Source organism: Thiemannella venezuelensis (assembly GCF_014203605.1).
GTDB classification, from domain to species: domain Bacteria; phylum Actinomycetota; class Actinomycetes; order Streptosporangiales; family Streptosporangiaceae; genus Planomonospora_A; species Planomonospora_A venezuelensis.
On record NZ_JACHJJ010000006.1, the window covers coordinates 1 to 57,671 of the forward strand.

The 57,671-nt window shown below is 73.5% G+C and carries 49 protein-coding genes (1 of these 49 running past the window's edge); 35 read left to right on the forward strand and 14 right to left on the reverse strand.

Features of this window, described 5'->3' with window-relative positions; translation table 11 throughout:
* The first annotated feature begins 186 nt into the window (after window positions 1-186).
* Window positions 187-855: a hypothetical protein gene (locus FHS22_RS11105; RefSeq protein WP_184940803.1), complete on the forward strand. Its 669-nt coding sequence runs from the start codon at window positions 187-189 to the stop codon at window positions 853-855.
* Window positions 856-949: 94 nt separating this feature from the next.
* On the opposite strand, the gene FHS22_RS11110 is transcribed toward FHS22_RS11105, so the two are convergent.
* Both FHS22_RS11110 and FHS22_RS11115 read right to left on the reverse strand, forming a co-directional pair.
* Window positions 950-1,162: a DUF397 domain-containing protein gene (locus tag FHS22_RS11110; RefSeq protein ID WP_184940805.1), complete on the reverse strand. Its 213-nt coding sequence runs from the start codon at window positions 1,160-1,162 to the stop codon at window positions 950-952.
* Entirely contained in the window at window positions 1,153-1,476 is a 324-nt protein-coding gene (locus FHS22_RS11115) for a Scr1 family TA system antitoxin-like transcriptional regulator (protein ID WP_184940806.1), read from the reverse strand. Before FHS22_RS11115 ends, FHS22_RS11110 begins: the two co-directional genes overlap by 10 nt.
* On the opposite strand from FHS22_RS11115, the gene FHS22_RS11120 reads away from it, so the two are divergent.
* The 7 genes from FHS22_RS11120 (at window position 1,468) to FHS22_RS11150 (ending at window position 5,363) form a co-directional block, all read left to right on the forward strand.
* Window positions 1,468-1,752: an ATP-binding protein gene (locus FHS22_RS11120; protein WP_184940808.1), complete on the forward strand. Its 285-nt coding sequence runs from the start codon at window positions 1,468-1,470 to the stop codon at window positions 1,750-1,752. The two genes, FHS22_RS11115 and FHS22_RS11120, sit on opposite strands and share 9 nt — an antisense overlap.
* A 153-nt stretch (window positions 1,753-1,905) precedes the next feature.
* Window positions 1,906-3,384: an AAA family ATPase gene (locus FHS22_RS11125; RefSeq protein ID WP_184940810.1), complete on the forward strand. Its 1,479-nt coding sequence runs from the start codon at window positions 1,906-1,908 to the stop codon at window positions 3,382-3,384.
* 75 nt (window positions 3,385-3,459) lie between these two features.
* On the forward strand, window positions 3,460-3,735 hold the full coding sequence (locus tag FHS22_RS11130) for a type II toxin-antitoxin system Phd/YefM family antitoxin (RefSeq protein WP_221473522.1): 276 nt from the start codon (window positions 3,460-3,462) through the stop codon (window positions 3,733-3,735).
* Window positions 3,735-4,010 carry a hypothetical protein gene (locus FHS22_RS11135; protein WP_184940812.1) on the forward strand — a complete coding sequence of 92 codons (276 nt, stop codon included), beginning with the start codon at window positions 3,735-3,737 and terminating at the stop codon, window positions 4,008-4,010. The genes FHS22_RS11130 and FHS22_RS11135 overlap by 1 nt, the downstream gene beginning before the upstream one ends.
* 101 nt (window positions 4,011-4,111) lie before the next feature.
* Window positions 4,112-4,267 carry a hypothetical protein gene (locus FHS22_RS11140; protein WP_221473523.1) on the forward strand — a complete coding sequence of 52 codons (156 nt, stop codon included), beginning with the start codon at window positions 4,112-4,114 and terminating at the stop codon, window positions 4,265-4,267.
* A 386-nt stretch (window positions 4,268-4,653) separates the two neighbouring features.
* Window positions 4,654-4,821: a hypothetical protein gene (locus FHS22_RS11145; protein WP_184940814.1), complete on the forward strand. Its 168-nt coding sequence runs from the start codon at window positions 4,654-4,656 to the stop codon at window positions 4,819-4,821.
* A gap of 47 nt (window positions 4,822-4,868) precedes the next feature.
* On the forward strand, window positions 4,869-5,363 hold the full coding sequence (locus FHS22_RS11150) for a DM13 domain-containing protein (protein WP_184940815.1): 495 nt from the start codon (window positions 4,869-4,871) through the stop codon (window positions 5,361-5,363).
* 47 nt (window positions 5,364-5,410) lie between these two features.
* Here FHS22_RS11150 and glgB read toward each other — a convergent pair whose 3' ends face one another.
* The 6 genes from glgB to FHS22_RS11180 all read right to left on the reverse strand — a co-directional run bounded on the left by glgB (window position 5,411) and on the right by FHS22_RS11180 (window position 15,006).
* A complete protein-coding gene (gene glgB, locus FHS22_RS11155) occupies window positions 5,411-7,603 on the reverse strand; it encodes a 1,4-alpha-glucan branching protein GlgB (RefSeq protein ID WP_184940817.1) in 2,193 nt (730 codons plus the stop codon).
* Between the two features lie 132 nt (window positions 7,604-7,735).
* Window positions 7,736-9,037, reverse strand: a complete 1,302-nt coding sequence (locus tag FHS22_RS11160) for a copper amine oxidase (RefSeq protein WP_338047710.1) — start codon at window positions 9,035-9,037, stop codon at window positions 7,736-7,738.
* A gap of 2 nt (window positions 9,038-9,039) precedes the next feature.
* The gene (locus tag FHS22_RS11165; RefSeq protein ID WP_184940820.1) at window positions 9,040-9,714 is read right to left on the reverse strand and encodes a Tat pathway signal sequence domain protein; all 675 of its coding nucleotides are present in this window, start codon (window positions 9,712-9,714) and stop codon (window positions 9,040-9,042) included.
* Between the two features lie 73 nt (window positions 9,715-9,787).
* Complete coding sequence (locus FHS22_RS11170; protein WP_184940822.1) at window positions 9,788-11,098, reverse strand: maltokinase N-terminal cap-like domain-containing protein; 1,311 nt, start codon at window positions 11,096-11,098, stop codon at window positions 9,788-9,790.
* 3 nt (window positions 11,099-11,101) lie between these two features.
* Window positions 11,102-12,805 carry a maltose alpha-D-glucosyltransferase gene (gene treS / locus FHS22_RS11175; RefSeq protein WP_184940824.1) on the reverse strand — a complete coding sequence of 568 codons (1,704 nt, stop codon included), beginning with the start codon at window positions 12,803-12,805 and terminating at the stop codon, window positions 11,102-11,104.
* Between the two features lie 41 nt (window positions 12,806-12,846).
* Window positions 12,847-15,006, reverse strand: a complete 2,160-nt coding sequence (locus FHS22_RS11180; protein WP_184940826.1) for an alpha-1,4-glucan--maltose-1-phosphate maltosyltransferase — start codon at window positions 15,004-15,006, stop codon at window positions 12,847-12,849.
* 347 nt (window positions 15,007-15,353) lie between these two features.
* On the opposite strand from FHS22_RS11180, the gene glgP reads away from it, so the two are divergent.
* The 6 genes from glgP to crcB all read left to right on the forward strand — a co-directional run bounded on the left by glgP (window position 15,354) and on the right by crcB (window position 21,781).
* Window positions 15,354-17,936, forward strand: coding sequence for an alpha-glucan family phosphorylase (glgP, locus tag FHS22_RS11185; protein ID WP_184940827.1), 2,583 nt, complete (start codon window positions 15,354-15,356; stop codon window positions 17,934-17,936).
* A 123-nt stretch (window positions 17,937-18,059) separates the two neighbouring features.
* Entirely contained in the window at window positions 18,060-18,563 is a 504-nt protein-coding gene (locus FHS22_RS11190; RefSeq protein ID WP_184940829.1) for a hypothetical protein, read from the forward strand.
* Window positions 18,564-18,602: 39 nt separating this feature from the next.
* Complete coding sequence (locus FHS22_RS11195; protein ID WP_184940830.1) at window positions 18,603-20,132, forward strand: protoporphyrinogen/coproporphyrinogen oxidase; 1,530 nt, start codon at window positions 18,603-18,605, stop codon at window positions 20,130-20,132.
* Between the two features lie 45 nt (window positions 20,133-20,177).
* A complete protein-coding gene (locus FHS22_RS11200; protein ID WP_184940832.1) occupies window positions 20,178-20,786 on the forward strand; it encodes a hypothetical protein in 609 nt (202 codons plus the stop codon).
* 49 nt (window positions 20,787-20,835) lie between these two features.
* A complete protein-coding gene (locus tag FHS22_RS11205) occupies window positions 20,836-21,357 on the forward strand; it encodes a fluoride efflux transporter FluC (protein WP_184940833.1) in 522 nt (173 codons plus the stop codon).
* 64 nt (window positions 21,358-21,421) lie between these two features.
* Complete coding sequence (crcB, locus tag FHS22_RS11210; RefSeq protein ID WP_184940835.1) at window positions 21,422-21,781, forward strand: fluoride efflux transporter CrcB; 360 nt, start codon at window positions 21,422-21,424, stop codon at window positions 21,779-21,781.
* A 14-nt stretch (window positions 21,782-21,795) separates the two neighbouring features.
* On the opposite strand, the gene FHS22_RS11215 is transcribed toward crcB, so the two are convergent.
* From FHS22_RS11215 to FHS22_RS11225, 3 genes are read right to left on the reverse strand one after another with little or no spacing between them, the layout of a single operon-like run.
* Window positions 21,796-22,614, reverse strand: a complete 819-nt coding sequence (locus FHS22_RS11215) for a GNAT family N-acetyltransferase (RefSeq protein WP_184940837.1) — start codon at window positions 22,612-22,614, stop codon at window positions 21,796-21,798.
* 50 nt (window positions 22,615-22,664) lie between these two features.
* Window positions 22,665-23,045, reverse strand: coding sequence for a DUF6247 family protein (locus FHS22_RS11220; protein WP_221473524.1), 381 nt, complete (start codon window positions 23,043-23,045; stop codon window positions 22,665-22,667).
* Between the two features lie 53 nt (window positions 23,046-23,098).
* A complete protein-coding gene (locus FHS22_RS11225) occupies window positions 23,099-24,769 on the reverse strand; it encodes a lysylphosphatidylglycerol synthase domain-containing protein (RefSeq protein ID WP_184940840.1) in 1,671 nt (556 codons plus the stop codon).
* A gap of 67 nt (window positions 24,770-24,836) precedes the next feature.
* On the opposite strand from FHS22_RS11225, the gene FHS22_RS11230 reads away from it, so the two are divergent.
* From FHS22_RS11230 to FHS22_RS11300, 15 genes are all read left to right on the forward strand, one after another.
* Window positions 24,837-25,739 carry an NAD-dependent epimerase/dehydratase family protein gene (locus FHS22_RS11230; RefSeq protein ID WP_184940842.1) on the forward strand — a complete coding sequence of 301 codons (903 nt, stop codon included), beginning with the start codon at window positions 24,837-24,839 and terminating at the stop codon, window positions 25,737-25,739.
* Window positions 25,736-27,436, forward strand: a complete 1,701-nt coding sequence (locus FHS22_RS11235; protein ID WP_184940844.1) for a hypothetical protein — start codon at window positions 25,736-25,738, stop codon at window positions 27,434-27,436. Before FHS22_RS11230 ends, FHS22_RS11235 begins: the two co-directional genes overlap by 4 nt.
* A gap of 86 nt (window positions 27,437-27,522) precedes the next feature.
* The gene (locus FHS22_RS11240; RefSeq protein WP_184940845.1) at window positions 27,523-28,539 is read left to right on the forward strand and encodes an iron ABC transporter substrate-binding protein; all 1,017 of its coding nucleotides are present in this window, start codon (window positions 27,523-27,525) and stop codon (window positions 28,537-28,539) included.
* A gap of 1 nt (window position 28,540) precedes the next feature.
* Window positions 28,541-30,049, forward strand: coding sequence for an ABC transporter permease (locus FHS22_RS11245; protein ID WP_184940847.1), 1,509 nt, complete (start codon window positions 28,541-28,543; stop codon window positions 30,047-30,049).
* Window positions 30,046-31,083, forward strand: coding sequence for an ABC transporter ATP-binding protein (locus FHS22_RS11250; RefSeq protein WP_184940849.1), 1,038 nt, complete (start codon window positions 30,046-30,048; stop codon window positions 31,081-31,083). Before FHS22_RS11245 ends, FHS22_RS11250 begins: the two co-directional genes overlap by 4 nt.
* A 215-nt stretch (window positions 31,084-31,298) precedes the next feature.
* Complete coding sequence (locus tag FHS22_RS11255) at window positions 31,299-33,410, forward strand: amylo-alpha-1,6-glucosidase (RefSeq protein WP_184940851.1); 2,112 nt, start codon at window positions 31,299-31,301, stop codon at window positions 33,408-33,410.
* Between the two features lie 51 nt (window positions 33,411-33,461).
* On the forward strand, window positions 33,462-34,601 hold the full coding sequence (locus FHS22_RS11260; protein WP_221473525.1) for a glycosyltransferase family 4 protein: 1,140 nt from the start codon (window positions 33,462-33,464) through the stop codon (window positions 34,599-34,601).
* A 46-nt stretch (window positions 34,602-34,647) separates the two neighbouring features.
* Window positions 34,648-35,421, forward strand: a complete 774-nt coding sequence (locus tag FHS22_RS11265) for an enoyl-CoA hydratase/isomerase family protein (protein ID WP_184940853.1) — start codon at window positions 34,648-34,650, stop codon at window positions 35,419-35,421.
* A 58-nt stretch (window positions 35,422-35,479) separates the two neighbouring features.
* The gene (locus tag FHS22_RS11270) at window positions 35,480-35,896 is read left to right on the forward strand and encodes a hypothetical protein (RefSeq protein WP_184940855.1); all 417 of its coding nucleotides are present in this window, start codon (window positions 35,480-35,482) and stop codon (window positions 35,894-35,896) included.
* Window positions 35,893-37,116, forward strand: a complete 1,224-nt coding sequence (locus FHS22_RS11275; RefSeq protein WP_184940857.1) for a DUF6395 domain-containing protein — start codon at window positions 35,893-35,895, stop codon at window positions 37,114-37,116. Before FHS22_RS11270 ends, FHS22_RS11275 begins: the two co-directional genes overlap by 4 nt.
* Before the next feature lie 111 nt (window positions 37,117-37,227).
* Window positions 37,228-38,070 carry a M55 family metallopeptidase gene (locus FHS22_RS11280; protein WP_184940859.1) on the forward strand — a complete coding sequence of 281 codons (843 nt, stop codon included), beginning with the start codon at window positions 37,228-37,230 and terminating at the stop codon, window positions 38,068-38,070.
* A 2-nt stretch (window positions 38,071-38,072) separates the two neighbouring features.
* Window positions 38,073-39,755, forward strand: a complete 1,683-nt coding sequence (locus FHS22_RS11285; protein WP_275955156.1) for a flavin monoamine oxidase family protein — start codon at window positions 38,073-38,075, stop codon at window positions 39,753-39,755.
* A gap of 291 nt (window positions 39,756-40,046) precedes the next feature.
* Window positions 40,047-42,311, forward strand: coding sequence for a serine/threonine-protein kinase (locus FHS22_RS37955; RefSeq protein WP_260407865.1), 2,265 nt, complete (start codon window positions 40,047-40,049; stop codon window positions 42,309-42,311).
* Window positions 42,308-44,374 (forward strand): serine/threonine-protein kinase, encoded by a 2,067-nt coding sequence (locus FHS22_RS11295; RefSeq protein ID WP_184940861.1) that lies wholly within the window; start codon window positions 42,308-42,310, stop codon window positions 44,372-44,374. The genes FHS22_RS37955 and FHS22_RS11295 overlap by 4 nt, the downstream gene beginning before the upstream one ends.
* Before the next feature lie 25 nt (window positions 44,375-44,399).
* Complete coding sequence (locus tag FHS22_RS11300; RefSeq protein ID WP_184940862.1) at window positions 44,400-47,837, forward strand: ATP-binding protein; 3,438 nt, start codon at window positions 44,400-44,402, stop codon at window positions 47,835-47,837.
* A gap of 73 nt (window positions 47,838-47,910) precedes the next feature.
* Here the strand turns inward: FHS22_RS11300 and FHS22_RS11305 are convergent, their stop codons facing one another.
* Window positions 47,911-48,612 (reverse strand): hemerythrin domain-containing protein, encoded by a 702-nt coding sequence (locus FHS22_RS11305; protein WP_184940864.1) that lies wholly within the window; start codon window positions 48,610-48,612, stop codon window positions 47,911-47,913.
* Window positions 48,613-48,835: 223 nt separating this feature from the next.
* Here FHS22_RS11305 and FHS22_RS11310 point away from each other — a divergent pair, with 223 nt between their 5' ends.
* The 3 genes from FHS22_RS11310 (at window position 48,836) to FHS22_RS11320 (ending at window position 52,214) form a co-directional block, all read left to right on the forward strand.
* Window positions 48,836-50,131, forward strand: coding sequence for a serine/threonine-protein kinase (locus FHS22_RS11310; RefSeq protein WP_184940866.1), 1,296 nt, complete (start codon window positions 48,836-48,838; stop codon window positions 50,129-50,131).
* Between the two features lie 330 nt (window positions 50,132-50,461).
* Complete coding sequence (locus tag FHS22_RS11315; RefSeq protein ID WP_184940868.1) at window positions 50,462-51,241, forward strand: electron transfer flavoprotein subunit beta/FixA family protein; 780 nt, start codon at window positions 50,462-50,464, stop codon at window positions 51,239-51,241.
* Between the two features lie 19 nt (window positions 51,242-51,260).
* Complete coding sequence (locus FHS22_RS11320) at window positions 51,261-52,214, forward strand: electron transfer flavoprotein subunit alpha/FixB family protein (RefSeq protein WP_184940869.1); 954 nt, start codon at window positions 51,261-51,263, stop codon at window positions 52,212-52,214.
* 131 nt (window positions 52,215-52,345) lie between these two features.
* Here the strand turns inward: FHS22_RS11320 and FHS22_RS11325 are convergent, their stop codons facing one another.
* Together FHS22_RS11325 and FHS22_RS11330 are read right to left on the reverse strand one after the other, a co-directional pair.
* Window positions 52,346-53,467, reverse strand: coding sequence for an MFS transporter (locus FHS22_RS11325; protein WP_377296435.1), 1,122 nt, complete (start codon window positions 53,465-53,467; stop codon window positions 52,346-52,348).
* 333 nt (window positions 53,468-53,800) lie between these two features.
* The gene (locus tag FHS22_RS11330; RefSeq protein WP_184940873.1) at window positions 53,801-54,307 is read right to left on the reverse strand and encodes a TetR/AcrR family transcriptional regulator; all 507 of its coding nucleotides are present in this window, start codon (window positions 54,305-54,307) and stop codon (window positions 53,801-53,803) included.
* A 111-nt stretch (window positions 54,308-54,418) separates the two neighbouring features.
* On the opposite strand from FHS22_RS11330, the gene FHS22_RS11335 reads away from it, so the two are divergent.
* The 3 genes from FHS22_RS11335 to FHS22_RS11345 all read left to right on the forward strand — a co-directional run.
* A complete protein-coding gene (locus FHS22_RS11335; protein WP_184940875.1) occupies window positions 54,419-55,582 on the forward strand; it encodes a cysteine desulfurase family protein in 1,164 nt (387 codons plus the stop codon).
* Between the two features lie 130 nt (window positions 55,583-55,712).
* Complete coding sequence (locus tag FHS22_RS11340; protein ID WP_184940877.1) at window positions 55,713-56,354, forward strand: ABC transporter ATP-binding protein; 642 nt, start codon at window positions 55,713-55,715, stop codon at window positions 56,352-56,354.
* Window positions 56,355-56,412: 58 nt separating this feature from the next.
* Window positions 56,413-57,671 carry the 5' portion of a DUF6297 family protein gene (locus tag FHS22_RS11345; RefSeq protein ID WP_184940878.1) on the forward strand. The gene runs 322 nt beyond the window's last position, so 1,259 of the gene's 1,581 nt are visible here — the first part of the coding sequence; it begins with the start codon at window positions 56,413-56,415; the stop codon falls past the right edge of the window.

Genomic DNA, 57,671 nt, shown 5'->3' on the forward strand with positions numbered 1-57,671 from the left:
ACGGCCGCCCACCCCCGGTCGAAGTCACTCGGAGATCATCCCACGGGCGGGGTCATGCGCAGGCCATGCACGAAGACGGAACCTGAACAGTCACCGTCTTGCGGTTAGTTCGTTCCGCTAGGATGGCAATCCATGGATGGACCTATTTTTTGCGAGCCTCACGTGGTCGACAGAGGAAACAGTGGTGTGGCCCAAACTGAACGCATCAGGGATGTGCTGTCCGTTGGGATCGCCGTCGGTGTCTTGATGTGGGGTGCTGTGGGCGTGTGGACAGCTTTCACAGTGGGAAACTACCCTTGGAATAAATGGGTGCCGTTCGCTAACGGGGCGAGTAAGGGTGTAGTGCTCGGCATGCTCGCTGCCGTTGGCGTCGCCATTCTCCTGGGAGATGGCTCCCGAGTCGGGTGGCGATGGGCCGTATTTATCAGCGCATTGATCGGCGGTGGCCTGCTAGGTACGGTCAGGGACCTCCTTGGTCCACCGACACCTGCGGTGTACTTTAAGGAGCCGATCTCAGATGAGCGATGGTACGGGCCGGTGATGCTGCTGCACTGGACCGGCAAAGTAATGCTGCCTGCTGCTGTGTGCGCTACAGTTCTGACTCTGCTCGTAGCGCGCCCTTATCGGAGGGGGCAGTCGGTCATGGCCAGCGCGGCACTCGTTCTTGCAGGTGCCATGCTGCTTCTGCTGCCGGTGATCGCCTCTATGCTCGCGCCTGAAATTCAGGGCAATGGCGAGCATACCAATGAAGGTATCGAAGCAGGCATACGCTGCTGGATCGTCGGGGCACCTGTACTGTTCGTCGGCATACTGCGGACATCCTTTCTCTGGGCTGGTCAACGCACTCAAACATGACCAAGTTCTGGTTGCCGGGTTGAGGGACCTACTCTGATCACAAGGAACGTGAGTGGTTACGGATCTCTTCCTCTCGTGATGAGGGTAAAATTGGCTATTTCGAAGCCCTGAGGAAAGCCTGCCATTCAGATGGGGTGAAGTAGAGGACTGGGCCGATGGGGTTTTTGCTGTCGCGAAGGGCGTAGGTGGCGTCTGGTTTGTGGGTGGGCCGCGGGGTGGTGGGGGCGAGTTCGGCCACCTCGACGCAGTCGCCGCCGTTGTTGCCGCTGAGGCTGGACTTACGCCACGTGAGGTCGTTCAGGTCCATCGCTGCTCTGCCGTTCTCTCGATGAGGGCCGCCGACATGCTGACCGGCAGCGCCTCCATTCGGATGGCGTCGAACAACCGCGCGGCCTCGGCCACCTCGGACGGATCGCCCGTGGTGATGCCGTGCACGGCTGTCTCGAAATACGCTACCTCGCTGCGGTCCTCGGCAGTGGCGATCGCGAAACCGGCCAGCAGGCCGATCCGCACGCAGGACAGCGGAAGCACCTGCACGCTGACCGACGGGCCGCTGATCTCCAGCAGGTGCTCCAACTGCCCGCGCATGGTCTCCCGGCTACCGACCTGGCGGTGCAGCACGGACTCATCGATCTGGTGACCAACGCCCTGCTGCACGGCACCGGCGACGACCGGGGCGAGCGGGTGACCATCCGCATGGTCGTGCACCGCGAAGCCGGGAACCTGGTGGTCGAGGTCTACGACGGCAGCATCTTCTTTCCCGTCGTCACGGCGCCCGCCGACACCGCCGAGTCCGGCCGCGGCCTGGCCCTGATCCAGATCCTCGCGGCCAACTGGGGCTACTCCCGCACGCCGTACGGCAAGTCCGTCTTCTTCGAACTCCCCGCCTGGCCCTGAACTCGGTCGCCCGCCGGAAGCCCGCACGCCCCGGCCTCCCGCATGACCAGGGCGATCTCTGCCGGAAACCGCCTGCCCTCTATGTGGTGCAGTTCACAGAACTATACTTCCGGGAAGTATAGTTCTGTATCTTTGAGTGATCAAGGGAGCCCGATGGCGAGCAAGCCGGCACGGATCTTCGACCGGGTGCGGGAGTGGCAGGGGCTCGCCGCGTTCGTCTCGGTGCCGCCCTCCGCGGTCCCCGGCGGCGCCTCCCTCGGCGTGGTCAGCGGTCGCCGCAGGCAGGGCAAGAGCTTCCTCCTCCAGGCGCTGGCCGAGGAGATGGGCGGGCTGTACTTCGCCGCCACCGAGGCCACCGAGGCGGAATCCCTCCGACTCTTCGCCGACGCCCTCACCCGGCACACCCGGGAGGTCCCGGAGCACCCCTTCCGGGACTGGAACGACGCGATCGGCCACCTGTTCCGCAGCTTCCGCGGCCGGCCGCTCCCCGTGGTCATCGACGAGTTCCCCTTCCTGTCCCGTGTCACCTCCGGCCTGCCCTCGATCATTCAGCGGGAGCTGGGGCCGGGCGGCAGCGGCAGGGAGAGCGATCTGCGGCTGCTGCTCTGCGGCTCGGCCATGTCCGTGATGGGCGGCCTCCTGGCCGGTCAGGCGCCCCTGCGGGGACGGGCCGGCCTTGAACTCGTCATCCGCCCCTTCCGCTACCGGGACGCCGCCGAGTTCTGGGGCATCACGGACCCGCGCCTGGCCGTCCTGGTCCACGCGATCGTCGGCGGCACCCCCGCCTACCGGCACGAGTTCACCCAAGGGGACGTGCCCGCCGACCTCGACGACTTCGACTCCTGGGTGGTCAGGACCGTCCTCAACCCGCAGAAGCCGCTCTTCCGCGAGGCGCGCTACCTTCTGGCCGAGGAGCCGGACATCCGCGACCCCGCCCTCTACCACTCGGTGCTGGCCGCCATCGCGAGCGGCAACACGACCAACGGCGGGATCGCGGACTACGTCGGCCGCACGTCCGACCAGCTCACCCACCCGCTCAACGTGCTCCAGGACTGCGGCCTGGTCGTCCGGGAGCCCGACCTCTTCCGCTCCGGCCGCTCCCGCTACCGCATCGTCGAACCGCTGATCACCTTCTATGAGGCGATCATGCGCCGCCGCTGGTCGGAGCTGGAGATCTACCGGGCGGAGAGCGTCTGGCGCTCGGCCCGCCCGGCCTTCCTGTCCCAGGTCGCCGGTCCGCACTTCGAGGCGCTGTGCCGGGACTTCGCCCGCGACGCCGACGAGAACCTGTACGGGGACTTCCCCTCCGAGGTCGGCTCCGGAGTGGTCGGCGACCCGGCCAACCGCACCCGGATCGAGATCGACGTGGTCGTTCTGGCCGCCCAGGAGCCGGGCCGCCCCCGCCGGGTCCTCTCCCTGGGCGAGGCCAAGTGGGGCGAGACCATGAACGGCCACCACGTCGAACGCCTGGCGCGGGCCCGCGACCTTCTCGCAGGCAAGGGCTACGACACCCGCGAGACGGTCCTGGCCTGCTATAGCGGCTCAGGCTTCACCGACGACCTGCAGACGGCCGCGGTAGAAAACGATCGCCTTCGCCTGATCAGCCTGGACTCTCTCTACGGGGATGGCTGACAGGGGTGTCCAGCGGTCCATCCGAACTCAGCCAAAATCAAGATCATTAGCTGTAAGAGTTGTACAATCCTGGGTATGAGTGAGATGCCGATCAGTGAGGCCCGCGAGCACCTTGGCGAGGTGGTCGGGCGGGCGCGTTACGCCAAGGAAGAGACTGTTCTCACCCACTATGGGCAACCGGTCGCCGTAGTGATCTCCATTGAGAAGTATCAGAAGCTCACCAAGGGTAACGACGAGGTCCCCGAATACCAGCTACCTGCCGAGATCATGGCCCAGATCGAAGAAGGACGCCGCCACCCCGAACGTCAGCGTCCCAGGCCACCCCGCGCTTCACGGAGGACCACTGACTGATGGCCGATGTCAGGTTCGACTCCGAACCCTACGTCGTCTATACCGAGCTGGAAAAACGTGTCAGCTCCGACCTGCTGGCAGGTATCGACGACGCCTTGGACCTGTTGGAGGAGGATCCCGGAGATGCACGTGTCCGTCGCCGCTCCTTCCGCGACGGTCTGTGGGGCATCCCGGTCCGCGACCGTATCGACGACTGGCTGATCGTCTGGGAATTCCACGACACCATGCCGGATGCCGTTGTGATCCGCTACTTGGGAACCGATCCCTTCGCGTGACCCGAAAAAGAGACTGATCCGGGTCACGCGCTCTCGGATGGTTCGGCGGACAGTTCGGGAACCAGACACCGCGACCTGTCGCCGTGAGAGGAGGGGAATCCTTGAACAAGGACGAACTGCGCACTTCTGCCTCGGGTGGCGTGCCGGTCACGGACGACCTGGTCGATCGCCTCGCCGAAGAGGCGGAGGCGGGTTATGACGTCGAAGTGCTCCGCAGCCGGGGAGGGCGGTGGGCCATCGGCTCGGCCGACAGGTGACTGTCGATGTACTCCTGGTTGCGCTGTCCGGCGGCGGCGACGGCTTCCTCTCCACCGGAACGCTCGACAAGGTCAGCACGAATGTCCGACCACTTCGGGAAGTCCGTCATCATCCCGCCTCCTTGGTCTCTTCCCTGGACTGGAGCTGGACGGCGCGAAGCCCGGGCTCCCGTCGTCCGGCGGTCCACCCGGGCTCACTTCCATTCCCCCCATCAGGAGGCGGCGCATTCACCGTATCCATGTCGTCGCGGCCTGTCACCTGAAATCCGGTCACCCGCCTGGTCGGGCCGTTCGGCGACCACCCTGACTCCCCGCGCACGCCGTACGGCAAGCCGGTCGTCTGCGCACCCTGTCGCCCTATCGGCCCCGTGTGTCACCATTCGTGAGTGATCAAGCTGGAGGTGCTGCGGCCCCCGACGGAGAAGCGACTCCCGGAGCGGATGGTCTTCGCGGGCCTGGCCGGGCTGGTCGCGGTGCCGGTCGCCTTCGTCGCGGCGGCGGCCCTGATATCCGCCTTCTTCCTCGACCCCGAACGGTGCGGGCACTTCGGATGACGGTGCCTGGTGCGAACAGAGCGGCCCTGTCGGGCCGGCCTTCCCCGGTGAGGTGGCTCGCTGTATGCGCGGTGCTCTTTCTCGTGACCGCCTGCTCCCCGGAGAGGGGAGGGATGACAGGGGTCTCGGTCGACGATGAGGGGCGGCTGCTGACCAATGTCGCCTGGTGCGGCGCGGCGCCCGACGGCCTTTCCGTCCACAGGGTTCCCGAGGCCGGGGTGCTGATCGCTGACGCGGAGTACGTGTCTCCTCCCCTCCGGGGTGGATTCGCTTCGGTGAGTCTCGAAGCCCCCGCCGACGGCTGGAGGATCTCCTTCGGGGATCCCGGACTGGATCCCGGCCAGACCTACAGCGTGTCCGTGTGGTCGAAGGCGAACAGCAGGACGTTCGGCTCGGTGAAGTTCACCCCGGATGCGATCCGGAGGATGCGGCCGGGACTCATACTGATCCGGCAGCACGACGAGAAGACCGGTGACGAAGTGGACGTCGTGCTGGGCCGGGCGGACTTCGTGGCCCAGGCCCAGCAGGACTGCGTCCGCTGACGGCGCCGGAAAAGCGGGGTCACGCGTGCACGCCGTACGGCGCGGGCCTATTCGATCTCGTCGGTGGTCAGCAGGGTCTCCGGGACCGGGGTCCGGCGCAGCCAGAGGGTGCCCAGCGGCGGGACGCGCAGGGCGGCGGAGTACGGCAGGCCGTGGTGCGGCTCCTCGACGGCCTCCACGGTGCCCATGTTGCCCACGCCGCTGCCGGCGTAGTCGTAGGCGTCGGTGTTGACGATCTCCTCCCACGCGCCCGGGAAGGGCAGCCCCAGGCGGTAGTCCTCGTGCGGGCCGCCGGAGAAGTTGGCCACGCAGGCCAGGGTCGAGCCGTCGGGGGCCTGCCGCAGGAAGGAGAAGACGTTCCCCGGCGCGTCGTCGGCGTCGATCCAGCGGAAGCCCTCGGGGGAGTTGTCGACCCTCCACAGCGCGGGCGTCTCCCGGTAGACCCGGTTGAGGTCGCGCACCAGCCTCTGCACGCCCTTGTGCCCGTCGAAGTCGAGCACCCACCAGTCGAGGCCGCGCTCCTCCGACCACTCCGAGCCCTGGCCGAACTCCCCGCCCATGAACAGCAGCTGCTTGCCGGGGTGCGCCCACATGAAGGCGTACAGCGCGCGCAGGTTGGCGAAGCGCTGCCACTCGTCGCCGGGCATCTTGCCCAGCAGCGAGCCCTTGCCGTGCACCACCTCGTCGTGCGAGAGCGGCAGCACGAAGTTCTCGGAGTAGGCGTACATCAGGGAGAACGTCATCTGGTGGTGGTGGTACTGCCGGAAGACCGGCTCGTGCTTGAGGTACGCGAGCGTGTCGTGCATCCAGCCCATGTTCCACTTGAACCCGAAGCCGAGGCCGCCCAGGTAGGCGGGCCTCGACACTCCCGGCCAGGCGGTCGACTCCTCGGCGATCGTGACGATGCCCGGGGCCTCGCGGTAGCAGACGGCGTTCATCTCCTTGAGGAACTCCACCGCGTCCAGGTTCTCCCGCCCGCCGTACTGGTTGGGCGTCCACTCGCCCTCGCGCCGCGAGTAGTCGAGGTAGAGCATCGAGGCGACCGCGTCCACCCGCAGGCCGTCGATGTGGAACTCCTTCAGCCAGTACAGCGCGTTGGCGACCAGGAAGTTGCGCACCTCCCGGCGGCCGAAGTCGAAGATGTAGGTGCCCCACTCCGGGTGCTCGCCGCGCGCCGGGTCGGCGTGCTCGTACAGCGGGGTGCCGTCGAAGCGGGCCAGTGCCCAGTCGTCCATCGGGAAGTGCGCGGGCACCCAGTCGAGCAGCACCCCGATCCCGGCCTCGTGCAGCTTGTCGACGAGGTGGCGGAACTCGTCGGGCGAGCCGAACCGGGCCGTCGGCGCGTAGTAGGACGTCACCTGGTAGCCCCACGAGCCGCCGAACGGGTGCTCGGCCACCGGGAGCAGCTCCACGTGGGTGAAGCCCATGTCCCGGACGTAGTCCACCAGCTCGGTCGAGAGCTCCCGGTAGGACAGGCCGGGCCGCCAGGAGGCCAGGTGCACCTCGTAGACGCTCATCGGCTCCTCCAGGGCCCGGCGCTGCGGGCGCTCCCGCATCCACGCCGCGTCCTGCCAGCCGTACACCGAGCGCTCGATCACCGACGCGGTCGCGGGCGGGACCTCGGTACGGCGGGCCATCGGGTCGGCCTTGTCCCGCCAGACGCCGTCGGAGCCGAGGATCGCGAACTTGTAGCGGTCGCCCTCCGACAGCCCGGGCACGAACAGCTCCCACACCCCGGAGCGGCCCAGCGAGCGCATCGGGTGGCCGGTCCCGTCCCAGTGGTTGAAGTCGCCGACGACCCGGACCCCGCGGGCGTTCGGCGCCCAGACGGTGAAGGCGGTGCCCTCGACGTCCTCGTGGCGCATGACCCGCGCGCCCAGCGCCTCCCAGAGCCGCTCGTGCCGCCCCTCGCCGATCAGGTGCAGGTCCACCTCGCCCAGCGTGGGCCAGTGCCGGTAGGGGTCGGCGGTCTCGTACGGCTCACCGCCCGCGTAGACGACCCGGAGCCGGTAGTCGGGGGTCTTGTCGAGGCCGGGGATCGTCACCGCGAACACCCCGTGGGCCACGTGCTCCATGTCGTGGGCCTCGTCGCCCACGACCACCTGCACCCGTTCCGCCAGCGGCCGCAGCGCCCTGAAGGTCACGCCGCCGGGCCCCGGATGCGCGCCGAGGATCGAGTGGGGATCGTGGTGGGCTCCGCCCGCCAGCCGGTCGAGATCCAGGTCCAGGTGCACGCTCATGGGTGAGTCCACTCCCGTAAGTCGGATATCCCCTAACCCTGCCCGCTTGTGGGCGTTCAACCCACGCGATTCGGGGCATGCCAGGAAAGATCTTTGCACCGGCTTCGGTACACCGTCCCGGGAAGGGGGAGATCACCGTGCCCGGGAGCGGAGGTGAGGGTTCTCCGCCGTCACGTCGCGCGGGGTGATGCGGAAGCCCTGCCAGTGGACCGGCATGGGGTCGGCGTCCTCGTCGCGGGCGACGTGGTGGTAGCTCACGTTGACCCAGAGCACGGGGTCGGTGAGCCGCTCGGAGCCGGCGTAGCGGTCGACGCTCGGCGCGCAGTCCGGGGAGGGGTTGTTGGTCGCCAGCCGCTCGCACGCGCGGTACTGGCTCACGTAGAGGTCGGCCCTGGTGAACGCCTCGTCCCGCGGCCCGCGGTACTGCGCGCTGGCGGAGTTGTTGATCTCCCAGGAGACCGGGTGCCCGTCGGCGTTGCGGCTCTCGGTGTCGACCACCCGCCACCACCGGGTCCGGCCGTTGACCGCCCTGGTCTCCTTGGTGAACCTCGTGCGGACGAGCGTGCGCGCGGCCGTGCCGGAGCCGGTGAAGTCGTACTGCTCGACGACGTCGTTCTCCCTGCCGTCGACGTCGAAGTCCAGCCGCCAGAAGATGTTGTGGCTGTGGCTCTGCTCGACGTGGCTGCCGCCCGTCCCGGTCGGCCAGCCGTGCCCGGTCTCGGCGGTGAAGCCGGACAGGGAGCCGGTCGCGCCCACGCGCGGGGTGATCGCGCCGTCGTCGGAGAACGCCCACTCGACCAGGTAGGTGTACCAGCCCACCTGGAAGGCGGAGTAGACCGCCAGGTCGTGGCCCTGGGCGGAGAGCGCCGGCTCCTCGAAGCGGGACTTCAGGTAGGCGTGGCCGCGCGGCCGGGTGGTGACGCAGACGTACTGCCCGCGGCGCTGCCCGCCGGGGCAGTCGGCGGACTGCAGCGGGACGGCGATCTCGCCGAGGGTGCCGATGTCGTGGAAGCGGGGCTCGCCGCTGTCGTAGGGCACGTGGATCTGGGCCAGGGCGGTGCTGCGCAGCACGGAGGTCTCGCGCCCGCCGGCCGGCGTGTAGGCGACGTCGGTGAGGGTGAGCCCCTCGATGGTCCGCATCTCCCAGCAGAGCCGCCAGCGCGCGCCGTTCGGCAGCCTGCGGTCGACGAGGTACGGCGCGCCGCACGCGGGGCGGGCCGGGGCCGTGCGGGAGGCGGGAGCCGTACGGGGCGGGACCGCGCGGGCGGGGACGGTGCCCGCCGGGGCGGTGCCGGTGCCGGAGGGGACTTCACGGGCCTCACGGGCCTCGCGGGCCTCGCGGGTCTCACGGCCGGCGGTGGCGCCGCCGGCGGCCGGGACGCCCGCCAGGCCGGCGGCCAGCGCGAGGAGGAGAAGGGTCAGGGGGAGCCGCACGGTCACCATTCCAGGGCGATGATCTTCTTGGCGGACAGGTCGACGGCGATCCGGGTGGTGTCCAGCCACGTCCCGTCCGGAAGCCGGGCGAAGAGCCGCACGCAGCGGTGGGTGCGGCAGGCCGCCGCGGCCGCGCCGTGCCGCCGCGGCGTGTAGACCAGTGCCCGCAGGCCCAGGTCGGAGGCCGAGCGCAGGGGCCTGCCCGCGGCCTCGGCGTAGGCGGCCCGGATCCGCTTCCCGTGCCCGGGGTCGGCCAGCAGCAGCTCCGCGGCCCTGGCCTCCTCCGTCCTGGACGGGGGAGGCCGCACGCCCCGGCCCGCGCTCTCGGCCACGACCTCGCCCCGGCCGAGGTCCACGGTCCGCACGATGAGCCGGTCGGTGCCGTAGTCGTAGATGTAGGCGTCGGCGCGGCGCAGGTGGGCGGCGGCCTTGTCGTCGTCGCGCTCGACGTAGAGGAGTTCGACCCGCCCGGTCGACATGCGCGTGCGCAGCGTGGCGGAGGCGATCTCGCCCGCCCGCGCGATCTCGTCGCCGGTCAGCGGGTCTCCCGGGGCCGGTGGCCGGAGGGCGGAGCGGGCGGCCTGCGGCCCCTGGTCGCCGGCGGCCAGGAGGAGCGATCCCGCCAGGGCGAGCACTCCCATGCCCGCGAGCGCCACCGCGGTCCGGCCTCGCCCCATGACGGCTCCTTTACTCGTCGCGTACTTTCGTATGCGAAGAGTAATGGTTTCCGTGATGATGGGCGGGGTGAATTCAGTGGCCGAAGGCGGCGAGCGGGATGGGGAGCCAGGAGGGGCGGTTGCGCGCCTCGTAGACCACCTCGTAGACGGCCTTGGCCAGTTCCAGGGAGCGGAGCAGGACGGCGTCCTCGCCGCGCAGCCGCCCGCCGCCCGCCGAGTAGCCGGCCAGGAACGACGAGCGGTTGAGCTCGGCCCACTCGACCGCCCGCGGGAGCAGGTCCTCGGCCGCGTCGTGGTCGGCCAGCAGGTGCCGGGCGGCGTAGTCGAACGAGCGGAGCATCCCGGCCACGTCGCGCAGCGGAGAGCTCAGCGCGCGGCGCTCGGCCAGCGGCTGGCCCGGCTCGCCCTCGAAGTCGAGCACGATCCAGTCGGTGGGGGTGCGCATCACCTGGCCGAGGTGGTAGTCGCCGTGCACCCGCTGGACCGGGACGTCGTGGGCCACGGCGGCCACCCGCCGGTAGGCCTCCTCGGCGACGTGGGCGTGCTCGGCCAGCTCGGGGACCTCGGCGACGGCCTGCTCCAGCTTGCGGCGCTGGTCGTCGACCATGCGCCTGACCTCGGCCGCGTCCATCACGCCGGTCGGGAAGGCGGCGGCCATCTCGTGGTGGACCTCGGCGGTGGCCGTGCCGAGCCGGAAGGACTCGGCGCTGAAGTCGCCGCCCGCGTCGGAGGCCGACTCCTCCATGGAGGCGTACAGGTCGCGCACGCTCGCCAGTGCCAGCGCCCAGCCGTCGTTGGCGTTGGAGAGGAACTCCTGGGTCATCGCGAGCGTGGTGGGCTCGCCGTCGAGGTCGGTCTCGATCCAGCCGTACGGCTGCGCGATGTGCGCCGCCTTGCGCAGCGCCAGCGCGTTGACGATCTCCAGTTCGGGGTTGACGCCCGGGATCAGGCGGCGGAACAGCTTGCAGATGTAGGTCTCGCCGTACACCAGGGAGGTGTTGGACTGCTCGGCGCCGAGCACCAGGCTCCGCGGCGAGCTGTCGATGTGCACGCCCTCCAGGTGGCGGAAGCGCAGCGGGCCGATGTCGCGCCCGTCGGACATCGCCTCCAGCAGCACGCCGGTCAGGTCGGCGTCGTGGGCGGCGTCGTAGAGGCCGTCGCCGATCTGCGCGTGCCGGAGCCTGTCGGGCAGGTCGCTTTCGCAGCAGCCGAGCAGGATCTGGTAGCGGTCCCGGGCGCCGTTCTGGCGGACCGAGACGATGAGGTGGCGCAGGCCGGGGGCGAGTTCGACGTCGGAGTCGACGGCGAGCCCGTCGATCGGACGCCCCTTACCGGCGAACCAGCGCTGGTGCGTCATCCATCCGGTAAGGAGCTCCGTCAACATGGCCTACGCCTCCTGAGTCGCGGGTGGCAGGGTGAACCAGTAGAACCCATGCCCAGGAAGCGTCAAAAGATACGGAAGTTCGCCAATCGGCGGAAACGGGACCCCACCCATGGTCTCCACCGGGACCGAGCCCTCGAAGCGGCGCAGGTCCAGCTCGACCGGCTGGGGGAAGCGGGAGAGGTTGTTGACGCAGAGCATCCGGTCGTTGCCGAGCTCGCGCACGTACGCCAGCACGCTGGGGTTGGAGGAGTTCAGCTCGGCGAAGTCGCCGAGGCCGAAGACCGGGTGGCGCTTGCGGATCTCGATCATCCGCTTGGTCCAGTGCAGCAGGGAGCCGCTGCTCTTCTGCTGCGCCTCCACGTTGATCGCCTGGTAGCCGTAGATCGGGTCCATGATGACCGGCAGGTAGAGCCGGCCCGGGTCGCAGTCGGAGAACCCGGCGTTGCGGTCGGGGCTCCACTGCATCGGGGTCCGCACGCCGTCGCGGTCGCCGAGCCAGATGTTGTCGCCCATGCCGATCTCGTCGCCGTAGTAGAGCACGGGGGAGCCGGGCAGGGAGAGCAGCAGCGCGGTGAACAGCTCGATCTGGTTGCGGTCGTTCTCCAGCAGCGGCGCCAGGCGGCGCCGGATGCCCACGTTGGCGCGCATCCGGGGGTCCTTGGCGTACTCGGAGTACATGTAGTCGCGCTCGTCGTCGGTCACCATCTCGAGCGTGAGCTCGTCGTGGTTGCGCAGGAAGATGCCCCACTGGCAGTGCTCGGGGATCTTCGGCGTCTGGGCCAGGATCTCCGAGATCGGGTAGCGCGACTCCCTGCGCACGGCCATGAAGATGCGCGGCATGAGCGGGAAGTGGAAGGCCATGTGGCACTCGTCGCCCCCGGTGGCGGGGTCGCCGAAGTACTCGACCACGTCGGCCGGCCACTGGTTGGCCTCTGCCAGCAGCACCCGGTCCGGGTAGAGCCGGTCCACCTCGGCCCGGACCCGCTTGAGGTACTCGTGGGTCCGGGGGAGGTTCTCGCAGTTGGTGCCCTCGGCCTCGAACAGGTAGGGGATGGCGTCCATCCGGAACCCGTCGATGCCCAGGTCCAGCCAGAAGCGCAGCACCTCCAGCATCGCGTTCTGCACGTCCGGGTTCTCGTAGTTGAGGTCCGGCTGGTGGTGGAAGAAGCGGTGCCAGTAGTACTGCTGGCGCACCGGGTCGTAGGTCCAGTTGGACGTCTCGGTGTCGATGAAGATGATCCGGGCGTCCTTGTACTGCTCGTCGGTGTCGCTCCACACGTAGAAGTCGCCGAACGGGCCCTCGGGGTCGTGCCGGGAGGCCTGGAACCAGGGGTGGGCGTCGCTGGTGTGGTTCATCACCAGGTCGGCGATGACGCGCATGCCCCGCTTGTGGGCCTCGTCGACCAGCTTGACGAAGTCTCCCAGGTCGCCGAAGTCGGGCAGGATCTTCATGAAGTCCGCGATGTCGTAGCCGCCGTCGCGCAGCGGGGACTCGTACAGCGGCAGCAGCCACAGGCAGTCCACACCCAGCCACTGGAGGTAGTCCAGCTTCTGGATGAGGCCGCGGATGTCTCCGGTGCCGTCTCCGTTGGAGTCGGCGAATCCCCGGATCAGCACCTCGTAGAAGACCGCGCGCTTGAACCAGTAGGGATCGCGCGGCTCCTCCTCGTCGAAGGTGTTCGGAATGGGCTCGGACAAATGACTCACGTAGGACTCCCCGCTGCTCTGCCGTATCACGCCCGGCCGGCCTACCTGTGGCCCGCCGCCGGGCGCAGGGTGAGGATGTGCGCCGGGTGGATGTGGGGATCGAGGCGCACGTAGTTCGACTGCCGCCAGCGGTACGACTCGCCGGAGAGCTCGTCGTCGACGACGAACTCGGCATGCCAGTCGAGACCGAGGGCGGGCATGTCCAGGGACACCGTCGCCTCGTGGGTGTGGTGCGGATCGAGATTGACGACTGCCAGAACGACGTCGCCCAGGCCGTGCCGTCGTGAGGCCGTGTCGTGGGAGCCCGGGAGCCGCTTGGAGAAGCAGACGAGATCCGGGTGGTCGACGCTGTGGAACCGTAGATTACGCAATTCCTGCAGGGCCGGGTGGGCTCTTCGGAACAAATTCAGCTGCGTGATGAACGGCGCCAGGCTTCGCCCTTCTCGTTCCGCTTCATCCCAATTACGCGGTCTATACTGATATTTTTCGCTATCAAGGTATTCTTCACTGCCGGGACGGACCGGGACGTTCTCCGCGAGCTCGTAGCCTGCGTACACGCCCCAGGTGGGCGCGGCCAGTGCCGCGAGGACCGCTCTGATGCGGAATGCCGGAACACCCCCGTGCTGAAGGTATTCGTGAAGAATGTCCGGAGTGTTAACGAACACGTTCGGCCGCATGAAATGCGAGGTCTCGTGGGAGAGCTCGCTGAGATAGCTCTCGACGTCGCTCTTGGAGTTCTTCCACGTGTAGTACGTGTACGACTGGTGGAACCCGACCTTCGCCAGCGCCTGCATCATCGCCGGCCGGGTGAACGCCTCCGCCAGGAACAGCACGTCGGGGTCGGTGGTGTGGACGTCGGCCAGCAGCCGCTCCCAGAACGCCACCGGCTTGGTGTGCGGGTTGTCCACCCGGAAGATCCGCACGCCGTGGTCCATCCACACCTTCACCACCCGCTTGACCTCGGCGTAGATGCCCTCCGGGTCGTTGTCGAAGTTGAGCGGGTAGATGTCCTGGTACTTCTTCGGCGGGTTCTCCGCGTACGCGATCGAGCCGTCGGCGCGGATGTTGAACCACTCCGGGTGGTCCCTGACCCACGGATGGTCGGGCGAGCACTGCAGGGCCAGGTCGAGGGCGATCTCCATGCCGAGCTCGCGGGCCCGGCCCACGAAGGCGTCGAAGTCCTCGAAGGTGCCGAGGTCGGGGTGGATCGCGTCGTGCCCGCCCTCCTCGGAGCCGATCGCCCACGGCGAGCCCGGGTCGTACGGCTCGGGCGTCAGCGTGTTGTTGCGCCCCTTGCGGAAGCTGTGCCCGATCGGGTGGATCGGCGGCAGGTAGACGACGTCGAAACCCATCCTCGCCACGGCGGGCAGCCGCTCGGTCGCGGTCCTGAAGGTCCCCGACTTCGGGGCGGCGTCCCGCTCGACGATCGCCCCCTCGGAACGGGGGAAGAACTCGTACCAGGACCCGAACAGCGCCCGGCGCCGGTGGACCACGACCGCGTGCCGGGGCGACTTCGTCACCAGGTCGCGCAGCGGGTGCGCGCGCAGCAGCTCGGCCGTCTCCGGGAGCTGCGCCACGGCGAACCGGGCCCGCGGGTCGATGGCCTCGTCGCGCAGCCGGGCCGCCACCGCCTGGAGCGCCGCCCGGTGCCCGCACGCGCCGTTGCCGTTGCGGTGCCCGTTGCCGTTACCGCCGCCGTTGCGGTGGCCGGCGCCGCCCGAGTGCCCGGTGCTCTCGCTCGCGTGCGAGCCGTTCCCGCCCGGCTCGTCCTCGTCGGCCTCGCCGTACCTGGCCGCGCAGTCGGCGGGCCGTACGGCCTTCGCCGCGCGCTCGAAGAGCCTGGCGCCCTCCTCGCACATCAGGTCGGCGTCCATGCCCCGCGGGATCTTGATGCCCGCGTCGTGCATCCAGGTGGCCACGGGATCGCTCCACGCCTCGACGCGGAAGTTCCAGGTGCCCTCGGTGGGCAGCGTCACCTCCACGCCCCAGCGGTCGGTTCCGGGGGCCAGCTCGTGCATGCGCAGCAGCGGCCCGCGCACGCCGTCCGGGCCGATCAGCACGGCGCCGGCGGCCACCGCGTCGTGTCCCTCGCGGAACACGACGGCGGTGATCTCGAAGGTCTCACCCGCTGCGGCCTTGGCGGGCCGGCGCCCGCCCTCGACGGTGGGGTGAATGTCCTGGATAGGGATTCGTCCGATCATCGCGTCTCACGGTAGCGACGGCACACCCGGTACCGCCGGGAGGTTTCGGGCAAGAAAGACCCTTGCTTCTTCAAGCATCCTTTTGGCCGGCCCCGGGGCATGACGGCGCACTGTCCCCGTGTGGACGGCCGGATCCCGGGGACAGGTCGGTGTTCATAGGTTGGGTTGCCCCAATAGTCGCCCTTCATGCGTGCCCGCGGAAGAGGCCGCCCTTTCCTTTCGGAGCAGATCTTTCGTCGGTCCGCGCGCCCGGCGCGTCGTGTTTGGACCGGTGCGATAGCGGTGAGGGGGAGACGCGTGAGCATTCTGGTCGCCCTCGTGGCGTTGAGTAACTAGGGTCTGGCAGCGTGAGAGCAATCCGCAGGTTCACCGTCCGAACCGTCCTTCCTTCGGAGCTGGCCTCTCTCGGCGAGCTCGTGCAGAACCTCCGCTGGTCCTGGCACCCCGAGACGCTCGACCTGTTCGCCGAGGTCGATCCGGTCACCTGGGAACGGGTCGGCCACGACCCGGTGGCGCTGCTGGGCGCGGTCGAGCCCGAGCGCCTGCGCGAGCTGGCCGCCGACCGCCGGTTCCTGCGGCGGCTCGCCGACGCCGCCGACGACCTGCGCGAGTACATGACCGCCCCGCGGTGGTACCAGTCCATGCCGGACGCCGCCCGGGCCATCGGCTACTTCTCGCCGGAGTACGGCATCGCCTCCGCGCTCCCGCAGTACTCCGGGGGCCTGGGCATCCTCGCCGGCGACCACCTCAAGGCGGCCAGCGACCTCGGCGTGCCGATCCTCGCGGTCGGCCTGCTCTACCGGCACGGCTACTTCACCCAGTCCCTCTCGCCCGAGGGCTGGCAGCTGGAGCACTACCCCTCGCTCGACCCCGGGGGCCTGCCGCTGACGCTCCTGAAGGAGGAGGACGGCACGCCCGTCCGGATCCGGATCGGCCTGCCCGAGCACCGCGTGCTCCACGCCCAGCTCTGGGTGGCGCAGGTGGGCCGGGTCCCGCTGCTGCTGCTCGACTCCGACGTGGCCGAGAACGACAACGCCGAGCGCGACGTCACCGACCGCCTGTACGGCGGCGGCACCGACCACCGCCTCAAGCAGGAGCTGCTGCTCGGCATCGGCGGCGTGCGCGCCATCCGCGCCTACTGCCGGATCACCGGCCACCCCGAGCCCGAGGTGTTCCACACCAACGAGGGCCACGCCGGCTTCCTCGGCCTGGAGCGCATCCGCGAGCTCACCGAGGCCAGGCTCTCCTTCGAGGAGGCGCTGGAGGCCGTGCGGGCCGGGACCGTCTTCACCACCCACACCCCCGTCCCCGCCGGCATCGACCGCTTCCCGACCGAGCTGATCGCCCGCCAGTTCGGCGGCGAGAACTCCTGGCCCACCGTCCCGGTCGACCGCATCCTGGCGCTCGGCGCCGAGGAGGAGCCCGGCAAGTTCAACATGGCCGCGATGGGCATGCGCCTGGCCCAGCGGGTCAACGGCGTCTCGGAGCTGCACGGCGAGGTCAGCCGGGAGATGTTCCAGGGGCTCTGGCCGGGCTTCGACGTGGCCGAGGTGCCGATCGGCTCGATCACCAACGGCGTGCACGCCCCCACCTGGGTCGGCCGGGAGATCATGGAGCTGGCCGGGCGGGAGCTGCCCTCGCTGGTGGACCGGGCCCAGGGCTGGGAGGGCGTGAGCAAGATCTCCGACGAGGAGATCTGGGGCATCCGCGGCAGGCTCCGCGCCCGCCTCGTCGAGGCGGCCCGGGTCCGGCTCCGCCGCTCCTGGATCGACCGCGGCGCCTCGACCGCCGAGCTCGGCTGGATCGACGACGCCCTCGACCCGGAGGTGCTGACCATCGGCTTCGCCCGCCGGGTGCCCTCCTACAAGCGCCTGACCCTGATGCTCTCGGACCCGGTACGGCTCCGCGGCCTCCTGCTCGACCCCGACAAGCCGGTCCAGATCGTGATCGCGGGCAAGGCGCACCCGGCCGACGAGGGCGGCAAGAAGCTCATCCAGCAGATCGTGAAGTTCGCCGACCAGGAGGGCGTGCGGCACCGCATCGTCTTCCTGCCCGACTACGACATGGCCCTCGGCCAGCTCATGGTCCAGGGCTGCGACGTGTGGATGAACAACCCGCTGCGCCCCCTGGAGGCCTGCGGGACCAGCGGCATGAAGGCCGCGCTCAACGGCGGGCTCAACCTGTCGATCCGCGACGGCTGGTGGGACGAGTGGTACGACGGCACCAACGGCTGGGCCATCCCCACCGCCGACGGCGTCGCCGACCCCGACCGCCGCGACGAGCTGGAGGCCGCCGCGCTCTACGACCTGATCGACCACGAGGTGGCCGACCGGTTCTACGACCGGCCCGCCGACGGCCTGCCCCGCCGCTGGCTGGAGATGGTCCGCCACACCCTGTCCTCGCTGGGTCCCAAGGTCCTGGCCGGCCGGATGCTCCGCGACTACGTCGTCGGCCTCTACGTCCCCGCCGCGAAGTCGGCGCGGGTCCTGACGGCCGACGGCAACGAGCAGGCCAAGGGCTTCGCCGCCTGGAAGCTCCGGGTCGGCCGGGCCTGGCCGGGCGTCCGGGTCGAGCACGTCGAGGCCGCCGGGCTGGGCGACACCCCCGAGGTCGGGGCCGCGCTGGAGCTGCGGGCCACGATCGCCCTGGGCGAGCTGGAGCCCGGCGACATCCAGGTCCAGGCCGCCTACGGCCGGGTGGGCCTCCACGACGAGCTGGTCGCGCCCGCCTACGCGCCGCTGAGCGTCGAGTCCCAGGGCGACGACGGCAGGGCCGTGTTCACCGGCACGATCCCGCTGGAGCGCACCGGGGCCTTCGGCTACACCGTCCGCGCCGTCCCGGCCCACCATCTGATGGCGGCCCCCGCCGAGCTCGGCCTGATCGCCGTGCCGGAGGAGCCCGCCGGCATGACCAACGGCACCCTCCGCTGATGGGAGCCACCGGGTAGCCGACCGGGCGGACTCGGTGCCTGGCAGCCGCTGACCCGATCCGACCCGGCCTGGCCGCGGCCGGTCGTTCCGCAGCGGCGAAGACCGTGATGGAGAATGCCGGGTATGACCGCGGATCATGCCCGGCGATCGGAGATCGTGCGCAGGACGATCGTCACCGGTGCCCTCGGCGGCGCCGGGACAGGACTGGTGATGCTCGTGCTCACCGGCCTCCTGCTGCGGGACCTCGGGCTGCTCGACTTCGACGAGATGCTGCCCCAGCTGTGGCAGACGAGCTTCTTCTCCATCGTGCTCGGCCTGCTCGCGGGGGTCGTCGCCGCGCTGCCCGTCGCGGCGGTCATGGCGCTCGCGGTCCGTTGGCTGGCCGTACGCCGGGTGCGGGCGCAACTGGTGTGCGCGTCCGCGTGCGCGGTCGCCGCCGTCGTGCTGACGGGGGTGATCATCATGCTGGTTGCCGGGACGGCCCCCTGGGAGTGGTTCGCAGCCCACCCCGCTCCCTGGGTCCCGGTGGTGGCGGCGGCGGGCCTCGGAAGCTGGCGCGGGCCGTACCTGGTCGCCGGCCGTTCGGCGGCCGGATCTGCTGCGCCCGGACGGTCTCCAGGCGCCTGAGCCGGAGGACGTCCTCCGGGACGGATAGGGTTCTCCGCCATGCGGACAAGTGCTGACCTCGTGGTGCTGGGCGCCGGACCGTCCGGCCTGGCGGCGGCGTGGCGGGCGGCCCGGCGCGGGCTCTCGGTGACGGTGCTGGAGCGGGCCGGGCACGTGGGCGGGCTGTCGGCGAGCTTCGAGGTGGCCGGGATCCGGGTCGACCACGGCAGCCACCGGCTCCATCCGGCCACCCCGCCGCACCTGCTGGCGGACCTGCGCCGCCTGCTCGGCGACGACCTGCAGACCCGCCCGCGCAACGGCCGCCTCCGGATCGCCGGGCGGTTCGTCGGCTTCCCGCTGCGGGCCGGGGAACTGGCCAGGCGCCTTCCTCCGGGACTGCTGGCCGCAGTGGCCCGGGACGCGGTGACGGCGCCGCTGCGGAGCGGGGGCCGCGGCTTTCCGGAGGCGCCCGGGGGCGGAAGCCGTACGGTCCGGGGCGGAGACCGGGCGGACACCTATGCCGGGGCGCTGCGCGCGAGCCTCGGCCCCGCCCTCTACGACGCGCTCTACGCGCCCTACGCGGTGAAGCTCTGGGGGCTGCCGGGCGAGGAGATCGACGGGGACCAGGCCCGCAGGCGGGTCACCGCCGACAGCCCGTGGAAGATCGCCAAGAGGATCCTGCGCGGGCAGCCGGGCGGGCAGGGGAAGATCTTCCACTACCCCCGCCGCGGGTTCGGCCAGATCGTCGACGCGCTCGCCGAGGCCGCCGTCGCCGCCGGGGCGGAGATCCGCCTCGGTACGGCCTGCACCCGCATCGAGCCCGCCGAGGGCTCGGTGGTCCTGCGCACGTCCGCAGGGCCCGCCCTGCCGGAGGCCGCGCCCGGCCGCACGGAAGGTGCGGCGGGCGGGCCCGCGGGAGAAGCCGCAGGGCCGGACACGGCGGGCGGGCGCATCGAGGCCGGGAGGGTGTTCTCCACGATCCCGATGCCCGCCCTGGCCCGGCTGGTGGAGCCCGGACCGCCGGAGGAGGTCGTCCGGGCGGCGGGGCGGCTCGCGTTCCGGGCGATGGTGCTGGTCTACGCGGTGCACGAGGGCGGCCGGTGGACGCCGTACGACGCGCACTACCTGCCGGGCCCGGACACGCCGGTGACCCGGATCTCCGAGCCGGCCAACTACCGCGTGAGCGCCGACGACCCGGCCGGCCGCACCGTGCTCTGCTTCGAGATCCCGTGCGCGGCCGGCGACGGGATCTGGGCGACGGAGGACTTCTCCGGCCTGGTCGACGAGACCCTCGCCGCCTCCGGCCTGCCCCCGGTCGACCTGGCCGACCTGGTCGTACGGCGGGTGCCGCATGTCTACCCGGTCTACGCGACCGGGTACGCCGCCCACCTGGCGGGCCTGGACGCCTGGGCCGCGACCGTCCCGAACGTGACCACCTTCGGCCGCCTCGGGCTGTTCGCGCACGACAACACCCACCACGCCATGGCCATGGGCTACGACGCCGTCGACGCCCTGACCGCGACCGGCTGGGACGCCTCCGCCTGGCGGGCCGCCCGCGCCCGCTTCTCCGCCCACGTCGTCGAGGACTGATTCCGGCCTCTGGCCATCGGCCGGGCTTTGGTGGATATTGGACGGGTGACTTTTGAACGCGTTCAACGAAGGAGTGTCGTCGGCAGGACGTTCCTCGCGGGCCTGGCGGGCGGCGCCGCCACGGGCGCGATCTGCACCCCGCTCCCCATCCTCGTCCTCCTCGTGGGAAAGATCCTCTCCGGGGACGGCGAGCCCTCCGGCGCCGACGGCCCCGGCTCCGCTTACGGCTCCGGCTCCGGCTCGTCCGACTCCTCCGGTGCCACCGCGGTGGTCCTGGCCATCGCCGCTCTGGTGAAGCTGGGGGCGATCGGCGCCGCGGTCGGGGCCGTCGTGGGGCTCATCGTGGCCGTGCCCGTCGCGATGATCATGGCCGCGGCGGCGCCCGGGCTGGTCGGGCAGCCCCTGGCGGCGCGGATGGTGTGCGCCTGCGCGTGCGGGCTCTCGACCGTCGCGTTCATCGTCGCGATCATCGCGCCGGCCGGAAGCTGGGACCAGTCGTTCTTCGGCAACCCGCTGCTCGTGGGGCCCCCGCTGGTGTTCGCGGTGTTCGTCGGCTACCGCTACGGGCCGCGCCTGGTCGCCGCCGATGCTCCGGGGACACCCGCTCCGTCCGCCGGAGCGGAGACGGTCTCCGGCGAGCGCCCGGACGCCTGAAGGCACCCGGCGCGGGGCCGGGCGCTCGGTATGCTGGCGGGGATTCCCCATGACCGAGACACCCGCCGACCGCCCGGACGACCCTCCGGTGCCGCCGGTCGACCCCGATGTGGACCTCCACCTCCCGCGGCAGCGCGCCGAACTGCGCCAGGCCCCGTGGAGCACGCTGGCGGCGATCTCGGTCGGCGGGGTGATCGGGGCGCTGGCCCGGTACGGGCTCGCCGAGGCGTTCCCGCGGCCGGCGGGCGGCTTCCCCTGGGCCACGTTCGCGACCAACGCGGCCGGGTGCGCGCTGATCGGCGTGCTGATGGTGCTCATCACCGAGACCCGGCGGGCCCACCGGCTGACCCGTCCGTTCCTCGGGGCCGGGGTGCTCGGCGGGTTCACCACGTTCTCCGCCTACATCGCCGACATCGGGCGGCTGGCCGCCGAGGGCGCCCCGGGACTCGCCCTGGTCTACCTGTCCGCCACCGCTCTCGCCGCGGTGGCCGCCGTCCACCTGGCCGCCGCCGGGACCCGCGCGATCACCCGGCCCCGCCGTACGGACCCGGCGGCTGGGGAGGCGGCGTGAGCGAGCGGAGTGAGCGAGCCGTGGGCGCAGCAGCGTCGCGAGCGTGGCCGATGGAGGAGGGCATTTGAGCGCGCTGCTGGTGGCGCTCGGCGCGGCGGTCGGAGCGCCGCTGCGCTACCTGGCCGACCGGGCCGTCCAGGCCCGCCACGACGCGACCTTCCCCTGGGGCACCTTCACCGTCAACACGGCCGGATCGGCGCTGCTCGGCCTCCTGCTCGCGCTCCCCGTCGACGGCTGGGTGACGGCGCTGGCCGGGACCGGGTTCTGCGGCGCGCTGACCACCTACTCCACCTTCGCCTACGAGACGGTACGGCTGGCCGGGAACGGCGAGCGCCTGCGGGCGATCCTCAACGTCGCCGCGAGCATCGCCGGCGGCCTGGGCGCCGCCTGGTGCGGCACCCTCCTCGCCCAAGCCCTCTCCTGACCCGCTCCCGGTGATCATCCTCCGGGAAACGCACGCTTCCTGTGCTCGGGTCCAAGGGGTCTTCTGTCACCGGGGCGGACGAGTTCAAGGGAGCCTCCGGTACGGCGTGCGCCGAGGGAGGTGAGGAGTGTGACGGAGGCCGTGTTGGTGACGTCGGCCTCGGCGGCCACTTCGGGGACTCCGCGGTCGTGCAGGACGCTGAACACCTGGGCGAGCAGGCCCCTGGCCAGCCCGCGGCGGCGGTACGGACGCCCCGCCGCGATCAGGCCGAGCCGGGGGCGGGCCGGGTCGTTCCAGATCCGGACCAGTCCGGCGTACCGGCCGGTCGACCGCTCGACGGCGACGAGGTAGACGGCGGGGTCGAAGGCCGCGGAGCCGTACGTCTGCTCGCGGAAACCTTGCCGGTCCCATCTCCAGCCGTCGCAGCCGGGGACGTCCTGCCGCAGCTCGTCGTCCAGCTCCCGGAGCCGGTCCTCCTCCACCTGGTCGGCGGTGACGAGCTCGAACCCCACGGGCACGGTCACCCCGGCCAGTCCGGTGACCGCCGGATCGGTCGGCACGGTGTAGACGTGATCCCGCCGTCCGATCACGAACCCCGACTCCGCGAGAGTCTCGCATGCCTCGGCGTCGGACTCGGAGATCTCGGTGTGGAGGTCCCGGGGGAAGTGCCCTGCGACGGCCCGCACGAGCGGTGTGTACGCCTCGGCGCGGCAGGAACGGAAGAGGACGAGACACCGGCCATCCGGCCGTGCGAAAGCCGTGACCTCGCCGATGACCTCCTCGCCGCGGCGGGCGATCCAGCGACCGGGCTCCCCGGTGACGATCACGTCCATGCCGTGGACCATATGTGTGCCGGAAGACCGCATGCCACTGTATTTGGGACTTACTCCGTTGTCTCCGGCAAAGGGGTCGCTCCGAAATCGCCTTCGGGCTCGTGAATGATCAGCGCGTGCAATGCAGGGTCCGCATAGACCTCGGCGGTGTGGTGCCACTGGGCCAGCAGCACCGCGACGGGGGCGAGGTCGTCCGATGCCGTCGCTTCGCGAGTCACGTCCACCAGCTCGCGTAGGAATGCCTCGGCGTCGTCGTCGGGCAGGAAGGAGACCCAGGGCAACGCCTCGCGCAGCGCTTCTTGCCCCGTCCCGATGTCACCCGGCCGGACCAGGCCGGCCAGCAGACCGGCGGTGAAGCCGACGACTGCGCCGTCATGCTCCAGTTGGTCGAGCAACTCGCTGAGCGGTACTTCTTCGTAGGCGCTGCTCACGAGGTCCACGCTATTTCGGATGAGCGCACCCGGAGACGCACATCCTCTACTGATCAGGGGGAGTTGAGTTCGCGGTGGACGGCGGGGACGACCTTGCGGAGGTAGCGGCCGAGTTTGACGAAGGACTCGCCGCTCGCGCGGAAGGCGTAGCGGATCGGGACCTCGTGGTAGCGGTAGCCCTTGGCGAGCAGGTCGAGGGTGAGGACCTGGGCGTAGTTGTAGTCGTGGATCACCTCGGCGGCGCGGGCCGCGCCGGGTGAGAAGGCCCGGTAGCCGCTCTGGCCGTCGGTGACGTCGTGCCGGGTCATCCAGCGGACCCACGCGGTGAGGACCCGGTTGCCGAAGCGCCGGTGCGGGAGCATGCGGTCGATGGTCCCGGTGAACCGGGAGCCCACCACGTAGTCGGCCTCGCCGGACAGGACCGGCCCCGCGAGGGCCTCGATGTCCTCGGGGAAGTACTCCAGGTCGGCGTCGAGGTAGACCACCGCCGCCGGGCCGAGCCGTACGGCCTCCGCCAGCCCGCGGCGCACCGCGGCGCCCAGGCCGAGGTTGTGCGGCTGGGCGACCACGGTCGCGCCGGCGTCGCGGGCGCGGGCGGCCGAGGCGTCGGAGGAGCCGTCGTCGATCACGATCGTGACCAGCGGGCGACCGCCGACCTCGGCCGGGAGGCGCCCGACGACCTCGGCGACCGTCTCCTCCTCGTCGAAGACCGGGATGAACGCGACCACCGGCGCGTCCGGGGCGACCTGCAGCGGCTGCGGGCGCGGGGGGAGGACGCGGGGCAGCCTGAGCCTGGTGGGAGTCACGAGCGCGACACCTCCGACGACGAGGGAGTAGGCGGTCTTCAGGGCGTGGGTGAGCAGCGCGACCGCGAAGGCCGGGCCGGAGGCGACGCCGAGCGCGGTCAGCGCGGCCGTGGCCGCGGCCTCGTAGGAGCCGAACCCGCCCGGGGTCACGGCCACGGTCTGGGCGGCGATGGTCACGGCCGTCACGGCCACCGCCTCGGCGGGACTCAGCCCCACCCCGGCCAGCCGCGCCACCTCGTAGACCACCGCCGCCTCCAGCACCCAGGCCGCCGCGGCCGCGGCGAAGACGACGGGGAGCGCGGTCCACCTCGACCGGCCCAGCCAGAACGCCCCGGCGAGCATCGCGAGGGCGAGGACGGCGGCCAGCGGCCGGATCCAGGGGCCGGTCAGGGCGGTGACCAGGGCCGGGGCGGCGGCGAGGGCCAGGAGGGCGACGGCGAGCAGGTCGGCGGAGCGGAGGGTGACGGTGGAGGCGACCACCGGGGCGGCGGGCAGGGCGGTCCGGCGCAGGACCGTGGTCACCCGCAGGGCCTCGCCCAGGCGGAACGGCAGGACGTGGTTGCCGAGCAGGGAGACGTGCAGCGCGGCCCAGGAGTGGCCGAGGGAGAGGCCGGGCAGCACCCGGCGCCAGGACCACGCCCGCAGGGCGAACGCGCAGCCGTACATCACGAGGGCGAGCAGCACCCCGAGCGGGTCGCGCAGCAGCGCCCGGCCCGCCGAGGCGAGGTCCGGGCCGGAGACGACCCGGGTGAGGTAGACGACGGCGGCGGCGAGGACCGCCAGGCCGAGGACGCGGCGGACCGTCTTGAGGAGGGACGGAGACGCGTGCCCGGACGCAGGAGGGCTCCCGGACGGGCGGGCGCGGGGGGAGAGCGAGCGCCGGGCCAGTTCGGCGAGGAGGCGGTGCGGAGCGGGCACTCAGGGTCCTTTAAGGTTTCGCTTGGTGAGGTTAGGCTACCTTTACTGAGCGTGAGGAGAGGATGCGGTGTCAGTCGTCGTCACCGGCTCCGCCGGATTCATCGGCCGGACGCTGGTCGAGACACTCGCCGCCGCCGGGGAGAGGGTCATCGGCATCGACCGGGCGCCCCAGCCGCCGCGGCCCGGCCTGACCGTCCTCACCGCCGACCTCCTCTCCGATGACGATCTCGTCCGGGCCGCCCTGGAGGACGCCGCCGTCGTCTACCACCTCGCCGGCTGCCCCGGAGTGCGGGACCGCGGCGCCGACGTCGCCCGGCGCAGGCGGCGCGACAACGTGCTGGCCGGGGCGCGGGTGCTCGCCACCGTCCCGCGGAGCGTCCCGGTGCTCGTCGCCTCGTCCAGCTCGGTGTACGGCGGGGCGCGCGGCGGCCGCCCCAGCCACGAGACCGACCCGCTGCGGCCCGTCGGGGGCTACGCCCGGAGCAAGACCGCGCTGGAGCGGCTGTGCGCCGAGCGGCTCGCCCGCGGCGGCCGCACCACCGTGATCCGGCCGTTCACCGTGGCGGGCGAGGGCCAGCGGCCCGACATGGCGCTCTCGCTCTGGCTGGCGGCGGCCCGCGAGGGGCGCCCGCTCCGGGTGCTCGGCTCGCTCGACCGCACCCGCGACGTGACCGACGTGCGGCAGGCCGCCCGGGCCATGGCCGATCTGGCCGCCGCGGGCGCCCAGGGCGCCGTGAACGTCGGCACGGGCCGCGGCCAGTCCCTCCGCGCGATGGCCGCCGCCGTCGCCGAGGCGCTGGACACCGAGGTCTCCTTCACCGTCGAGCCGGCCCCCGCCGTCGAGCCCGGCGCCTCCCTCGCCGACGTCCGCCGCCTGCGCTCCCTGATCGGCTGGTCCCCCGAGACCGACCTGCGCGGCCTCGTCCGCCGCCAGGCCGCCGCCGCGCATCCCCTGGTGGAGGCGACGTGACCGCCGACCACCCGCCGGAGACCCGCGCGGCGGACGCTCCCTCCGCCGGGCCGGACCCCCTCCCCGGGGGAGCCGGCGCGGCCGGTCCCGGGGCGGCGCGGTCCGGCGCCGTGCGGACGGCGATCGGCCTGGTCGCGGTGGTCGCGACGGCGGCCGCGCTGCTCGGGATCGGCGTGCGGGCGCGGTTCGGCGGGCACGTGGCCGTGGACGAGCCGCAGTACCTGCTCACCGCCCTGTCGATCTTCGAGGACCTCGATCTCGACATCACCGACGAACTGGCCGAGCGGCGCTGGGCGCCCTGGGCCGGGACCGAGGCGCTGCCCGTGCAGACCGAGGTGCTCGCCGACGGCACGCAGATCAGCCCGCACGACCCGCTGCTCCCGATCCTCCTGGCCGTCCCGATGGGCCTGGGCGGGTGGATCGCGGCCAAGGCAGCCATGGCGCTCATGGCGGGGGCGCTCGCCGCGCTGACCCTGTGGACGGCGGTCCGGAGGTTCGCCGTCCCGGTGCGGCTCGCCGCCGGCGGCGTGCTCCTGGCCTCGGCGTCCCCGCCCCTGGCGGTCTACGGCCAGCAGGTCTACCCGGAGCTGCCGGCGGCGCTGGCCGCCGTCGCCGCGCTGGCGGTGCTGACCGGGCCCGCCTTCGCGGGCGGGGCGCGGGCGGGCGGTGCGGAGAGGCCGCCGCGGATCCGGCGCGACGTCGCCGTGTTCGGGCTGCTGATCACCGCGCTGCCGTGGCTCTCGGTCAAGTACGCCCCGGTGGCCGCGGTGCTCGCGCTGCTCGGCCTGTGGCGGCTCCGGGCCGACCGCGGCACGCTGCTCTCCCTGGCCGGCGGGTTCGCCGCGATGGGCGCCGCCTACCTGGCGGTCCACCGCCTCGTCTGGGGCGGCTGGACGGTCTACGCCAGCGGCGACCACTTCCAGGCGTCGGGCGAGTTCGGCGTGATGGGCTTCGATCCCGACTACGCGGGCCGCGCCGTACGGCTGGTCGGGCTGATGGCCGACCGGGGGTACGGCCTGGCCGCCTGGCAGCCCGCCTGGCTGCTGCTCCTGCCCGCCGTCGGGTACGGCCTCCTGCCCGCCCTGCGCCGGCGCCGCTCCGGCGGGCCCGCCGTCCCGGGCGACGCCCCGGCCGGCACCTCCCGCGGCACCTCCCACGGCGCTTCCCGCGCGGTTGCCCGCGATGCCTTCCACAGCGCCGCGCTGCTGCTCCCGCTGGCCGCAGGGTGGCTGACCGCGACCTTCGTCGCGCTGACCATGAACGGCCACTGGTGGCCGGGCCGCCAGACCGTGGTGGTGCTCCCGCTCGCCCTCCTGCTCGTCCTGGCCCTCCTGCGGGACCGGCCCGGCCTCCGCCCCGCCGGCCTCGTGCTCGGCCTCGCCGGGCTGGTGAACCATGCCTGGCTGCTGGCCGACGGCTACGCCGTGCGGATCACCTGGGTCAGCGGGTTCGAGCAGGTCGGCTCGCCGCTCTACCGGGCGGTCCGCCCGGTGCTGCCCGACTACCGGCTCGGCTGGGACGGCTTCTGGCCGCTCCACCTGGGCTGGGTCCTGGTCTCCCTCCTTCTGATCGCGTACGGCACGCCGTACCTCACGAAAGGAAGAACGCATGAAGTCGACCCCGATCCGGGTGACCGCGACGGTGCTGGCCCTGGCCGGAGCGCTGACGTTCGGCCTGACGGCCTGCGGCGGCGGTAACGAGGACGACGGCGGCTCCGGCTCCGGCTCCTCCAGCTCCTCCGAGTGACCCTCCACCGAATGACCCAGTAAGGAAAGAATCACCGATGTCGCTGCGCAGGCTGGTCGCCGCCGCTCTGATCCCTCTGGCGCTGCTCGCGTCCGCCTGCGGAGGCGGTGAGGGGGAGAGCTTCGGCGACGACTCCCTCGTCATCTACTCCGGGCGCAACGAGAACCTCGTCGGCCCGCTGATCGAGAAGCTGAGGACCGCGACCGGCCTGGACGTCCAGGTCCGGTACGGCGACAGCGCCGAACTGGCCGCGCAGATCCTCGAAGAGGGCGCGGACACGCGGGCCGACCTGTTCTTCTCGCAGGACGCCGGGGCGCTCGGGGCGCTGAGCAAGCACAGGATGCTCGCCCCGATCGCCCCGGCGGCGCTGGACAGGGTCCCGGCCGAGTACCGCGGGTCCGACGGCACCTGGGTGGGCCTCTCCGGCCGGTCCCGCGTGATCGTCTACGACCCCCGGACCGTCACCGCCCCGCCCAAGAGCGTCTTCGAGCTGACCGACCCCAGATGGCAGGGCAAGGTCGGCTGGGCCCCGACGAACGCGTCCTTCCAGTCCTTCGTCACCGCGCTGCGCGTGCTCTCCGGCGAGGACAGGGCCCGGCAGTGGCTGGAGGCGATGAAGGCCAACGGCACCCAGACCTTCTCCAACAACGTCAACATCCTCAACGCGGTCGACGAGGGCAAGCTCCAGCTCGGCCTGATCAACCACTACTACTGGTACGAGAAGGTGGCCGAGCGGGGCGCGAACGGCGTGCCGTCCCGGCTCGCCTACCTGCCCGGCGGCGACCCGGGCGCGCTGGTCAACGTGGCGGGCGTGGGCGTGCTCAAGGACTCCGAGCACGCCGCCGCCGCGCACAAGGCGGTCGACTTCCTGCTCGGCACCGAGGCGCAGAAGTACTTCGCCGACACGACCAAGGAGTACCCGCTGATCTCCGGTGTGGCGACCGCCGCCGGACTGCCGCCGTTCGACTCGCTCAAGGGCCCCGAGGTCGACCTGTCCAAGCTCGACTCGATCGAGCAGACCATCACCCTGCTGCAAGAAGTGGGCCTGGTCTGACGTGACGATTCGCCGTATCCCGGCGGGACTGCTGGCGCCGGCCGGGGTGACGGCGGCGCTGGCGCTCCTGCCGGTGGGGTACCTGCTGGTGCGCGCGGGCGAGGGCGGCGCCGGAGGGGTGGCCGCGACGCTGCTGCGGGCCAGGACGGCGGAGCTGGCCCTGCGCAGCCTGGGCCTGGCCGCCGCGGTGACCGTGCTCTGCACGGCCATCGGGATCTCCCTGGCCTGGCTGGTCGTCCGGAGCGACCTGCCCGGCCGCCGGGTCTTCGGGGTGCTGGCGGCGCTGCCGCTCGCCGTGCCGTCCTACGTCGCCGCCTACACCTGGGTGGCCGCGACCGACATCGAGGGATTCGCCGGGTCGGTGCTGGTGCTGACGCTCTGCAGCTACCCGTACGTCTACCTCCCGGTGGCCGCCGCGCTCAGCCGGATGGACCCGGCGGCGGAGGAGGTCGCCCTCTCCCTGGGGCGGAGCAGGTTCGGCGTCGTGCTCCGGCAGTTGCGGCCCTCGGCCGCCGCCGGGGCGCTGCTGGTCGCCATGTACGTGCTCGCCGAGTTCGGCGCGGTGGCGATCATGCGGTTCGACGTGTTCACCACGCAGATCTACACCTCGTACCGGGCGGGCTTCAACCGCACCCCGGCCGCGGTGCTCGGCCTGCTGCTGGTGCTGGTCACGCTGGTGGTCGTGGCGGCCGAGTCCCGCACCCGGGGACGGGCCGCCTACGCCATGCGCGGCGCCCCGGCGCGCAGGCCCCCGGCGGTACGGCTCGGCGGTGCGGCCCGCGCGGCGGCGACGGCCTGGTGCGCCGCGCTGGCCGGTCTCGCGGTCGGGTTCCCGCTGGCGAGCATCTGCTACTGGCTGGCCGACGGCTCCTCCGCCGGGGTGGACGCGGCCGCGCTCGCCGAGGCGGTCGCCGCCACGCTGGGCGTCGCGGCGGCGGGGGCGCTGCTCACCACCGCGCTGGCCGTGCCGGTGGGCGTCGTCGCGGCCCGCTACCGCGGGCGCACCGCGGCCTTCCTGGAGCAGTCCACCTACGTCGGGCACTCGCTGCCGGGCATCGTCATGGCGCTCTCCCTGGTGTTCTTCGCGGTCCGCTACGTCCCGGCGGTCTACCAGCGCTGGCCGCTGCTGGTGGTCGCCTACGCGGTGCTGTTCATGCCCGCCGCCGTCGGCGCGGTGCGGGCCTCGGTGCTGCAGTCGCCGCCGGTCCTGGAGGAGGTCGCCCGCTCGCTGGGGCGCACCCCGCTGCGGGCGCTGCGCGAGGTCACCCTGCCGCTGGCCCTGCCCGGCGTGCTCGCCGGGGCCGCGCTGGTGTTCCTGACCGCGATGAAGGAGCTGCCCGCTACCCTGCTGCTCCGGCCGACCGGCATGGACACCCTCGCCACCGAGCTGTGGACGGAGACCGGCTCCGGCGCGTACGGCGCCGCCGCGCCGTACGCCGCCCTGCTGATGCTGCTCGCGGCCGTCCCGGGATTCGTGCTCGGCCGCCGTTCTCTCGAGGAGGCCTCGTGAAGCTCACCGTCACGGACGTGCGCAAGTCCTTCGGCGCGACCGAGGTGCTGCGCGGGGCGTCGCTCACCGTCGGGGAGGGCGACCTCGCCGCGGTGCTCGGCCCGTCCGGCTGCGGCAAGACCACGCTGCTGCGGATCGTCGCGGGCTTCGAGGGACTGGACGCCGGGTCGGTGCGGATCGGCGACCGCGAGGTCGCCGGCCTCCCGCCGGAGAAGCGCCGGGTCGGGATCGTGCCGCAGGAGGCGGCGCTCTTCCCGCACCTGTCGGTGGCCCGCAACGTCGGGTTCGGCCTGCCGCGCGGCGCGGCCGGGCGGGCCGCGCGGATCGAGGAGTGCCTGGAGCTGGTCGGGCTGGCCGGGTACGGCGAGCGCATGCCGCACCAGATCTCCGGCGGGCAGCAGCAGCGGGTGGCGCTGGCCCGGGCGCTGGCGCCCCGGCCAGGGGTGGTCCTGCTGGACGAGCCGTTCAACGCGCTGGACAGGTCCCTGCGGGTGAGCGTCCGCGACGAGGTGCGGGCGGCGCTGAAACGGGCCGGGGCCACCGCCGTGCTCGTCACGCACGACCAGGAGGAAGCGCTGTCCATGGCCGACACCGTCGCGGTCATGCGGGAGGGCCGGATCGTCCAGGAGGGCACCCCGGCGGCGGTCTACGCGGCCCCGCGCGACCTCGGCGTGGCGACGTTCGTGGGGGAGGCGGTGGTCCTGGCGGCCTCCGGCGGCGGGAACGGCGGGGGCGGCGGGGGCGGCGGGGGCACGGTCTCGTGCGAGCTCGGCAGCCTGCCGCGGCGCTCCGGCGGGGGGTCCGGTCCCGGCCGGGTCGCGCTCCGCCCCGAGCAGTTCGTGCTCGGCGCGCCCGGAGAGGGCGCGGGCGGGGTGGTCGAGCGGGTGGAGTTCTTCGGGCACGACGCGGCGGTGACGGTGGCGCTGGAGTCGGGGACCGTGATCCGGGCCCGCACGCGCGGCGACGTGCCGCACCGGCCGGGTGACCGGGTCGGCGTCACGGTCGAGGGACCGGTGCTGTTCTTCGCCGGGTGACCGGGCCCGCCGCGGCCCCGCCGGGCGCCCGGGACGCGTCCTCGCGCCGGGCCCTCCGCCGGGCCCTCCGGCGGGGCCGTCGCGGGGCCCGCCCGGCGGTGGAAGCGCCGCCTGCGCCGCGCTGACGAGGCGAAACATGCTGATCTCCGTTCTTTCCCCCGAAGGAGGGGAAGGAGAGACGAGGGTGCCGGAAACTCACATCTCGGGGGAGATCCGTGAACGCATGGACGTTCGAGACCCAGCCGGGCGCGCTGGGCGACAGCGCGGTGACGCTGGTGGAGGGCAGTTCCTTCTGCGTCTGCGCGAGCAGCGGCGACATCGTGCCGGGCGGGGCGCAGGGGATCTACCACGCCGACACCCGGTTACTGTCGCGCTGGGAGCTGAGGGTGGACGAGTCCCCGGTCGAGCCGCTCCGGGTGCTCCCGGCCGAGCCGTACCACGCGACGTTCCTCGGCCGGACCCGGCCGCGGCCGGGCCAGGCGGAGAGCACCCTGCTGGTGATCAGGGACCGCTACGTCGGCGGCGGCCTGCGGGAGGACGTGACCCTGCGGAACATGTCCGACGAGGCCGCCGGATGCGTGGTCACCCTCCACGTCGGCTCCGACCTGGCCGACCTGTTCGAGGTGAAGGGCGGCCACGTCCAGCACGTCTCGGGGGTGGAGACGTCGGCCGACACGTCCGGGCTGCTGATCATGGCGGCCGGCCGGGCGCGCGGGGCGCGGGTGGTGACCGACCCCATGCCCGCGGCCACGCCGGGCCTGCTCACCTTCCGGGCGGTCGTGCCCGCACGCGGCGAATGGCTCGTCACCGTGCAGGTCAACCCGATCCTGGAGGGAGAGGAGTCGCCGGCCTGGTTCTCCACCCAGCACCCGCTGGAGCACGCCGAGCCCGCGCGGCGGCGCGCCGACTGGGAGCGGCTCAGCCCGGTCGTCACCACCTCCAACCGGACCCTGGCCCAGATCCTGCGCCAGTCCAGGGAGGACCTCGGCTCCCTGCGGATCTTCGAACCGGACAAGCCGGGCGAGCTGCCGTCGATCGCCGCGGGCGCGCCGTGGTTCATGACGCTGTTCGGCCGCGACTCGCTGCTGACCTCCTGGATGGCGCTCCCGCTGGACCAGTCCCTGGCGCTGGGCACCCTGCGCCGCCTGGCCCGGCTGCAGGGCACCGTGGACGACCCGCTCACCGAGGAGGAGCCGGGAAAGATCCTGCACGAGATCCGCTTCGGGGCGCAGACCGGCGCGACGCCGTTCGCCAGCCACGCCTACTACGGCTCGGTCGACTCCACCGCGCTGTTCGTGATGCTCCTGGGCGAGCTGCGCCGGTGGGGCCTGCACAACGAAGCGGTCGACGAGCTCATGCCGTACGCCGACGCCGCCCTCGGCTGGATCTCCCGCTCCGCCGACCCGTTCCTGTACTACCGCCGCAAGACCGACCACGGCCTGCTCAACCAGGGCTGGAAGGACTCCTACGACGGGATCAACTTCGCCGACGGCACGCTGGCCCGGCCGCCCATCGCGCTGGCCGAGGTCCAGGGGTACGTCTACGCCGCCTACATCGCCCGCTCCCACTTCGCCGCCGAGGCCGGGGACCACGAGCAGGAGGAGCGCTGGGCCTCCCGGGCGGCGCGCCTCAGGGAGGCGTTCAACGAGCGGTTCTGGCTGCCGGAGCGGGGGTACTACGCGATGGGCCTCGACGGAGGCGGGCGCGCCGTCGACGGTCTCGGCTCCAACATGGGGCACTGCCTGTGGACCGGGATCGTCGACGAGGACAAGGCGGGGCACGTCGCCGAGCACCTGCTCTCGCCCGCGATGTTCACCGGCTACGGCGTGCGGACCCTGGCCTCCACGATGGGCGCCTACAACCCGATGAGCTACCACAACGGCTCGGTCTGGCCGCACGACAACGCCCTGGTCGCGGCCGGCCTGATGCGGTACGGCTTCGCGGAGGGGGCGCGCCGGATCGCGTTCGGGCTGATGGACGCGGCCAAGGCGTTCAACTGGCGGCTGCCGGAGCTGTTCTGCGGGTTCGACCGGACCGAGTTCGCCGCGCCGGTGCCGTACCCGACCTCGTGCTCCCCGCAGGCCTGGGCCGCCGCGGCCCCCATCCAGCTGGTCCGCACCCTGCTCCGCCTGGACCCGTGGGTGACCCACGGCCAGGTCTGGCTGGATCCCGTCGGACTGAAGAACCTGAAGATCTCCGGCCTCCAGATAGCCGGTTCCCGGGTCACGATCGAGGTCGGCGACGAGGGGGTCGCCGTCTCCGGGCTGCCGGAGGGAGTGACCCTGTTCAACGAACCGCGCAGGCCGGTGACCGCGGCCCTGCGGTAGTCCCCTGGCCGTCTCCGCCCGGCGGGCCGGGCGGCCTTAGGTGAGGTTGAGATGGTTTCCACAGACGTTCCGGCAGGAGAGGCCCCCCGGGGGTCCGGCGGGATGCGGATCGTGATGATCGCGCCGCCCTGGTACGAGGTGCCGCCCCGGGGATACGGAGGCATCGAGTCGATGCTGGCCGACCTCGTCGAGGGACTCTCCCGCCGCGGCCACGACGTCGTGCTGATCGGGGCGGGCAGACCGGGCACGTCCGCGCGCTTCCTGCCCACCTACGACCCGCCGCCCTCCGAGCGGATCGGCGAGTCGATGCCCGAGGTGGTGCACGCCGCCAAGGCGTGCCGCCTGGCCGCGGAGCTGGAGGCGGACATCGTCCACGACCACTCGACGGCCGGGCCGCTGGCCGCGGCCGCGCGCGGTGCGCCGACGGTGGTCACCTGCCACGGCGACGTGGACGGCGAACTCGCCGAGTACTACCGGGCGCTCGGCCGCGACGTCGCGGTGGTCGCCATCTCCGAGGCCCAGCGGCGGGCCGCCCCCGACCTGAACTGGGCCGGGGTGGTGCACAACGCCGTCGACACCGCGTCCTTCCCCTTCCGGGAGGACAAGGAGGACTGGGTCCTGTGGCTCGGCCGGTTCAACCCGGACAAGGGCGTTCACCTGGCCGTCGACGCCGCCCGCGCGGCGGGCCGGCGGATCCTGCTGGCGGGCAAGCTCACCGAACAGGTCGAGAAGGACTACTTCGACGAACAGGTCAGGCCCCGGCTCGGCCCCGGCGTCGAGTACATCGGCGAGGCCGGCACGGCCCGCAAGCGCGAGCTGCTCTCGGCTGCGAGCTGCCTGGTCTTCCCGATCATCTGGGCGGAGCCGTTCGGGATGGTCATGATCGAGGCCATGGCCTGCGGGACCCCCGTGGTCGCCCTGGACCGGGGCGCCGTGCCCGAGGTGGTGGTGGACGGGGTCACCGGGTTCGTCCTGAGCCGGGAGGAGGACCTCCCCGCGGCCATCGGGGCCGTCGGCGCGATCCGGCCGGAGGACTGCCGGGCCCACGTCCGGCGGAACTTCGACGTCGAGGTCATGGCCAGGGGGTACGAGCGGGTCTACCGCCGGGTGGCGGCGGCCGGGGGAAAGGCCGGGGGAGGAGACCTGGACCTGGCGCTGCCCGTCGCTCCCGACGGCCTTATGTTGGGGTGACGGCATCCGGCGGCGCCGTGGCCGCCGTACAGCGGAAGGGACTGCCATGGGTGAGTTCGTGCGGGTCGAGGCGGCCGGCGGGGTGGCGACGATCAGGCTCGACCGGCCGAAGATGAACGCGCTCAACGGGCAGGTCCAGCGGGAGATCGGCGAGTGCGCCCGGCAGGTGGACGCCGACCCGGCCGTCTCCGCCGTGGTGCTCTACGGCGGCGAGCGGGTGTTCGCGGCGGGCGCCGACATCAAGGAGATGGCCGACATGTCCTACGCCGACATGGCGGCGCACTCCGCGGTGCTCCAGGACTGCTTCACCGCCGTCGCGAGGATCGGCAAGCCGGTCATCGCGGCGATCACCGGGTACGCGCTCGGCGGCGGGTGCGAGCTGGCCCTGTGCGCCGACATCCGGATCGCCGGAGAGTCGGCCAAGCTGGGGCAGCCGGAGATCCTGCTCGGCATCATCCCGGGCGCGGGCGGCACCCAGCGCCTGCCCCGGCTGGTCGGACCGGCCAGGGCCAAGGACCTCGTCTTCACCGGCCGTCACGTGACCGCCGCCGAGGCGCTGCAGATCGGGCTGGTCGACCGGGTGGTCCCGGACGCCGACGTGTACACCGAGGCCCTCGCCTACGCCGCGAGGTTCGCCGGCGGCCCGGCCGTGGCCCTGCGCGCCGCCAAGCAGGCGATCGACCACGGCCTGGAGGCCGATCTGGACACCGGCCTGGAGATCGAGCGGCTGCAGTTCTCGGCGCTGTTCGCCACGGACGACGCCACGATCGGCATGCGGGCCTTCGCGGAGAAGACCCGGGCGAAGTTCACCGGCCGCTGAGCTTCCTGGCTGCTGATCTGTCCTGGTAGATCATGGTTTACCGGTATCGTGCACGTTTATGGTGCGGTTGGCGAAGCGTGCTCTGATTCCGGCAGGTCTGCGGCGGCTGGTCCGCGGCTGGTTCGACGCCCGGTACATCTCCCGGGCCGACCACCGGCAGGACATCAGGGACGCCCTGTGGGAGGTCCGGACACTGAGCCGCGAGGTCACCGCGCTCCGTGCCGAGGTCGAGCGGCTCCGCGCCCAGGGGGCGGGGAGCGGGGGCGCGGCCGGGGTCCGGGCCGAGGCGGCCCAGGTGCGGCGGTGGGACGACGCCCACCGCCTGGCCACCGAGAGCGCGGCCGCGATGGACCGGCTGCTCCAGAACGAGGTGCTGCTCTGGCAGGCCGTGGACCGCCTGTCCGGGGACGGCGGCGGAGACGCGGGCGCGGCTGCCGCCGGGGACCGGGCGCTGCCCTCCGGGAGCGTGGCGTGAGGGTCGCCTGGGAGCCCGACGGGAAGGTCTGGAGGCTCGCCTTCCGGCTGGACGCGGAGGACTCCATCACCGGTCACTGCTCCGACGGCCAGGCGCTGAAGCTGGCCACGAACTCGTTCCGGGTGGAGCTGCCGCGCGAGCCGCGGGAGATCCACCCCGACCTGCTCGCCCTGGCCGCGTGGACCGTCGTCGCACCGTGGACGCGGCGGCGGGTCGTCTTCGACCGGCCCGTCTCCGCGGAGCTGGCCGAGGCGATCGAGACGGGCTGGGGGATCGGGGCCGGTCCGGTCGGCGGGGCCCCGCGCTCGGGCAGCAGGCTGGCGGTCTCCTACAGCGGCGGGGCGGACTCCGCCGCGGTGGCGGCGATGCTGCCCGACGCGCCGTTCGTGCACTTCCAGCGGGTGCCGCACCCGCGCGTGCCCAACCGCTGGACCCACTACCGCTCCGACGTCCTGGCCAGGCTGGCCGGGGAGACCGGCCGCGAGCTGGTGATCGCCCGCTCCGACCTGGAGTTCACGATCGCCGAGCCGCGGCCCGGATACCCCGAGCACCACGCGGTGGCGGCCGGGGCGCTGCTGCTGGCCGACGAGCTCGACCTGGGCGGCCTCGCCTTCGGCTACGAGATGGGCTCGCGCTGGCTGGGCGGGGGCCGCTATCTGCACAGGTACACCCCCGACAACCCGATGTGGTCCCCGCACGGCGCCTGGGGAGGGGCGTTCGCCGCGGCCGGCCTGCACATCGTGCTCCCGGTCGGCGGGGTCAGCGAGGCGGTCACCATGCGGCTCGCGCTCGGCTCCGCCCTGCGCGAGCAGGTCCGCTGGTGCCTGCGCGGGACCGGCGGTCCCTGCGGGACCTGCGGCAAGTGCCTCTACAAGGAGCTCATCCAGGCCGCGATCGAGCGCCGCCCGCTGCGCACCGCGATCACCGCGGACCGCGGGGTCGCCCGCAAGTGGCAGCAGCCCCCGCCGTACGGCGGGCAGGAGATGATCGAGTACGGCTGCGCCCGGGTGCCGGGCATCGGGGAGACCGTCTTCGCGAAGGCGGCGGAGTTCCTCCGGGCCACCGAGGAGTCCACCGCCTGGCTGGAGCGCTGCTACCCGCCCGCGGTCGAGGAGGTCCCCGAGCCGTGGCGCAAGCAGGTGCACGACTTCATGGCCGAAGAGGTCGGCTTCATGAGCGAGGATGAGGCACGCCGCGTCGAGACGTGGGGGCTGTCATGAGGGGGCCGTCGGAGGGCGCCGTCGTGGGAGCGCGGCCGCCGGGGGCGCGGCCGTGAGAGAGGCCGTTGGAGGAGGCGCCGCCGTGAGGGGCGCCGTCGTGGGGGTGCTGCCGTGAAGGTGTACGTGTCGGTGGACATGGAGGGCGCCACCGGGCTGACCGACCCGGAGGAGATGCACGCCGGGGGCCGCGGCTACGAGCGCGGCTGCGAGCTGATGACCGGCGACGCCAACGCGGTGGTGCGGGGGGCGTTCGACGCGGGGGCCGAGTCCGTGCGGGTCAACGACGCCCACGGCTCGACCAAGAACCTCAGGATCGACCTGCTCGACGAGCGCGCCACCCTGATCCGGGGGCCGGGCAAGCCGATGCGGATGGGGCAGGGCCTCGACGGGACCTACGCGGCGGCCTGCTTCGCCGGGTACCACGCGCGGGCCGGGGTCCAGCACGGCGTGCTCAACCACACCTGGATGGGCAAGGAGATCCAGAACGTCTACCTCAACGGCGAGATCTGCGGGGAGACCCGTCTGGTGGCGGCCTTCGCCGGAGCGCTCGGCGTGCCGGTGGCCCTGGTGACCGGGGACGAGGCCGTCTGCGAGGAGGCCCGCGAGCTGCTCGGCGACGTCGAGACCGTGGCGGTCAAGAACGGCATCGACCGGTTCTCCGCCGAGCTCCTCCCGCCGGCCGTGGCGCACGCCCGCATCCGCGAGGCCGCCTCCCGCGCGCTCGGCCGCCTGGCGGACTTCCGCCCGTACACGGTCGAGCCGCCCTACACGCTGGCCGTCGAGTGGAACTCCACCGCGATCGCCGCCGGGTGCGCGGTGATCCCGGGCGTGCGCGCCACCGGTCCCCGGCACACCGAGTTCACGACCGGTGACTTCGGCGAGATCATGGCCCTGTTCGGGATCTTCGCCATGATCGGCGGCCAGGTCGCCTGCGGCAGCGGGATCTACGGCTGACGATGGACGAGTCCACCGAGACCAGGACCGCGGGCGCCGGAGCCGGGGCCGGGGCCGGGACGGGGGCGGGGGGCGCCGGGACCGCGGCGGCGGGGGGCGGCGGCCGTACGGGCGGCGGGAGCGGGTCCGGCGGCCGGGCGATGACGCGGCGGGCGCTGCTCGTCGGCGTCGGCGCGGCCGGAGGGGCGGGGGCGATGTTCGCCGCCATGGGCGCGCTGGGGCTGGCCCCCGGCTCCCAGGAGAAGTCGTTCGCCCCGCCGCAGCGCTCGGACTTCGCGCTGCAGGGCCGGGGCGCGGCGAAGGTCGTCGTCCTCGGGGCCGGGATAGCCGGGCTGACCTGCGCCTACGAGCTGGGCAAGGCGGGCTACGACTGCACGGTCCTGGAGGCCGCCGAACGGATCGGCGGCAGGAACCTCACGGTGCGCGGCGGGGACCGCCTGACCGAGCTGGGCGGTGAGACGCAGACGGCGGGGTTCGGCGAGGAGACCTACTTCAACGCCGGACCGGGGCGGATCGCACCGTGGATGATCACCATGGACTACTGCCGCGAGCTGGGCGTGCCCGTCGAGGTCTTCGTGAACAACAACGCCTCGGCGTACGTCTACACCGCGGGCATGAGCGCTCCGGTCCGCGCCCGTACGGCCCGCGCCGACATGTACGGATACGTCGCCGAGCTGCTCGCCAAGGCCACCGACGCGGGGGCGCTGGACCGCCGGCTGACGGGGGAGGACCGCGAGCGGCTGCTGGAGTTCCTGCGGCGCTTCGGAGACATCGGCGAGGACCTGGCCTACCGGGGTTCGGACCGCCGGGGGTTCGCAGCCTACCCGGGCGGCGCCGAGGGCGTCCCCCTGCCCGGGCCGTCCTCCCTGGGCGAGGTGCTCGCCGCAGGGACCGGCCGGGCGATCACGATGGACTTCGGCTTCGAGCAGGCCATGCCCATGTTCCAGCCGGTCGGCGGGATGGACGCGATCGTGACCGCGCTGGCCCGCGCGGTCGGCGGGGACCGGATCGTGACCGGCGCCCCCGTCACCGGGATCAGGAACCTGCCCGGCGGCGTCGAGGTGACCCACCGCGGCGGCGTCGTCCGCGCCGACTACTGCATCGCCACGCTCCCGCCCCACCTGCTCGCCCGCCTCCGGCACAACCTCGGAGCGCAGGTCGCGGCCGCCCTGCGCACGCCCGTGCCGGCCGCCGCGGGCAAGATCGGCCTGGAGTACGGCAGGCGCTGGTGGGAGGCCGACGACCGCATCTACGGCGGCGTCACCGAGACCGACCTCGACATCACGCACATCTGGTACCCGTCGCACGGCTACCACGCGAGGAGCGGCCTGATCGTCGGCTACTACAACACCGACGAGGCCGCGGAGGCCTACGGGGCGCTTCCGCACCGCGACCGCCTGCGCCGCGCGCTCACCCAGGGCAAGAAGATCCACGGGGAGAAGTACCGGGCGGAGCTGCGGTCCAGCGTCTCCGTGGCCTGGCACCGCCGGCCGTACGCCGAGGGGGGGTGGGTGCGCTGGCCGTCCCACGACGGCGGCTTCGCCCTCCTGCAGCGCCCGGCGGGCCGCGTCTACTTCGCCGGAGACTGGCTCACCCACCTGGTCGCCTGGCAGGCCGGGGCCATGGAGTCCGCGCGCAGCGCCGTGACCGGGCTCCACCGGCGCGCCCTGGCGGCGACCTCCTAGCCGGATGCGCCCGCCCGGGCCCGGAGCCTCCCGGCCGGCCTCCGGTGCCGGAGGCGCGGGAACCGTCGCGAGGGAAGGGCAGCAGGCTCCGTCCGCCGGGGTGGCCGGGCGTGTCCGGGCGTGCCCTGGCGGCGTGGAAGTCCTGCGCCTGGCAAACTGAAGCCGAATTGAGATTGCGTGTTACCCCCGCTTGGGAAACCGTTGAGGTGTGCCAGACGTTGTTCAGACGGGGAATGTGACCTGATGGTTCATCTCGTAAGCGGGGTTTAAGCCGGTATGGTGCTTCATGCCATGAATCAGGACGACCGACTGGGTCCATACCGACTGCTGCGGCGGCTCGGTGAGGGCGGCATGGGCGTGGTCCACCTGGCCGTCGACCCGCAGGGGCGGCAGGTCGCGGTGAAGGTGCTGCGCTCGGAGGTGGCGGGCGACGAGGTCGCGCGCCGCCGGCTCTCGCGCGAGGTGGACACCATGCGGCGGGTGCGCAGCGAGCACATCGCCGAGGTGCTCGACGCCGACGTCACCGGCCACCGCCCCTACATCGTCACCCGCTACGTCCCCGGCCGCCCGCTGGACGAGGTCGTCAAGCAGGACGGCCCGCTGGACCTGCCCGCGCTGCTCAAGGTCGCCTACGGGGTCGCCGCGGCGCTGGCCTCCGTGCACTCGGTCGGGGTCATCCACCGCGACCTCAAGCCGGGCAACGTGCTCATCCTGGACGGAGAGCCCGTCCTCATCGACTTCGGCATCGCGCAGGCGGTGGACGCCACCAGGCTCACCCAGACGGGCATGTTCATCGGCACGCCCGGCTACCTCGCCCCGGAGATCATCGAGGGCCACGAGGCCGGTCCCGAGGTGGACGTGCACGCCTGGGCGGGCACCCTGGTCTTCGCGGCCACCGGCGAACCGCCCTTCGGCAAGGGCACGCTGGAGATGATCTTCTACAACATCACCGCGGGCAAGGCGAACGTGGCCGGCGCGCCCCGGGAGCTCCAGCCGGTGCTGCGCGCCGCGCTCCAGCGCGACCCCGCCAAGCGGCCCCCGGCCGCCGAGCTGGCCGCCCAGGTGGGACGCCTGATGCCCCCGGCCGGCCGGCAGAACCGGCCCCGCGTCCCCGACGAGATCACCACCGTCCCGCGCTTCGACGACTCCGGCCGGCCGGTCACGGGCGGTCACGGCGGCACGGGCGGTCACGGCAGTACCGGGAACCCGGGGTACGGCACGGGATCGCTGCTGCCGCCGGACCCGGGGGAGGTGCCGACGCCGGTGGCCTCCCGCCCGGCAGGGGCCGCACCGGCCACGCCCTGGCCCCCGGCGCCCGCGGTCCAGCCGCGCGAGTACGTCTCGCTCCTCGACGACCAGGCGCCCGACCCCTGGCCCACCCGCAGGGTGACCCCCGAGGAACTGCGCCAGGCGACCGGTGCTCAGGCTTCGGGCGCCCAGGCTCCCGGCGCTCAGGGTCCCGGCGCCCAGCCCGCCTCCCACGAGCTTCCCACCGGAATGCTGGACCCGGAGGACATACCGACCGGCCGGGTCCGTGACCGGGCCGCACGGACCGGCCCCGGCGCACCCGGGCAGCCCGGCTCCGGGGCGTCCGCCCGGACCGGCTCCGGCATCACCGGAGAGCTGGGCGCCACCGCGCCGGTGGCCGACGGGGACATCCCGACCCAGCGGGTCCGCCCGAGCGAGCTGCCCGAGCACCTGCGCGGCCGCGGGCCGGCGCAGTCCGCCCGGCCGCAGTCCTCGCCGCAGCAGTACTCCCAGCCGCACGCGCAGCCGGGTCCCCCGCCGCACGCGCAGCCGTACCCGCAGCACGTCTCCTACGAGCAGGCGCCGCACCTGCGGCAGTCCGCCTCGCCGCCGCCCTACCCGTACGCGCACCCGCAGGCCTCGCCGCACCAGGCGCCCGCGCACCAGCCGCCCGGGCTCCACCCGGGTCAGCGGCCCGGCCACGCGCTGCAGCGCTCCAAGGCGTACGGCGTGGCGAGCACGCTGCTGCTGGTCGCCGTGACGGTCGCGGCCGTCATCGCCCCGATCGCCGTCGCCGCCGTGGCGGTCCCGGTCGCGATCCTGCTGCGCGCCGCCGACATGGCCCAGCCGGTGCTCAACACCCGCCGGGCGGCGGGCGCCGCGGCCGCCGACGTGCTCCGGGTGCTCGGCCGGCCCGGCGCGCTGCTGAAGTCGGTCGGCGTCACCGCCGCGCTCGTGCCGTACGCGCTCATCCTCGGCCTGCCGGTGACGCTGCTGCTCACCGTGCTGGTCCCCGCCATGCCCGTCACCAACGCGCTCAGCTGGGGTGCGGCGGTCGCCCTGTGGACGGTCTGCGCGGGTCCCGGCGTCGAGGGCCCCGGACGCCAGATGCGACGTACGCTGGCATCACTGCTCCCGTCCCGGAGCGCGGCCATCATGACGGCCGCGGCGCTGGGCGCGGTGGCCGCGCTGATGGTCTTCCTCGCCGTGGGCACCGTGGGCGAGCGGGCGCGGGAGGCGACGTGGACACCCGTCGACGTCGACAGGGTGGTGACCGAGCTGACGAACCTACGGGAGCAGGCGCGATGACGGGGGACACGCGGACGCCGGAGCGGCTGGGGCCGTACCGGCTGCTCAGGAAGATCGGCGAGGGCGGCATGGGGGCCGTCCACCTCGGGCTCGACGAGGACGGCCGCGAGGTGGCCGTCAAGGTCCTGCACCCGCACGTGGCCGCCGACCTCAAGGCGCGCGACCGGCTCACCCGCGAGGTGGAGACCATGCGGCGGGTGCGCAGCCCGCACGTCGCGGCGGTGCTGGACGCCCAGCTGACCGGCGCGCAGCCGTACATCGTGACCCGCTTCGCCCCCGGCCGCACGCTGGAGGAGACCGTCCTGGAGGACGGCCCGCTCCCCGCCGACCGGCTCATCAGGCTGGCCCAGGGCATGTGCGCGGCGCTGGTGGCCATCCACGCCGCCGACGTCATCCACCGCGACTTCAAGCCGGCCAACGTGATGCTCGTCGACGGCGACCCGCTGGTCATCGACTTCGGCATCGCGCACCTGGTCAACGCGACCCGGCTCACCCAGACCGGCATGTTCGTCGGCACCCCCGGCTACCTCGCCCCGGAGATCATCCGGGACTCCGAGATCACCCAGGCGGCCGACGTGCACGCGCTGGCCTCCACGGTCTTCTTCGGCGCGACCGGCAAGCCGCCGTTCGGGACCGGGAGCTTCGAGGTCGTCTGCTTCAACATCATGGAGGGCCGGGCCAACATCGACCTGGCCCCCGCGTGGCTGCGCGGCTGGCTCCGGCAGGCGCTGGACGTGGACCCCGCGGCCCGGCCGAGCGCCCAGCAGCTGCACCGCATGGCCCGCGCCCTCGACCCGGCGGTGACGGCCTTCCACGAGGAGCCGCCGCCGACGGCCGTGCTGGACCCGGGGACGAAGGTGCTCGGCGGCCCGCCGCCGCCCCCGCCGAACGGCACCCGCGTGCTCGGCGGCGCCCCGCCTCAGCCGGACGGCACCCGGGCGCAGAACGACGCCCCGCCGCCGCCCGGCGGGCAGGTCCCGCCGCCGCCCGCGAACGGCACCCAGGTGCTGCCGCAGGACGCGACCTACTCCGACCTGCTCCCGCCGGTGGAGTACGCCAAGCCCGACCGGCGCGAGCGCAGGGCCCGCGAGCCGCGGGCCGAGCCGGGCCGCGGGGCCGGGCCCGGCAGCGCCGGGCAGGCCGGGGCCGCCGCGCCGCCGCCGTACGTCCCGGCGACCCCGCCGCCGTACGTGCCCGCCCCGCCCGGCGCCCGCCAGCCGGGCTTCGCGCCGCCGCCCTACGCCGACCAGCGGGTCGCCGGGTACCCGGCGCCGCAGCCGACCGGCCCGGCCCGGCCGTACGCGCCTCCGGCCACCCAGCCCCGGCCCTTCACCCCTCCGGCCCAGCCCCGGCAGGACCGGCAGCCCCGGCAGGACAGGCCTCCGTACCGCACCGGCCACCCGCTGGCCGGTGCGCTGCTGCTGACGATCGTGGTCGCGCTGGCCTGCGTGCTGCCCGTCGTCGTCAGCGCCTTCGCGCTGGTCGCGGCGGTCTGCCTGCGCGTGGGCGAGTACCTCTTCGGAGACCTGGCCCAGCGCCGCTCGGTGCGGGGCAGCAGCGCCTCCGACCCGCTGCTCGCGCTGATCGGCACGCCGTGGGCGCTGGTCAAGGCCGGAGCGGCCACGCTGGTCAGCGGCCCGCTGGCCGCGATGTTCGGCATGTGCGTCTGGGGCGCGCTGGTCTACATCGGGCAGATGGACACCGACCCGGCCGCCGCCTACGCGGCCGGCGCCTTCGTGGCCGGGCTGTTCGTGCTGCCCGGCGGCGGCAAGCCTCGCAAGGCCGTCTCCCGGGTGCTGAGCGGGGCGATCCGCAGCCCGGGCGCGGCCATGGTGACCACGATCGTGCTGGGCACGATCGCCTTCTTCACGGTGATGGCCGCGCTGGGCATGGTCCCGTCCTTCGCCCCCTGGGAGCCCCCCTCCCAGGTGGTGGAGAGGCTGACGACGCAGTGGCGGGCGCAGGCGCACGAGAGCGCGATGGGCGTGCTGGACCTCGTCGGAGGCCTCGTGGACGACCTGCTGAAGAGCGTCGGCCTCGGGTTCCTGACCTTCTGGAAGTAGTGCTTCTCCCGGTGGAGGCCGGACTGTGGAGATCCGGGTACTGGGCCCGGCCGAGCTGATCGGCGACGACGGGCGCCCCCGTGCGGTCGGCCCGCTCAAGCCCCGGATGCTGCTGGCGGTGCTGGCGCTGGCCGAGGGGCGGCCGCTGGCTCCGGCGGTGCTGATCGACCGGTTGTGGGGCCGGGACGCCCCGGCCGAGGCGACCGCCTCCCTGCACGCGTACGTGTCGAACCTGCGGCGGGCGCTGGAGCCGGGACGCCGGCCGCGCACGCCCAGCCGGGCGCTGGTGCTGGGACCGGCGGGGTACGCGCTGGCGGTGGAGCCGGAGCGGGTGGACGCGTCGCGGTTCGTACGGCTGGTGGCGGAGGCCGGGCGGGCGGGCGACCCGGTCGTGGCGGAGCGGCAGGCCGCGGCGGCGCTGGCGCTGTGGCGGGGGACTCCGTACGCGGAGCTGGACGGGCAGGAGTACGCGCTGGCGGCGCAGGCGCGGCTGGAGGAGGCGCGGGAGCGGGCGCGGGAGCTGCGGGTGGCGGCGGTGCTGGAGCAGGGCCGCCACGACGAGGTGCTGGGTGAGCTGGAGGCGCTGACGGGCGAGCATCCGCTGCGGGAGCGGTTGTGGGGGCTGCGGGCGCTGGGGCTGTACCGGGCCGGGCGGCAGGGGGAGGCCCTGGCGGTGCTGCGGACCGCGCGGCGGGTGCTGGCCGAGGAGCTGGGCATCGATCCGGGTGATGAGCTGCGGGGGCTGGAACGTGACATCCTGGCGCAGTCGCCGCGGCTGCGCCTCGGCGCGGCCGTCGTCTCCGGGACGGCGGCCGGAGGACTCGGAGCGGCGGCCGGTGAGGGGCTGGCCGGCCGGGTGCTGGCGGGACGGCGGGGAGAGCTGGCCGCGCTGGAGGAGGCGCTGGCCGGGGCCGAGGCGGGGCGGCCGGGGTTCGCGCTGGTCACCGGGGAGCCGGGGATCGGTAAGACCCGGCTGGCCGAGGAGCTGGCGGCGCGGGCGCGGGCGCGCGGTCACCTGGTGGCGGTGGGCCGGTGCGCCGCGATCGAGGGGGCGCCGGCGTTCTGGCCGTGGACGATGGTGCTGGAGCGGCTGGCCGAGGTGGTGGAGCCGCTGCCGGAGGCGGTGCGGGCGAATCTGCCGGGGGCGGGGTCGGCCGATCGGCCGGATCCGGAGGGGGCGCGGTTCCGGACCTACCAGGCGGCGGCGCGGGTGCTGGCGGCGGCGGCCGCCGTACGGCCGGTGCTGGTGGTCCTGGACGACCTGCACTGGGCCGACCCGTCGTCGTTGCGGTTGCTGGGCTATCTGGCCGAGACGGCGGGCGAGGGACGGCTGCTGGTGGTGGGCACGGCCCGGGACCTGCCGTCGGCCGAGGGGGCGCTGGCGGACGCGTTCGAGTCGCTGGCGCGTCGTCACGCCGTGCGGCTGCCGCTGGCCGGGCTGAGCGCGGACGAGCTGGCCGCGCTGGCGCCGGGGCTGGCGGAGGAGGAGGTCCGGGCGCTGCGGGAGCGCACGGGCGGCAACCCGTTCTTCGCCACCGAGCTGGTGCGTTATCTGGGGGCCGCGCCGGGGTCCGCCGCGGGGCCGGGGGGATCCTGCGTGCGGGGGGTCCTGCCGCTGGGCGTGCGGGACGTGGTGCTGGGCCGGGTGGGCCGTCTTCCGGAGGCGGCGGCCGAGGTGCTGCGGATCGCGGCGGTGGTCGGGCGGGAGTTCGAGGCGCCCGTGGTGGCGGCGGTGGCGGGGCTGGGGGCGGAGGAGGTGCTGGACCGGCTGGAGCCGGCACTGGCGGCGGCGCTGGTGGTGCAGGGGCGGCCGGGGCGGTTCCGGTTCGTGCACGCGCTGGTGGCCGAGGCGCTGGCGGACGCGGTGGCGCCGTTGCGGCGGGCGCGGTTGCACGCGCGGGTGGCCGAGGCGATCGAGGCCCGCACCGGGAGCGCCGGGGCGGGAGCCGACGGGCTGGCTGTGGTGGCGCACCACTGGCTGCTGGCGGTGCCGGCCGGGCACGTGCGCCGGGCGTGGCCGGCGGCGGTGCGGGCGGGCCGGGAGGCGATGCGGCTGCGCGCCTACGACGCGGCGGCCGGGCTGCTGGAGCGGGCGGCGGCGGTGGCCGCCGGGGACGCGGAGCTGAGCGCGGCCGAGCGGATGGACGTGCTGTTCGCGCTGGCCGATGCGCGGATCGGGGCGGGGGACGCGCGGGGGCAGCGGCTGGTGCTGGAGGAGATCCGGGCGCTGGCGCGGCGGGCGGGGGACCGGCGGCGGTGGATCGCGGCGGCGACCGGGTACGGCGGCCGCATCCTGCAGCCCTGGGAGACCTACGGGCGCTACAACACGGAGCTGGTCGGCGAGCTGCACGAGCTGGTCCGGACGGACGGCGCGGGACCCGCCCGGTGGGTCCCGCGGCCGGGCGGGGGAGACGGCGCGGACCCGGCGCGGCAGGGCGCGGAGGAAGGGCTGGACCCCGTCTCCCGGGCGCGGGCACTGGCCTGCCTGGCGGTGGAGACCTACTACCGGACCGGCCCCGATCCGGCCGAGCGGGAGCGGTGGAGCCGCGAGGCGGTGGAACTGGCCCGCAAGGAGAACGACGCCACCCTGCTGGGCCGGATGCTCTTCGCCCGGTTCACCGCCCTGCTCAACGCCGACGCGGTCGGCGAGCGCATCGAGGCGGCCGAGGAGATGGTCGCGGCAGGGCGGGCGGCGGGGGACGACGAACTGCTGGCGACCGGGCTGATCTGCCTGGCGGGGGCGTTGCTGGAGACCTTGCGGGTGGGCCGGGCGCTGGGGGCGCTGGCCGAGGCCGAGGCGCTGGTCGAGCGCTCGCAGCTGCCGTACCTGCGGATCATCCTGGGCTGGCTGAGGCTGGGGGTGGTGGCCGGCAGCGGGGACACGGCCGGGGCCGAGGCGCTGCTGGCGGCCACCGCGGCCGAGCACCAGGCCACCTCGATGTGGGGGGCGGAGGTGACCATCGCCGCGGGGACGCACCAGGTCGCACTGCTGCGCGCCCGGCAGGGCACCCTCGCCCCCGGTGCCCTGGAGGCCCTGGAGGCCCCGGGCGACTGGCCGGAGCCGCTGGAGGAGGTCATCCGGGAGGCCCGCGCCGCGCTCCAGGTCGCCTCGGGCCGGCCGGACGAGGCGAGGAGGACGATCGGCCCGTGGGAGCGGCAGCGGCCGATCCCCGACACCTTCCTCCTCCTGCACCGCCTCGGCATGCGGGCCGAGATCTGGTCGGCGCTCGGTGACGAGCGGGCGTGCGCCGAGCTGTACGCGCAGGCGCTGCCGTACGCCGACCGGATGGTGATGGGCGGCCTCAGCTCGGTCATGTGGCCGATGAGCCGGTCGTTGTTCCTGCTGGCGCGGGCGCTGGGCGATCGGGAGGCGGCGCTCCGGCACGGGGGGCACGCGCTGGCGGTGGCCCGCGAGATGGGGGCCGGCGCCCTGGTCGCGCTCATCGCCGCCGAGCTCGCCTAGCGGGACCGGGCGCCCCCGGCGCCGGCTCCGGAGAACGGTCCCGGCCGGTCGTCTCCCGGCCGGGCCGGCGCGGTCAGCCCCACAGGTAGGCCATGCGCCGCTCGTAGCGCCGCCGGACCAGCCGGTTGACCAGGAGCAGCCCCTTCGGCGCGGTCCTGCGCAGGTGCTCCTCGACCTCCGGGGGGAGGTCGGAGGTGATCCAGGGAACCAGCTTGAGCATGCCGGACAGGCCGTACTCCTTCTGGATGCCCTTGTGCCCCTCGGCGTCCTCCTCCGGCGTGATGTGGGCCATCATCAGCGGGATGCCCTCGGTCTCCTCGTGCGCCAGGTGGGCGCCCAGGACGTCGCCCAGCGAGCGCAGCGCGGTGACCAGCCGGGCCCGGCCCTCCTCGGTGGGGCGGGCGGCGAACGCGGCGAAGGCCGTCTCGCTCTCCCCGATCCACCTGTCCGCCTCGGCGTGCTCGGCCTCCAGCGCGTCGATCACCTCGGCGGCCTCCGGCGCCCGCCGCCGGAGGCGGGGCCAGACCGTCTCGTCCTCCGCCGTGTGGTGGTGGTGCAGCACCAGCAGCACCCACGTCAGGTGCTCGTGCAGCGCGGTGATCCGCGCCCGGTCGGCCAGGCCGACCCGGCCCGCCGCGACGAGCAGGCGGCCGAGGTCGCGGCGGAACCCGTAGTGCGCCAGGTACATGTTGGTCATGTCCAGCGGGCCGGGAACCGCCGCGGCCTGGCCGGGAAGCACGATCTGAGGGACGCCGGGGTGGCGGGTCGCGGTCATCGCCGTCTCCTTCGCAGGGGTGGATGGTGACAGGTTCGCCGCGACATCTTGGGCGGTTCTTGGCGATCCACCTCAAGTCGGCTTCAAGCCGGTCCGCCCGGAGGGAAGACCGGGAGCGCCCCGTGTGTGTTCCGTGTCCGTGAACGGGCGGATTCTTGTAATCCCGCCGTGCGAGACGGCCCTGTCTGGGGCACGATGAGGGGGACAGGCCGGAGGGAGTCGCATGGGAGCGCCGGACGGTGATCGGCTCGGCCCGTACCGCCTGCTCTCGCCCCTGGGGGCGGGAGGCTTCGGCGAGGTCCACCTCGCGCTGGACCCGGAGGGGCGCACGGTCGCCATCAAGATCCTGCATCCGCACGTCGCCGCCGACGAAGGGGCGCTGACCCGCCTGGCCCGAGAGGTGGAGGCCATGCGGCGGGTCCAGGGCCCGCACGTCGCCGAGATCCTCGACGCCTCGCTGACCGGCGGGCGTCCCTACCTGGCCACCCGCTACGTCCAGGGCCGCCCGCTCGCCGCGGTGGTCTCCGGCGACGGCCCGATCAGGGGCGACGAGCTCGTACGGCTGGCGCGCGGCCTCGCCGAGGCGCTGTCCGCCGTCCACGCCGCCGGAGTGATCCACCGGGACCTGAAACCCGGCAACGTGATCCTGACCGACGGCGAGCCGGTCGTGATCGACTTCGGCATCGCGTGCATGCTCGACTCGGCCTCGGTCACCACGTCGGGGGCCGTCCTGGGCACGCCCGGCTACCTGGCCCCGGAGATCCTGGAGGGCGGCGAGACCGGGCCCGAGGCCGACGTCTTCTCCTTCGCGGCCACGCTCGCCTACGCGGCCACCGGGCGGCACCCGTACGGCACCGGCCCCGCCGCCGCGGTCGGCTACCGGGTGGTCCACCACGAGCCCGACCTGGACGGCGTGCCGCCCTGGCTGGAGTCGCTGCTCCGGGAGTGCATGGTGCGCGACCCGGCCGCCCGGCCGCCCGCCAGCATGCTGCTGGCCCGGCTGGGCGCGGCGGCCCCCGTCGTCCGGGCGGCGGCCCCGCAGTCCCACCCGGCCTTCGCGGCGGCCGAGATCCGGGAGCCGGTCCAGGAGACGGCGGCCCGCCGCGTCCCGCGCGGCGGGGTGCACAGCCTCACCACCAGGGAGTGGCGCCCGGGCCGCGGCCGCGGCACCGGGGCGGCGGCGCCGGATGAGGTCCGCGCCCGACGCCGTGCGGTGGTCCACCGCCGTTGGGTCGTCGGCACCGGCCTGCTCGTCGCGCTGGCCGCCGCGGCGGCCAGGAGCCCGCTGCCCGAGGCCTCGCTGCTGCTGCTGACGATCTACGGTTCGGTCATGCTCGTCGACGGCGGCGTCGCCCTGTTCGCCCGGCAGAACCGCTCCCGGCTCGCCGTGGACCTCGCCGGCGCCGGCGGGTCCATCGCGCTGTGGGCCGTGCTGGGCGCGCTCTTCAGCCCGCTCACCCTCGGGCTGGCGCTGGGAACGGTCGTCTTCGTCCTGGTCGTGCTCCTGCTGAGCAGTTGACCGCCCGGTCCGCGGGTAGGAGGGGGAGTGCCGCCCGCCGCTTCCGGAACATAGTTCGGTATGGTGGAGGACGGCTCGCCGGGTGACGACCGGCCCCGTCGGCGCATGCCGTACGGGCCGGTGGTTTGCGCCTAAGCTACCGATGGGTAACATGATGCCGGGGGACCAGGACGGGCACGATCCCGGCCGGGCCACCCGCTGTCACAAGCCCCTCGGGCACCTGGCAGTCTTGGCACCACGCGCACGTGCCCCGCGTGCGCGTACCGAGCATCCGGCGCCGGCCGCGACGAAGCGGTGGCGCACGCGAACACGGGAGGTCGGCCACCGGCCATGAACATCGTCGTCTGCGTGAAGCAGGTCCCCGACACGGCGACCGAGCGCAAGCTGAGGTCCGATGACAAGACGCTCGACCGCGACGCCGCCGACGGCGTCGTCAACGAGCTCGACGAGTACGCGGTCGAGGAGGCGCTGCGGCTCAAGGAAGCTCACGGCGGTGAGGTGACCGTCCTCACCATGGGCCCCGACAAGGCCAGCGAGACCATCCGCAAGGCCCTGGCCATGGGCGCCGACAAGGCCGTCCACCTGGTGGACGACGCCCTGCACGGTTCCGACGCCCTGGGCACCTCCTACGCTCTGGCGCAGACGCTGAAGAAGATCGGGTTCGACCTGGTCGTGCTCGGCTCCGAGTCCACCGACGCCCGCACCGGCGTGCTCGCCGCGATGCTGGCCGAGCGCCTGGGTGTGCCGCAGCTCACCTTCGCCAACAAGGTCGAGGTCAACGGCACGTCCATCGCGATCCAGCGCGTCACCGACTACGGCTACGACAAGGTCGAGGCCGTGCTGCCCGCCGTCGTCTCCGTGGTCGAGAAGATCAACGAGCCGCGCTACCCGTCCTTCAAGGGCATCATGGCGGCCAAGAAGAAGCCGGTCGAGAAGCTGGGCGTCGCCGACGCCGAGATCGACGTCGCGCAGGTGGGCCTGGCCGGCTCGTGGAGCGAGGTGGCCGACTTCGCCGCGGCCCCGCCGCGCGCGGCGGGCACGGTCGTCAAGGACGAGGGCGACGGTGGCGTGAAGGCCGCCGACTTCCTCGCGTCGAAGAAGTTCGTCTGAGAACGGGGGTTCAACTGAGATGTCCGAGGTTCTCGTTCTCGTCGAGCACGTCGACGGCCAGGTCAAGAAGGTCACCCTGGAGCTGCTGACGCTCGCCCGCAGGCTGGGCGCGCCGTCGGCGGTCTGGGCCGGTCCGGGCTACTCCGCCGAGGCCAAGGCCAAGCTGGCCGAGTACGGCGCCGAGAAGATCTACGTCGCCGACTCCGCCGACATCACCGACTACGTGGTGGCGCCCAAGGCCGAGCTGCTCGCCCAGCTCGTCTCGTCCGCGTCCCCGGCCGCGGTGCTCGTCGCCGCGACGGCCGAGGCGAAGGAGATCGCCGGCCGGCTGGCCATCAAGACCGACTCCGGTGTGCTGACCGACGCCGTCGGCATCGGGGAGGGCCTGGTCGCCGACCAGTCCATCTTCGGCGGCGGCGTCAACGTGCAGTCCCGCGTGACCAAGGGCACCCCGATCATCGCGGTCCGCCCGAACGCGACCCCGGTCGAGGCCTCCGCCGGCGCGGGCGCCGAGGAGCAGGTCTCCGTCGCCGTCTCCGACGCCGCCAAGGGCGCCAAGGTCGTGGACCGCGTCAAGGAGGAGAAGGGCGCCCGCCCCGAGCTCACCGAGGCCGCGATCGTGGTCTCCGGCGGCCGCGGCGTGGGTTCCGCCGAGAACTTCTCGATCATCGAGAAGCTGGCCGACTCGCTCGGCGCGGCCGTCGGCGCCTCCCGCGCCGCCACCGACGCCGGCTGGTACCCGCACCAGTTCCAGGTGGGCCAGACGGGCAAGACCGTCTCGCCGCAGCTCTACATCGCGGCCGGCATCTCCGGGGCCATCCAGCACCGGGCCGGCATGCAGACCGCCAAGACGATCATCGCGATCAACAAGGACCCCGAGGCGCCGATCTTCGAGCTCGCCGACTTCGGTGTCGTGGGCGACCTCAACCAGGTCGTCCCGCAGCTGACCGACGAGATCGCCAAGCGCAAGTAGGTCCTCCACCGGCCCGGACCCGGGCCGCGGACCGCCGGAACGGCGCCGCACGGATCCTCCGTGCGGCGCCGTTCCCGTGTGCGCCCCGCCCGGTTCCGGTACGGCGGAGCCCGGTCCCGGGCGGGCCGGCCTCAGGCGGCCGGGGTGAGCACGCGGCCGGCGGCCTCGGCCGGGGCGGCGGGGGCCGTACCGGAGCGGGGCAGGAGGCGGCCGGTCACGGCGATCAGGACGCCCAGCAGGACGGCGATGCCGAGCGCGGTGCGGATCGAGGCCAGGTCGGAGACGAAACCGATGACCACCGGGCCGAGGAGCAGCCCCGCGTAGCCCAGCGCGCCCGTCTGGGCGATGGCCGGACCGGGGTTGGCGGTCGTCTCGCCCGCCAGGGAGAAGGCGATCGGCGAGATCGTCGCCACCGACAGGCCCACCAGCAGCATGGCCGGGACGGCGACCGCCGCCGAAGAGGCCGTGACGACCACGGCGAAGGTCGCGGTGGTGGCCAGACCGGAGCCGGTGATCATCCTCCGGGCGCCGAACCGGGCCCGGAGGCGGTCGCCGGCCAGGCGGCCGAGCAGCATGCCCGCCTCGAAGACCGGGTAGCCGAGCGCGGCGACGGCCTCGGAGGCGCCGAGCGCGTCGCGAAGGTAGAGGCCGTTCCAGTCGGCCACCGTGCCCTCGACCATGAAGGCGCAGAACGCGATGGCACCCAGCAGGTACACCACCGGGGGCATCCGGCGGCGGGTCCCGGCCCCGGCGTCCGCCGGCTCGGGGGCGGGGTCGGGCAGGTAGGTGCGGCTGAGCGTGGCCGCCGCGGGCAGTGAGACCAGGGCGACCAGGGTCAGGTGGGCCGTGAACGAGAGGCCGGCCGCGATGGCCGCGGTGCCGAGCAGGCCCGCGGAGATCGCGCCCGCGCACCAGCCGGCGTGCATGCCGTTCATCAGCGGGCGGCCGTGGGCGCGCTCGACCGCCGCGCCCTGCGCGTTCATCGCGATGTCCAGCGCGCCGAACGCCAGGCCGAACAGCGCGGAGGCGACCAGCAGCAGCGGGAACGACGGCGCGAACGCGAGCATGGCCAGGGTGACGGCGCAGAGGGGGGCGGCGACCCGCAGAATGCTCCGGCTGCCGAAACGCCGCATCACGCTGCGCATCGACTGCATGGTCACCAGCGCGCCCAGACCCCACGCGAGCAGGGAGATTCCGACCGACGTCTCGGACAGGCCGAGCTTGTCGGACAGTGCGGGCAGGCGCACGGTCATCGATCCACACATCAGTCCACCGAGAACAAAAGTGAGGATTGCCCCGTTACGGGCAGTCCTCAGGTCGCGGGTCATGACGTAATCCCTTCTATGGAGGTTTCCGGCCGCCGTCAGGTGGGCACAGAAAATCCGGTCGCTTCCGCGCGTGCGGAAGCGACCACCAATATTCACGGAGAGTAATCATCGCCGGAGCCGAACGGACGGCCCGGCGGACGGGTGTGGACGGCCGGGCATGCGGTGGTGGCCGGGCATGCGGCGGTGGTCGCCGGACGGGTCCGGTGACCGGGTGGGCGGACGCGGATGCGTGGACGGGGCGGCCCGTGCGGCCGGCGGTCAGCCGGGCAGCAGCGCCAGGAGCCCTCGTTTCAGTTCCGCGTAGCGGCCGTCGTCGTAGAGGCCGGGGTCGTGGCTGGCCACGTCCCACAACCCCTCGCAGGCCAGGCGGACGATCTGCGCGGCCGCCGGGTCCGGTTCGGTCTCCAGCCCCTCGCGGTGCCAGCGGGCCATCGCCTCGCGCAGCGGTGCGAGCAGGTAGAGGTTGCCGGAGGCGCCGGTGACCACCGCCCAGCGCCGCAGCCGGCCGCTCTGCACGGCGGCGAACGTGGCGGCCAGGTAGTTCTTGGTGTAGGTGTCGTGGCCCTGGGCGGCGACGAGTTCGTCGAACTCCTCGATCAGCCGCTCGACCATGCCCTTGATCAGGGCTTCCTTGGTGCTGAAGTGGTAGAGCAGCCCGCCCTTGCTGCAGCCCGCGCGCTCGGCGACGGCCGCCAGGGTGAGCGCGGAGGATCCCTGGTCGGCCAGCAGGTCCTCCGCCGCGTCCAGCAGTTCCTCTCGTCTCATGGTCTTTACTGTACCGGCTGGACGGTTCAGTGGTCAACGCGGGGGCGGGGCTCCGCACGGGCGCGGATACCCTTGGAAGGCTGAAAATAAGTTGCGGAGGGGAGTGCGGCCGTGCAGTCCGCCTATCTCGATCATGCGGCGACCACGCCGATGCTTCCCGAGGCCATCGAGGCGGTGACCGCCCACCTCGGCAGGGTCGGCAACGCCTCGTCGCTGCACGCGGCGGGCCGCCGTACCCGCCAGGTCGTGGAGGAGTCGCGCGAGAGCATCGCGGACGCGCTCGGCGCCCGGCCCAGCGAGGTCGTGTTCACCTCGGGCGGGACCGAGGCCGACAACCTGGCGATCAAGGGCCTCTACTGGGCCCGCCGCGCCGCCGGGGCGACCCGCATCCTGATCAGCGCGGTCGAGCACCACGCGGCGCTCGACCCTGCGCACTGGCTGGGCGACCGGCAGGGCGCGACCGTCGAGCTGCTCGAGGTCGACGAGCTCGGCCGGGTGCACCCGCAGACCCTGCGCGAGGCCGTCGAGCGCGACCCGGACGGCGTCGCGCTGGTGAGCGTCATGTGGGCCAACAACGAGGTCGGCACCGTCCAGCCGGTCCGGGTGCTCGCCGCGATCGCCCGCGACCACGGCATCCCGTTCCACACCGACGCGGTCCAGGCGATCGGCCAGCTCCCGGTCGACTTCGCCGACGCCGGTGTGGACGCCCTGACGCTCTCCGGCCACAAGGTCGGCGGGCCGATGGGCGTCGGCGCCCTGCTGCTGGCCCGGGGCGCCGACCCGGTGCCGGTGCTGCACGGCGGCGGCCAGGAGCGCGACGTCCGCTCCGGCACGCTCGACGCCCCCTCGGTCGCCGGGCTCGCGGCGGCGGTGCAGATCGCGGTGGCCCGCCGGGCCGAGACCGCCGCCCGGCTCTCGGGCCTGCGCGACGAGCTGATCCGCCGGGTACGGCAGGCGGTCCCCGACGTGATCCTCAACGGCGACCCGGAGAACCGGCTCCCCGGCAACGCGCACTTCTCCTTCCCCGGCTGCGAGGGCGACGCGCTGCTCATGCTCCTGGACGCCAAGGGAGTGGAGTGCTCGACCGGTTCCGCCTGCTCGGCAGGGGTGGCCCAGCCCTCCCACGTCCTGCTCGCCATGGGCGCCGACGGCGTCCGCGCCCGGGGCTCGCTGCGCTTCTCGCTCGGCCACACCTCGACCGAGGCCGACGTCGACCGCGTCGCCGACGTCATCGGCCTGGTCGTGGAGCGCGCCCGCCGCGCCGGACTGTCCTGACCCGGCACCCCGCGGTCCGGGACCCCCGCGGTCCGGGACCCCTGCATCCGGGCCCTGCGGCCGGGGAGGCCGCCTGACCGAGGCGCTCTCCGCCGCCGCGCCCGGCGGCCGCGACGGCTAGATTCGAACGGTGACCGAACCGATCATCGTGGCCCGCGGCGTCGAGGTGGCGCTCGGCGGCAATCCCGTCCTGCGCGGTGTCGACCTCGACGTCGTGCGAGGCGAGGCCGTCGCGGTGACGGGACCGAACGGCGCGGGGAAGTCGACGCTGCTGCGCTGCCTGGCCGGGCTGCGCCCGCCGGACTCGGGCGAGCTGGCCGTCCTGGGCGCGCCGCCCCGCGACGTCCCGGCCTTCTGGCGCGACGTCGCCCTGGTGGGGGACGAACCCGCCTGGTACCCGGGGCTGACCGTCCGCGAGCACCTGGACCTGATGGGCGCCGTCCACACCCCGTCCCGGCTGGAGGCCGGCGAGGCGCTGGAGGCGTTCGGCCTGGGGCCCCGCGCGGACGCCGCGCCGGCGGCCCTCTCGACCGGGCAGCGGCAGCGTCTCCTGCTGGCGATGACCCTGCTGCGGCCGAGCCGCCTGCTCCTGCTGGACGAGCCGGAACGCGGGCTCGACGCGGGCTTCAGAGGGCGGCTGGCGGAGATCCTGGTGCGCTACACGGCCGAGGGCGGGACGGTGGTGACGGCCACCCACGATCCCGGTCTCGCCGCGGCCGCCCGGGCCCGGTCGATCGTGCTGTCCTCCGGACGGGCCAGGAGCACCGCATGAAGGCGGGCTTCGAGAGCGCCCCGGAGCCGGTCCCGGCCGCCCGTCCAGGAGGTGCCCCATGAGTCCGGTTCCGGAGATCCGGGCCTTCGTCCGGTCGAGGAGCCGCCGGCCGCGGAGCTGGCTCGACCACTACACGGCCGGCCTCGGGCTCGCGGTGACCGCGGCGGTGCTGTCCCAGCCCGCCTCCGCACTCCTCACCGCGGTCACCCGCGAGGCGGACCCGTCGCGGACGGGCGCCGGGATCGCGCTGGTCATGCTGGCCTGGGCGGGTCTCCTCGCCGCCGCCCGCACGCTCGGTCCCGTCACCCCGCCGTCCGCCGACGCCTGGCTCCTGCTCTCCCCGCTCGACCGGCGGGCCGTGCTGCGGCGGCCGGCGGGCGTCCTCCTCGCGGTGTCCGTCGCGGCCGGCGCCGTTCTCGGCGTGGGCCTGCTCGCGGTCCTGGGCGCCCCGGACCACACGGCCGTACGGTCGGCCGCGGCGGTGGTCCTCGGCGTCGCCGCGGCCACGGGCGGCACGGCCCTGGCCGTGCTGGCGCAGGCCTCGCGCACCGTGGACGCGTGGGCGGGCCCGGTGGTCACCGCGACCGTGGCGCTGGCCGCGGCCGTCGCGCTGCTGGGATCCGGTCCCGGCCGCCGCCTCCTGACCGCGGCCGCCACCGCGCCGCCGACCCTCGGCGCGGCGGCGGCCGCGGTGTCCGCCGCGCTCGCCGCCCTGCTGGTACGGCGGGCCTGGGTGGCGCTGGACCGGATCCCGGCCCGGATCCTGCTGGCCGCCACCGCGAGGACGGGCCGCGCGGCCGCCTCCGCCGTCACCATGGACCCGGGCTCCCTGACCTGGAGCGCGGAGGACGAGCACTGGCGGGGACGGGTCCTGCGGTCCCGGCGGTGGCCCGCGCTGCCCGCCCCGATGGCGCCGGCCTGGCAGGACTGGCGGAGGCTGGCACGCCGCCCCTGGCGGCCCGTCGTGCTGCTCGCGGCCGCCGTGCTGCCCGCGCTCGCCGCGCAGGCCGGCGGGGCGTCGAGGACGGCGACCGCGCCGGCCGGGGCCGGAGGAGGATCCCCGGAGGCCGTGGCCGTACTCGCCGGGCAAGCCGGAACCGGCGCGGCGGCCGCCTCGCTGACCGCGGGCCTCGTCCTCGTCGGCGCGCTCGCCGCCGCCGTGACGGGCACCTCCGGAGCGCGCAGGGACGGCGACAACCCGGCGCTGGCGAGGCTGCTCGGCCTCGGCCCCCGCCGGGTCCTGGCCGCCAGGGCGCTGCTGCCGGGACTGCTCGGCGCGGCCTGGCTGGCCCTCGCCCTGGCCGGGCTCTCGGCGAC

What these genes read in the sequence shown, in the direction of transcription:
- FHS22_RS11110 (WP_184940805.1), bottom strand. Translation starts at nt 1,162, where the DNA reads ATGGACCTGAACGACCTCACGTGGCGTAAGTCCAGCCTCAGCGGCAAC.
- FHS22_RS11125 (WP_184940810.1), top strand. Translation starts at nt 1,906, where the DNA reads ATGGCGAGCAAGCCGGCACGGATCTTCGACCGGGTGCGGGAGTGGCAG.
- FHS22_RS11130 (WP_221473522.1), top strand. Translation starts at nt 3,460, where the DNA reads ATGAGTGAGATGCCGATCAGTGAGGCCCGCGAGCACCTTGGCGAGGTG.
- FHS22_RS11135 (WP_184940812.1), top strand. Translation starts at nt 3,735, where the DNA reads ATGGCCGATGTCAGGTTCGACTCCGAACCCTACGTCGTCTATACCGAG.
- glgB (WP_184940817.1), bottom strand. Translation starts at nt 7,603, where the DNA reads ATGAGCGTGCACCTGGACCTGGATCTCGACCGGCTGGCGGGCGGAGCC.
- FHS22_RS11165 (WP_184940820.1), bottom strand. Translation starts at nt 9,714, where the DNA reads ATGGGGCGAGGCCGGACCGCGGTGGCGCTCGCGGGCATGGGAGTGCTC.
- FHS22_RS11170 (WP_184940822.1), bottom strand. Translation starts at nt 11,098, where the DNA reads ATGTTGACGGAGCTCCTTACCGGATGGATGACGCACCAGCGCTGGTTC.
- FHS22_RS11180 (WP_184940826.1), bottom strand. Translation starts at nt 15,006, where the DNA reads ATGATCGGACGAATCCCTATCCAGGACATTCACCCCACCGTCGAGGGC.
- FHS22_RS11190 (WP_184940829.1), top strand. Translation starts at nt 18,060, where the DNA reads ATGACCGCGGATCATGCCCGGCGATCGGAGATCGTGCGCAGGACGATC.
- FHS22_RS11195 (WP_184940830.1), top strand. Translation starts at nt 18,603, where the DNA reads ATGCGGACAAGTGCTGACCTCGTGGTGCTGGGCGCCGGACCGTCCGGC.
- FHS22_RS11205 (WP_184940833.1), top strand. Translation starts at nt 20,836, where the DNA reads ATGACCGAGACACCCGCCGACCGCCCGGACGACCCTCCGGTGCCGCCG.
- FHS22_RS11215 (WP_184940837.1), bottom strand. Translation starts at nt 22,614, where the DNA reads ATGGACGTGATCGTCACCGGGGAGCCCGGTCGCTGGATCGCCCGCCGC.
- FHS22_RS11240 (WP_184940845.1), top strand. Translation starts at nt 27,523, where the DNA reads ATGTCGCTGCGCAGGCTGGTCGCCGCCGCTCTGATCCCTCTGGCGCTG.
- FHS22_RS11260 (WP_221473525.1), top strand. Translation starts at nt 33,462, where the DNA reads ATGGTTTCCACAGACGTTCCGGCAGGAGAGGCCCCCCGGGGGTCCGGC.
- FHS22_RS11265 (WP_184940853.1), top strand. Translation starts at nt 34,648, where the DNA reads ATGGGTGAGTTCGTGCGGGTCGAGGCGGCCGGCGGGGTGGCGACGATC.
- FHS22_RS11270 (WP_184940855.1), top strand. Translation starts at nt 35,480, where the DNA reads ATGGTGCGGTTGGCGAAGCGTGCTCTGATTCCGGCAGGTCTGCGGCGG.
- FHS22_RS11285 (WP_275955156.1), top strand. Translation starts at nt 38,073, where the DNA reads ATGGACGAGTCCACCGAGACCAGGACCGCGGGCGCCGGAGCCGGGGCC.
- FHS22_RS37955 (WP_260407865.1), top strand. Translation starts at nt 40,047, where the DNA reads ATGAATCAGGACGACCGACTGGGTCCATACCGACTGCTGCGGCGGCTC.
- FHS22_RS11295 (WP_184940861.1), top strand. Translation starts at nt 42,308, where the DNA reads ATGACGGGGGACACGCGGACGCCGGAGCGGCTGGGGCCGTACCGGCTG.
- FHS22_RS11305 (WP_184940864.1), bottom strand. Translation starts at nt 48,612, where the DNA reads ATGACCGCGACCCGCCACCCCGGCGTCCCTCAGATCGTGCTTCCCGGC.
- FHS22_RS11310 (WP_184940866.1), top strand. Translation starts at nt 48,836, where the DNA reads ATGGGAGCGCCGGACGGTGATCGGCTCGGCCCGTACCGCCTGCTCTCG.
- FHS22_RS11315 (WP_184940868.1), top strand. Translation starts at nt 50,462, where the DNA reads ATGAACATCGTCGTCTGCGTGAAGCAGGTCCCCGACACGGCGACCGAG.
- FHS22_RS11320 (WP_184940869.1), top strand. Translation starts at nt 51,261, where the DNA reads ATGTCCGAGGTTCTCGTTCTCGTCGAGCACGTCGACGGCCAGGTCAAG.
- FHS22_RS11325 (WP_377296435.1), bottom strand. Translation starts at nt 53,467, where the DNA reads ATGACCGTGCGCCTGCCCGCACTGTCCGACAAGCTCGGCCTGTCCGAG.
- FHS22_RS11330 (WP_184940873.1), bottom strand. Translation starts at nt 54,307, where the DNA reads ATGAGACGAGAGGAACTGCTGGACGCGGCGGAGGACCTGCTGGCCGAC.